The sequence below is a fragment of the Vibrio sp. ZOR0018 genome (genome assembly GCF_963865925.1).
In the GTDB taxonomy this organism is placed as follows: Bacteria; Pseudomonadota; Gammaproteobacteria; order Enterobacterales; family Vibrionaceae; genus Vibrio; species Vibrio anguillarum.
On sequence record NZ_CAWMCN010000063.1, the window covers coordinates 57,672 to 115,342 of the forward strand.

The following is a 57,671-nucleotide window of genomic DNA, read 5'->3' on the forward strand; positions in this document are numbered from 1 at the left end:
GTGAAGCCGCTTCTGGCCTTGCGATGGTGATGCAACATGCGCTGCCAGCCTACCAAGCCTGTTTAACCAAAGGAGCCAGCACCGAGCAAGCCTTGTGGCATACCTTATTGGTGTTGATGGCCAACAATAACGACAGCAACCTCGCTGCTCGCGGTGGATTAGAAGGGCTGCATTTTGTGCAAGCGCAAGCGCAGCAACTGCTCGCCAAAGGCGGCTTTTTATATCAAGAAATTGAACAAGCTCTTACAGCGCTCGATAGCGCGATGATTGAAAAACACTTAAGCCCCGGCGGCAGTGCAGATCTATTAGCCGCTACTTGGTTAATTAATGAGTTAGCGCAATTGTTTCAAGTCCGTCACGAGTAATTTTGATTGTTAACTTTAAGATCGGAAATTCTTAAAAAGCAGCCATAACTGGACGCAATGTTGAATCGATATTTGAAATCAAGAGACTTTTGGGGTAAAGCACAATTCGTCATAGTATTCTCTCTCGTGCTGGAAAGTTACTCACCAGTTGGTTGAAAACAGAGGCAAAGACCTGTAATTTCCTGAAAAAAGCCCCTATTTACAGGGGCTTGGTAAGCTTAGAGAGACTCAAAAACCCTTATTCGATGTTTTGGATCTGCTCTCTCATTTGCTCAATCAGAACCTTAAGTTCGACGCCGGAGGCCGTGATGTCGGTGCTGATTGATTTCGAGGCTAACGTGTTCGATTCGCGGTTAAATTCTTGCATCATGAAATCGAGCTTACGGCCGCATGAGCCGCCTTTTTTGAGCACATTACGTGCTTCTTTGACATGCGAATCGAGGCGGTCTAACTCTTCGGCAACGTCTGATTTTTGTGCAAGTAAAATCAGCTCTTGCTCGACGCGCGTTGCATCAAGCTCAATCTTTGCTTCTTCAAACTTAGTCAATAGACGTTCACGTTGCCATTGCAGGATTTCTGGCATGCGTGCGCGCACTTTTACCACTTCTTCACTGATCGCCGTCAGGCGTTGTTCGATTAACGCCTTCATGTTGTCACCTTCACGGCCACGTGCGTCAATGAATTCAATGATTGCGTCATCAAAGCCTGCTAATAAGGCTTTATTAATGCTGTCCATGTCTTGTTCTGGCGTTTCCATTACGCCGGGCCACTGCATGATTTGAAACGGATTAATGCGGCTTAACTCGCCCGTCATGTGCATTACTTGGTTGGCGGCTTTAATCACTTGATTGGCGAGTGCTTCATTGATATTCAGCTCACTTTTAGCCGCAGGGTTTGCTTCATAACGTAAGTGACATTCTACTTTGCCGCGCGCTAAACGTTGGCGAAAGCGTTCACGCAGTACAGGCTCAAGACCACGAAATTGTTCCGGCAGGCGGAAGTAGGTTTCAAGATAACGTTGGTTTACCGAGCGAATTTCCCATACCGCAGTACCCCAATCACCTTTAACTTCTTTACGCGCGTACGCGGTCATGCTGTAAATCATTGATTTGTCCTTTGCTCACGAAGATGAAATATCAAACGAGAGGTATGTTAGCACTAGCTTCACGCGTGTACTAGGTTCACGCCAATGCAAAGGGTGACCAACCTAGCGTCAAGGCGGCTAATCCGCTATAATCTCGCCCCAATCGATTCCGTCTCACCCGATAAAAGGTAGATGCACTATGCGTCCAAATGACCGCGCGGCCGATCAAATTCGCCCAATTAAAATCACTCGCAACTACACTGCTTATGCTGAAGGGTCAGTATTGGTGGAATTTGGTAATACCAAAGTATTGTGTAATGCCACTGTCGAAGAGGGTGTTCCTCGCTGGTTGAAAGGTCAGGGCAAAGGTTGGGTTACTGCCGAATACGGCATGCTGCCACGTGCAACCCATTCACGGACTCGTCGTGAAGCGACCAACGGTAAACAAGGTGGCCGCACCATGGAGATTCAACGTCTCATCGCTCGCAGCTTACGTGCTGTGGTGGATTTAGAGGCAATGCCAGAGGTGATGATCACGGTTGACTGTGACGTTATTCAAGCGGATGGCGGTACTCGCACTGCATCAATTACGGGCGCAAGTGTGGCACTGGCGGATGCGTTTGCTCATCTGGTTGCTAGCGGTAAATTGAAGAAGAATCCAATGAAGGGCCATGTTGCTGCTGTCTCAGTAGGCATCTTGGGTGAAAACATTTTATGTGATTTGGAATACGTGGAAGATTCTGCCGCCGACACTGATATGAATGTGGTGATGACTGAAAACGGTAAGATGATTGAAATTCAAGGCACCGCAGAGGGTGAACCGTTTAGCCATGAAGAGCTGATGGATTTACTGGCCGTTGCCAAGAAAGGCATCGCTGATATTGTTGAAGCGCAGAAAGCATCGTTATTAGATTGATCAAGTAGCTCCCAGTTGGGGGCTATTTTTTTGCCCGTTTTATTCATTGTATTGTTGTACGTGATGACCCCACCCTAACCCTCCCCTATAAGGGGAGGGAATAAAGGAAGTGTTCCCAATATTGCCCTTGAGGGGAGGGAATGCATCGTCTTAGTACCTCCCCTTTTAGGGGGAGGCTAGGAGGGGGTTGTTCTTGTTGGGAAAGAGAAATAAACCAAAGTGTATGAGTTAAGAGAGAGAAAATCATGAAAGCATACCAGCGTGAATTTATTGAATTTGCACTAGAAAAAGAAGTCTTGAAGTTTGGCGAGTTTACTTTGAAGTCTGGCCGAAAAAGCCCTTATTTCTTTAACGCTGGCTTGTTTAATACTGGCCGTGATTTAGCGCGCTTAGGGCGTTTTTATGCCGCTGCTTTGGTCGATTCTGGGATTGAGTTTGATGTGCTATTTGGACCGGCGTACAAAGGGATCCCAATTGCGACGACAACTGCAGTAGCGTTGGCTGATCATCATGATGTTGATACGCCGTATTGCTTTAACCGTAAAGAAGCGAAAGACCACGGTGAGGGCGGTAACTTGGTCGGTAGCGCATTAGAAGGGCGCATTATGCTGGTGGATGATGTCATTACAGCTGGTACTGCCATTCGTGAGTCGATGGAAATCATTCAAGCTAACGGTGCGGATCTTGCTGGTGTCTTGGTGGCAATTGACCGCCAAGAAAAAGGCAAAGGAGAGCTTTCTGCAATTCAAGAAGTCGAGCGTGATTTTGGTTGCGCGATCATCTCAATTGTTAGCCTGACCGATCTGGTTACTTACCTTGAAGAGAAAGGGGCAGATGCTAAGCACCTTGAGGCGGTAAAAGCGTATCGTGCGCAGTACGGAATTTAAGCATCAACTTATTTGCGAATCGTAGAGCCACTTATTGAAAAGTAAAAGCCCCGAGTTTGACGCTCGGGGCTTGTTTGTTATTAGTTTAGTTATTCTAGCGATTAACTTTGATCACCATGGTGCGAGTTATCGTAAATTTCCGAGCCATCACGCTGCGTTTTCAACAGTGATAAATTCCACATGTACTGTTCTGGACGTGGGGTGACTAAATCTTCAATCGCCTTATTCATCGCCCGTGCATCTTGTTCTTCATCGCCGGTTGGAAAGTTCTCTAAGGCAGGCAGGATATGCACTTCGTACTGGTGAGTCGTGTTGTTATATACCGACATCAATGGTACGACATGCGCCTTACATAACTTTGCCATTTTCCCAAAGCCTTTCAGTGTGGCTTTTTCTGTACCAAAAAAAGGGACAAAAACTGAATTTGGCGCACCATGATCTTCGTCTGGAACCCAATATCCCACATAACCATTTTGCACTGAACGTAGGAACGGTTTGATACCCGCCTCACGAGTAAAAATGCGTCCGCCATATTGCATTCGTTGTACATGCATTAACCAATCGCCGATTGGATTGCGCTGCGGTTTCATGATGTTGGCCACTTTATAGCCTCGCGCAGCCAGCATAACAGCAGCATAGTCGATGGCCCAAGAGTGAGGCACTAGCAAGATAACCCGCTCACCTTGGTCGAGCAGTGGCAGTAAATGATGCTCACCAATCAGCTTACCACGCTGTAAGTTATGTTGGGTTGATCGAACCAGAAGCTCAGAATAGCCAAGCATGTATTGCGCCGCCGTTGCAAAGGTTTCTTCCAAAATAGCTTGGCGCTCTTGTGCTGATTTTTCGGGGAAACATTTTGCTAAGTTGACGCGAGCTCGCCGCACCACTCGGCCATTTTTACGCACCGCAAAGGTGGATAATTTGCGCGCTAGCCTATCTCGCCATGCGGGTGGCATAAAGGCGAACAGAGCGGCAAAGAAGATCCCAATCCAAGTTCCCCAATGTTTTGGGTGTAAAAAAGACCATTGGAATGTGGGGTTGTGCAAGTGTTTGTCTGTGCTGTTTTCGTTGTTGCTCATTGAAAGCAAAACCTTTTTCTAGTTATAAATAGCGAGAGTTAGTTAACGTTTCATCTGGCAAAGATTTAAAACGCTTATGCAGCCACATCCACTGTTCTGGTGCGCGTAGAATCACTTCTTCAACGTATTTATTCATGTAAGCGGCGGCGGCGGTCATGTCATCTTTTGGATAGTCGCCATCAATGGTTTTATCGGCGATGATTTCATATTTTCCGTTGGCGTTTCGAAACCCTGAACCAGGGACAATCGCGCATTGGCTAGTATAAGCCAGAATACTGGTGCCTGTGGTGGTACACGCTTCTTTGACCGCAAAGAAGGGAACAAACACCGATTTGTTATGGCCGTAATCTTGATCGGGTAGATAAAATAGGCGTTCGCCCTGTTTGAGTACGCGGATCATCTGTTTAATGTCGGTGCGGTAGATTAGTTTATTGCCATTGCGTGTGCGACCACGGTATTGGATAAATTCATACGCAGGGTTGCTGTGTGGGCGGTAAACGCCATAGCCTTCAAGGCCTATTACACCAAAAGCGCGTGCTGTAATTTCTAAATTTAACGCATGTACGCAACACAGCAGTGCGCCACGTTTTTCTTGTTTGAGTTGCAAAAGGGCACTGACATCTTTCACATCAAGTAGGCGAGAAAAACGCCAAGTCGGCCAAAACCAAGTAATTCCGGTTTCTATCAGCGCCATGCCAGTGTTTTTAAAGTTTTCGTTAACAATTTGCTCAATCTCACCTGCACTTTTCTCTGGAAAAGATAGCTGTAGATTACGCGTGGCAATGTGTACTCGCTTGTTAGCAAAGCGCATTCCAAACGCGCCCATGCTGCGTCCTATTTTTAGTAACGCAGAATAAGGAAGCAGGTTGACCATTAAAGCGAGTAGCCCAAAGCTAAGCCACACGCCCCAATATTTAGGGTGCAGTAGCGAGAGGGAAAACTCAGGTTTACCGTATTTTTCTTTGCTCATTACTCTTGATTCTTTCACTGATGATGATTCTTTGTCACGACGGTGGTGGTTTGTTTTTACTGAATCTGAGCGCTTAATAATGCCCAATACTCTTCAAAATTTGCCGTCGGTTGGTATTTAAAGTCAGATCGCACAAAGCGATTTAGGCTTCCTTCCACTTGGCCAAGCAGTTGAGCGGCTAAAATGCTTTCGTCGACGGGGAAGGATTTACCTTCACGCAGTTTACGTTCGCGAAGGATCTGACGTAGTGACGTTTCTATGCGTTCGAACAGTTGGTTGATCCGTTCACGCAGTCGCTCATTTTCAAACATTAGAGCATGGCCGGATAAAATTCGTGTCAAGCCCGGGTTACGTTCCGAAAAAGCCAAGATAAGCTGTAGCACTAAGCGGATGCGGTTGAGTGTATCTTTCTCTTCATCCAAAATGCGATTAATCCGCGACATTAAAGACTCTTCAATAAACTCAATCAAGCCTTCAAACATCCGTGCTTTACTCGGAAAATGACGGTACAAAGCCGCTTCAGAAACGCCCACTTGCTTAGCAAGCTTTGCTGTGGTGATGCGTGATGCACCATCGTTAGATTCCAGCATTTCAGCGAGTGCTTGTAGAATCTCTTCACGACGATTGATTTTCTTATTGACGGCCATGACCCGATTTCCTTTTAGTTACCACATGCTTGTGAGCAAATATTTATACCCTTCAGATGGTTTGGGTATTGTCCATTAAGCGCAGTAGTTTAACGGACAGTTTTCGGACTGCGTAGCGTAAAAATGAAAATGATTGAACTGGGTGGTGATTTTACCACCCAATAAACGCTATGAACCCTAAAAGAAGCTTAGAACGTCTGTTTGTAGCCTACAGTTGACTCGCGATCAGTTGCATCAGCGCGTGAGCTAATGCAGATTTTGAACTCAAAGGTAATGCTTGCTCTCCGCCTTGCCAATAAACGGTCAGCGCATTGTCGTTACTATTAAAGCCTTGGCCCGCAACAGAAACATCATTGGCGCAGATCATATCCAGTTTTTTGTTGAGCAGTTTAGCGCGGGCATATTTTTCAACTTGCTGCGTTTCAGCCGCAAAGCCTACCGTGAACGGGCGGTTTTCTTTCAATGCAGCTACGCTGGCGACGATGTCGGGATTTTTGACCATGGTGATGAGCATGTGATCGCTCGCATCGGTTTTTTTGATCTTTTGATCGGCGACGATCTCAGGGCGATAGTCGGCTACGGCGGCGCAACTGATGAACACATCATGTGATTGCGCTTGCGCCATCACTTGCTGATGCATATCGCAGGCACTTTCCACATCAATACGTTGTACTTGTGGCGGTGTGAGCAAATTGACCGGGCCACTGATCAGAGTCACTTTCGCGCCCAATTGAGCGGCGGCCTGCGCAATCGCATACCCCATTTTGCCTGAACTGTGGTTACTGATATAGCGAACTGGATCGAGTGCTTCACGGGTTGGGCCTGCGCTAATCAACAGTGACTTACCGGCGAGCAGTGTGTTGTTTGCCACCTCTGTTTGGAAAAAAAACTCGCAGCGCTCAACCAATTGCATTGGCTCAAGCATGCGGCCCGGGCCAACATCGCCACACGCCTGTTCACCAGCTGCTGGGCCCCAAATCATCATGCCTCGGCGTTTAAGCGTGGCAATATTCTCTTGTGTGGCGATATTGCGATACATCTGCTGATTCATTGCCGGCGAGACTGCCACTGGCGCATTGGTGGCTAAAATCAAAGTGGTGAGTAAATCATTACCCATCCCTGCGGCGACGCGCGCGATGAGATCCGCAGTCGCGGGAGCCAGTAGGACTAAGTCTGCCCATTTGGCAAGTTCAATATGGCCCATAGACGCTTCGGCGGCTGGGTCTAATAAGCTATCTGAAACTGGCCTGCCAGAGACGGCTTGTATGGTCAGTGGCGTTATAAACTCTTTTGCCGCGTGGGTCATCACCACTTGTACTTGAGCGCCTCGTTCAATCAAGCGACGCGTTAGCTCAGCACATTTATACGCAGCAATACCGCCGCTAATGCCGAGCAGAATCTTCTTTCCTGCCAGTGTTTGCATTGTCTTTTCCTCAAAAATTCTGCGCATTATGTTAGCACAACTCTCGCATCGAGTGACCTTATGATCCGCTCAATCCTTTTATATTGGACGAGTGTTTCTGCGTCTTTCATCACTTATCAATTACAAAAAACCATGAATTAAGCCTAAATAAAGAGAAGCAAAGTTGCACGCTTGGCTATTTCTCTATGTTGTCTGAGTACCTTTAGCCCTAGGAGTGCTTAATGAGCCTCAAATCACTGCCCACAGAATCAATGCCACGCGAAAAATTGCTTGCTCGCGGTCCTCAGGCATTATCTGATGCTGAACTGCTGGCGATTTTTCTTCGTACTGGTACTCAAGGAATGAATGTGCTTGCTCTCTCGGATCTGCTGCTGCGCGAGTTTGGATCACTTCGAGCGCTTTTTTCGGCCAACCAGCAAGAGTTTTGCCGCCATAAAGGGTTGGGCGAAGCCAAATACGTTCAATTGCAGGCGGTGCTTGAAATGACGCAGCGCTATTTGGCCGAAACGCTCAAACGAGGTGGCGCTTTGACTAGCCCAGAGCAAACCAAGCTTTATTTATCGAGTGTGCTACGCGATCGCCATCGAGAAGCCTTCTATATTCTGTTTTTGGATAATCAACACCGAGTGATCAGCGATGAAGTATTGTTTGAGGGGACGATTGACGCGGCCAGCGTTTACCCTCGTGAGGTGGTTAAAAGAGCACTCCACCATAATGCGGCGGCATTAATATTGGCCCATAATCATCCGTCAGGCGTTGCTGAGCCTAGCCAAGCCGATCGCAGAATCACACGTCGATTAACCGATGCACTAGCGTTAGTGGACATCCGTATTTTGGACCATTTTGTGGTGGGCGATGGCGAGGTAATTTCTTTTGCAGAAAGAGGGTGGATTTGAATCACATTTTAGGTTGTGACTTAAGATTATTCTGGTATGATTCGCGCACTAAATTATCAACCTAAATCAGCTCTGCTTAAAAAAAGATCGCCAAATCCGTAAAAAGGATCTGTTCGGGTCTTGAGCAATGCATGTCAAGTTAGTATAATACGCGACCTTTGATAGCCTTGTATGGATTTTCCATAACGGTTTTTAACCTCAAACTTCTTAATACATCGAGAACGAGGTTCGGCCACCAAGGTTGATATCGAGCTGAAACGATTTGGAGAAGACATTCATGTCCCGAGTATGCCAAGTAACTGGTAAGCGTCCAATAACGGGTAACAACCGTTCACACGCACGAAATGCTACTAAGCGTCGTTTTCTGCCGAACCTACAAACTCATCGTTTCTGGGTAGAGAGCGAAAAACGTTTTGTTAAACTACGTCTAACTGCTAAAGGCATGCGTATCATCGATAAGAAAGGCATTGATGCTGTTCTTGTTGATATCCGTGCACGTGGCGAAAACGTTTAAGAGGAATTGAGCAATGGCTAAAGGCATTCGTGAGAAAATTCGACTAATATCTTCTGCAGGTACTGGTCACTTCTACACAACTGACAAGAACAAACGTAACATGCCAGGCAAATTTGAGATCAAGAAATTTGATCCAGTAGTTCGCCAGCACGTTCTTTACAAAGAAGGCAAAATCAAGTAATTGATTTTACGCTTTGTAAGCATTGAAAGACCCAGCTTTTGCTGGGTTTTTTATTGTCTGGAATTTGTACCCTGCAATGTCAGCTCTCACTATAATGTGCTAAGTTACTCAAAGATAAACTCTTAGGGATCACTTATGCGTATCAATCGCCGCCGTTGGAATAATATTCTTATCTTGGCTGTTATTGCTTTTATTGCCATTTTGAATTTACCCACAGTCATCAAAACTTATCTTATTGAACCGCCTGCTAGCCCTTATCCTTATGTGATTAATCCAAATGCACAGCTGCAAGCACTGCATTTTACTGACTGGTCACTTGAACTGAATCAAAACCGTTGGCGATCAAGCAAAGCAATTTCAGTTGCTCCTGAAATATTGGCACAACGCTGGCAGAGTTTAGTTGGTACAGAAGTTGATGATGCCACTTACGAGTCGCTTGCGTCTCTACTACGTAACCCACAAACCGTGGAGGTGTGGTATCAGGATCGCGAAGAGCCGCAAAGGATCACCTACTACCAAACCCCCCAGTTTTGGTTATTGAAAAATTGGCAAGAGAAATGGGTGGCACTTTCGGTAGAAGAAGCTTTTCTTTTTCCGAACTGAGTCATTATTTCTCTTTGAGCGTTGAACAAACCAATAACGACGAATGAAGAATCGAGATGTATCATGCCTGAGTTACCCGAAGTTGAAGTAAGTAAAATGGGGATTAGCCCGCATCTAGTTGGACAAACGATCCAACAACTGACATTTCGCACGCCCAAATTACGTTGGGCCATCCCTCAAGAGCTGAAACAGTTAGAAGGGCAAGTGATCCGCAATATATCCCGCCGGGCCAAATATTTATTGATAGAGACCGATATTGGCAGTGCGATTGTTCACTTGGGGATGTCAGGTTCATTGCGAGTATTGGAGTGTGATTTTCCGGCAGGTAAGCATGATCACGTTGATCTGCGATTAACCAATGGCAAGATACTGCGCTACCACGATCCACGTCGATTTGGCGCTTGGCTATGGTGCGAACAAGGAGCAAGCCACTCGGTGTTGAGTAATATCGGTCCTGAGCCATTAACCGATGATTTTGATGCAGATTATATTGTGCAAAAAGCGAACAATAAACGTATCGCTGTTAAGCAATTTATTATGGAAAATAAAGTGGTGGTTGGCGTAGGCAATATCTACGCGAGTGAATCACTGTTTAATGCGCGAATTCTCCCCACTCGGCCCGCTCATTCGCTGACACTGACTGAGTGGAATTGCCTCGTGCGAGAAATTAAATCAGTCTTAGCAACGGCGATTCAACAAGGTGGCACAACCTTAAAAGATTTTGCACAAGCGGATGGCAAACCGGGCTATTTTGCTCAAGAGCTTAATGTGTATGGCAAAGCGCAGCAGCCTTGCCCAGCGTGTGGGCAAGCGATTGAAGCGCTGAAAATTGGTCAGCGTAACACCTTTTTCTGCTCTGCTTGCCAAAAATAAGGTACGTCCTAAAGGCTATATTTTCTTGCCATGCAAGGCGTTAGCGACAATGTCAGGCACAAATTGATCAACTTCTCCACCATGAATCGCCACTTCTCGCACAATGGTGGAGGAGATAAACGCATGCTCCTCTGATGGCGTAAGAAACACACTTTCCAGCCCAGGCATCAAACGACGGTACATGTTGGTCAAACCAAATTCATACTCGAAGTCAACCGTAGTACGCAAACCGCGGATCAGCACATTGGCTTTTTCATCACGCGCAAAATCGACCATTAACCCAGCAAATCCTTTGGCAGTGACATTCTCTAAATGTTGAGTGACTGCGCTGGCAAAGGCGACCCGTTCTTGCAGAGTAAACATGGTGTTTTTGCTTGGGCTGGCGGCGACAGCGATGATCACTTCATCAAACATATTGGCGGCGCGTTCGATCAGATCCAAATGACCATTGGTGATGGGGTCAAAAGTGCCGGGATAAATCACACGCGAAATTCTTTTTTGGCTCACATTGGAAGGCTCATATTGGTTAACTGGCACTGATATTAACAAAAAGACTCAAAATTACCTATTGAACTCGGTATGATGTAGCCCGCACTAAACTGTGACACTTAGCGAGTGAGAGAAGAGACGATGAACAAGTTGTTGGTGATCCGTAACGATAAAATTGGTGATTTCATGCTGGCTTGGCCAAGTTTTGCGATGCTAAAAGCCTCGTTGCCAGATTGCCATATTACCGCGTTAGTCCCCAGCTATACCGTCGCGCTGGCCGAGCTTTGCCCGTGGATTGATGCGGTGATGGTCGACCCAACGGAAAACGCGTCCTCTGCGAAGAAAAAGCAATGTATTAAAGCGATTAAACAGCAACACTTTGATGCTTCGATCAACCTCTTCTCGACCACTTACAATGCACTATTAGTTTGGAAATCTCGTATTCCTTATCGTTTAGCGCCGGCGACTAAATTCGCTCAAATTTTTTACAACAAACGAATTAAGCAAAAACGCTCTCAATCAGCCAAACCAGAATATGAGTATAACTTAGATTTGGTACGCGCTTTTTTGCATGATATTGGCAAAGAGGTTGTCGAGCCGAGCGCACCTTATTTGCAATTTGATCAAGCGAAGCTTGTTGAACAAAAAAGCAAACTGGCTGCGCAACTGCATCTCGATACCAGTAAACCGTGGGTATTCGTGCATGCCGGAAGCGGCGGTTCAGCGAATAATTTGTCGCTAGAGCAATACACGCAGTTAGTGATGGGGATCGACGGCGAGCAAGAAATTATCCTTACTGCCGGGCCGGGAGAAGAGGCGAAAGCGGCGCAGTTAAAAGCTTTGATTGAAGAAAAGGGCGGGCGAGCGGCATTGTATGATAAAAACGAAGGGCTTGTTGATTTCTCACGCTCGATTGCTTGCGCTGATATTTTTATCGCAGGTTCAACCGGGCCTTTGCATATTGCCGCTGCGATTGATGTGCCCACAGTTGGCTTTTTCCCCGCGAAACGTTCAGCCACGCCACTGCGTTGGCGACCATTGAATTCACAAGGTCGCCACATTGCCTTTTGTCCACCACAAGCAAAAGACAAAGAAACTCAGGCCGATATGAGCCGCATTGATATTAATGCGGTGTTAGCCGAACTTAACCCTTGGGTGGCTCAGTACTGGTTCTAACCCATAAATCGGCGTATTTAACAAAGGTGGAATGCGCCGATAATAAAGAAAGCAAGAAGCCTTGCTTACCATCTAAAAAGCCTGCTTTTAAAACGTACATTTTCAAAAAGCAGCCAAACGCATGCAAAATACCTTGGCTAATACTGCTTTTCTTACCACGTTTTTCTCGTTGCTCTGCCCATGCCCTGGCATAACCTGCGGATTTAACTAAATAATGATGAATATCGTTATAGGTGTAGTGAATCGCATCACCTGCAAGATTCTCGACTTTCATGCCATCTGCGACTTCGACTTTTTCATGTACCAAAGCCTCGTTATATTGCGTTAATTGAGTTGGGTAGAGGCGCAACACGCGATCAGGATACCAACCACAGTGGCGAATATAGCGGCCAAAAACCCAACTTAAACGGGCAAATTGATACAGTGTATTGGGTTTATTAGCCGCGACCGCTTGCTGAATGCTATCTTTTAACTCTTTGGTCACGCGTTCATCGGCATCTAGCCACAACACATAATCAGACTCGACATACGACTGCGCTAAGCGGCGCTGTGGGCCAAACCCAAGCCACTGCGAATTGACAAAAAACTTGTCAGTATAACGGCGTGCAATCTCTTCGGTATTATCACTGCTACCTGAATCTAAGACGACGATTTCATCTACCCATTGGTGAACGGTTTCCAAGCAAGCTTGCAGATGTTGCGCTTCATTTTTAACGATCAGCGCAACGGCTAAAGTAGGTTTGCTCACATTCATTCCTCGGATATTGGGTTTAGCTGAAAATCAGCCGTTATCTTATCAAACATTTGGATAACATGGCTTGCTTGAATGCGCTGCATCGCTTGTTCATCTTTGACGCGAGTACGCCAACTGACTTGCTCTTTCGTTTTTCCTGTTTCGGCAAACAGTGCTTCTTCATAAGCCGACACCACATAATCACGATACTGATAAGGCCCTGTGCGCTGCGGATTATGGTGAGCGTATAAACCGATAACGGGAGTATTCATTGCATTGGCCATGTGCGCTGGGCCTGTATCTGGCGCTATCACTAAATCGGCTAAGTCGAGCAGTGCCAACATTTCTTTAAGCTGGCTTTTACCAACGACATTGAGTATTGGCTGAGTAAGTTTACTCGCTATTTCGGCTGCTAGAGCAACTTCAATTTGCGCAGGGCTACCGGCTAAAATGATATGCCAACCAAGTTGTTGAGCATGCGTTATCACTTCTACATAACCTTCAGCGGTCCAATTTTTATAAGCCTTACTTGCGGCAGGAACCACGACTAAATTACGTTTTGAATGTGCAAGTTGCCGATTGGCCCATTGATGATCGGAATCTGAATAAGTGAGTGACCACTTAGGTTCTAGCTCTTTTACTCCAAGGCACTCTGCGAACGCGAGTAAACCATCTAATACATGAGGCTCTTGAGGCGATATCACTTTGACATTGGTAAATAGGTGCTGGAAATCTTGGCTGCGGGCGGCATCAAAACCGAGTTTATATTTAGCCTTAATACCTAGTGTGGCAATACTGGCACGAAAGGCATACTGCATATGCAAAAGCGCATCGAAGGATTGCCCTTTAAGTTCTGCCCACAGTTTTTGATATGCTTTCCATCCCTGTTTTTTGTCGAATACAATCACGTTTACATTCGGCAAATCAGTGAGCAATTGCGCTTCCAGTTTTCCAGTGATCCATGTGATATGAGTTTCAGGCCATTGGTGTTGAATTGCTTGCACGGCCGCCACTGCATTGCACACATCGCCAATCGCCGACAGACGAAGGATACAGAGAGTGTGTGGGGCTGATTGAAAAATAGCCATGATGTTCCTAACAAAATGGACGTTACTATTCGTCGATTATGCAGATAGTTGGTAGACTTGTAAAACAATGACTATTGAGAGTGGTAACAAACGAAAAATGAAGTATGAAGTCATCATGTCAGCCTATAACGATGCGAATGTAATCGAAATTACATTAAACGGTTTTATGTATCAGTCAGATAAGAGGTTTTCAATTTGTATCGCTGATGATGGTTCAGGACCAGAAGTGCTTGTTATTGTAAATAAATACCGAAATAAAGGTATGAATATTCGGCATGTATGGCATGAAGATCAAGGCTTTAGAAAAACGATCATTCTTAATAAAGCGATAGCAAGTAGCAAAGCAGATCGATTGATATTTGTGGATAGTGATAGTATACCACATAAACATTTTATTGCTGATCATAAAACACATTATCAAGCTAGGCTGATCACTACAGGGCCGCGTGTTTATTTAAGACAAGTGATAACTAATAAATTAAAACAGGATAAATGGATTATTCGAGATCTTGAGAATAATTTTCGGTTGCTTTGGTTATCATTATTTAAGCAAACTAAAAAAGCGGAAATGGCATTCTATTTCCCTGAAGGGTTGCTCCCACTTTTAAATAAATTCAAATCAGTATGGCCTTATGGCGCTAATATGGCGGTTGATAGACAAGATTTGCTTGATATCAATGGATTCGATGAGGATTTTTTAGGGTGGGGAGGGGAGGATATCGATTTAATTAGACGCCTTCAGCTCAATGGTGTGAACTATTTTGGTTGTGTTGGACGAGCGATTATCTACCATTTAGAGCATCCAATACGAATTCCTGATGATGGAGATGTTACAATGGCCGAACGTAAACGTGTTAAGTTAAACTCTTCAGTCTCTTACATTAATAATGGATTAGATAAATGGTTAGCCAATCATCAAAACTGAAGGCTATTCAGTATGACAGTATAGCTATATGGTTAGACAATACACTTATTCAAGAAGATTGTGATGAGTGTTTTTCGATTGAGTATTGGCAGTCAAAAGACTGCATCATAGGGAGTGCAATAGGCCGAGGAACTACTTGGTTTGTACAGTTACAGCATACTCAAGGTGCTTTGCGTCATTATCACCGTGGTGGTTTGTTTGGGAAGTTTGTAGCGGATTACTACTGGTTCACGGGTTGGGAAAAAACGCGCAGTTATCAAGAATTTGTGCTGCTCAATTACTTACGCGAAGCAGGTGTGAATGTGCCACGTCCGATTGCCGCTCGCGTACAAAAAAATGGATTCTTTTATAAAGCTGATTTATTGAGTGAAAAAGTATGTAACGCGCGTGATTTACTTACCATCTTACAAGAACAAATCATAAGTGTTCAACTCTACAGAAAAATCGGCCGTGAAATTCGAAAAATGCATGATGCTCGAGTCAATCATACCGATCTCAATATCCATAACATTCTGGTTGATGAACAAGAGACGGTATGGATTATTGATTTCGATAAGTGTTATGTAGAAGTAAGTCGAAATTGGCAATCATCGAACTTAGAAAGATTAAAACGCTCATTTATTAAAGAAGTTGTTAAAAGATCGATTAAATGGTGTGAGTTAGATTGGCAATCGTTAAAGCAAGGCTACCAAGCTGGCGATTAGGCCTTGTAAAGAGACTGTAAAGGATTATGTGTAACTGCTAGAGTTGCATATAATCAGCAAGTCTGTCTTCGAACATAATCGAAAAGCGTTTTAGTGCTTTCTTCTAGTGATGTATTGATTATCCATACCCATAATTGATCCACATCTGTAGTTTTGTTCACCTCGTTAAGTGAGTACAATCACTAACGAGGTGAACAATGACGATGAAGAAAACAGAATTAACTCTCCCCTGAATTCAAAGCAAAAGCCCTGAAGCTATCAAGCAGTTAAAGGGTGTTAGTATTAGTATGAATTTCAATTAATGGACTAATATTACCATTGATTGCAAGTCGTAGTTAATTATTCATTTTACGAAACGTATAATTACCGCGCACTTTGCGCCATAGGCCAAACACATCAGTTTTAGGGAATATAGCAATACGTCGTATTTTATATGAATCTTGATGCATTAATAATGGACCGCTGTTAGTAGCAACCGCAAATTGATAGCCACATTGATGCACGATCTGTTTTGAGAGCGCATCATGATCGCCATAGGGGTATGCAAAAGAAACCAGTTGTTCGCCTAGTAGCTCTTCGAGTTCAAACTTATTACGTGAGATCTCTTTACGCTGTTCAGATTCACTGAGTTTGCTGAGAAATGGATGAGTCATTGTATGACCCCCAATTTCAACTAGCCCTGAATCGTGTAATGCTTTGACTTGCTGACGAGACATTAAAGGCACTGGTTTTTCTGGGTTGCTCGGTACTTCAACATCCCAACGGTTAAAATCTTCACCTGTTACTATGTAGACAACCGCTTTAAAACCATATTTTCGTAATAGCGGCAACATCAATTCGTAGTTATCTTGATACCCGTCATCAACCGTTAAGATGATATAGCGCTTGCCTGATTCAAGGCGGTGAATAAGCCCTTTATCCGCTAAATCTTTAAAGGTTAGCGTTTCAAACCCCATTTTTTTCAGCAGTTTGAAGTGCTTTTCAAGCATGTCTATATGCAGATAGGTTCCATGTACGCCTTTTTCACTTTCATCCTTAATAAAGCGATGATACATAATAATCGGCATCTCTTTACGCAGCTTTTCAACATAAACCGTTTGATAAATATCTTCTATTTGATCGACCACATTGGTTAAGCTGTAGCTGTGCTGAATTATCTCACTGACTTGTGGTGAACAGTGCGGTGTTTTTAACCCTTGCTCTACATATTGACTAACTTTTGCAAAATCAATATCGAGATCTTTAGGCCCGATGTCACCGAAGTTGCTTGCCATGGCTGCAGCGATATTATTGTCATCGACAATACCAATTGCATTTGCTTCCCCGATTGCCAGTGTAGGCCGTCCACACAGCAAAGATTCCATTGCCACTCTGCCAGCTCCAATGACTAAGTCTGATTGAGCAAGTATCGAGACGACATCTTGTGAATAACCAAGAAAGTGAACGTCAGAAGTAAACTTATCAAAACACGCTTCAATTTTAGAGCCAGATATGACCTGAATCTGGTATTTCGCTGAGTCTAAACACTCATCGAGCAACCGATAACAAAGATCCCCTTTGGGGCCGGTTAACCTACCAATAATACTGACAACAGGTTTGCTATTTTGAGGAGCCTTTTGCCAAGCGAATTCTTGCGTTTCAATGCCGTTTCGGCTTACGACGAGCGAACTTTGTGGAACATTCAATTCAGTCATGAGTTGTTGTTCAATAGCCTCACAAACCGGCAGCGCTTTGTCACCCATGGCGTGAAATTTTTTACGAGATGCGTGTACAGGCTGACGACCATGTACTGTGGTGACCATAGGCGTATTTGTTAATTTGCAAGCAATGTGACAACTCCAACTGGAGGCGCGAGAGTGAGCATGCACTAGCTGGATATGGTGTTTCTTAATCAGATAAATAAGATAACCCACATGCCAAAAGCGGCGAGGAATACTGCGTTTATTAAAACGGAGTTTATAAAATAGCCCTTGGTGAGGTTTTGTTAGCGTATCGGAAACATAAAATACCTTGTGTCCACGCTTTGTCAGTTCATCTCCAGCGGTTGTGGCGTAAACCTCTGCCCCAGTGACCTCAAGTTGAGATAAGGCCATTAATATATTCATAAAAATTCCCAAAAATGCGAATAGTTAAGGTAAAGAATGCATGAGTTCATTCGTATAGCGTTGGGTTTGCCCATCAAACAGTAATTGTTGTGAAACAGAAGTGAATGTTTTTACCTTTTGCCAAAGTGCTTGAAACGTCTCATTACAAGGATGCCCTATCAAACTGATAGTATCCTCAGCTACTTTCGCACATTGTTCTAGATCACCACTACGAGCATTAAAGCTGATGAAGTTGTCCTGTTCAATCCAGTGAATATTCTCACCTTGAACAAATTGAGCCCCGCCTTGGTAATCGTCATATTTAAGTAAAGAAGAACCGCTAAACCATGGCACCTCCCCTCCCAACCAATCGATAATTGTTGGAGTTATATCCCGCTGAGAAGTAGTGGCGCTGATTGTACGATGAGCAATAGAGTCATTCGTGGCATAGATTAAAAAGGGGATAGAGTTGGCTGAAAGATTATGGCTAGATCCTAATGTGGTATGATCAGACATCAACACGACTAACGTAGGACGTTTGACGGTTTGATTCAGTTGAGTAATAAAGCGCTCTAACGCACTGTCAGCATGATGCAACACACTCCGCCGAACTTGATCATAATTTTCTTTGCCGAAAACATACAAAGACTCATCAGGGAGATGAGTGTCGTGTGTGGTTCCTGTATTAATTGTGACTAACCACGGTTGCGCCTGCAGTTCTAGATTCGCTATCTTATCTAGACCGAAACGATAAATGCCATCATCCATATATCCCCAAGAATTTCTATTAGCTAAAAAATCGTAATCGGTTTTACCATAAGAAAACTGATAGCCGAGCGATTGAGCAAATTGTCCTACAACCCCCTTACCGCTGCCTTGAATAAAGTGTGTTCGCCAACCATTTTCGCGTAATAACTGGGGTAGGCAGTAATAAGGTTTTGCTTGAAGTTGCGTGCCAGCCACGCTACTCGATATAGGGTTTGGAAAAGAACAATGACTGGCAAATATACCTTGAACCGTGCGAGAGCCATTTGCATACATAGCATGCGCACTAAGGCTTTGGGCTCGTAATTGGTCGAAAAATGGTGTGGCGTCAGTTTGCCCAGCATAGCTTTTCATATCAACACTTGCCCAACTTTCTAGTAGTACAAAAACTACGTTAGCAGGTTTTAAATTTTCTAGTTGAGCTTGGGGAAAAGGTAGTTTTGTGTAATCAAGTTCAATATGTGGGGTGATTTGTTGAGCCGCATTTTTAGCCCCTTTAATTAGGTGATAAGTAATACTGTAAGGTGCGCTCCAAGCAACAAAGGCTTGTTCTGCATTACCTATTTTATGTGCGCTCATTGGGCTTTGTGGGGAGTCTGACCAACCACCACGTACCACGGTTATCGTAGCAGCAACCAATAGCACGCTAAAAAGGGTTGATGAGAGGAAACGCTTGCTACTGAAGGTTATCGGTTTAAAAGGAAGCTGGCTTACGCCGAATAGACTTATCATACATAAGATGATTGCGGTGAATATCAGTAGTGGTGCAGTTTGTAACGCGGTGATCAACAACGCTAATTCAGAGCCTTCAGCAGTAAAGACTTCAAAGGTTATGTGAGTCCCTGCCTGCATAGTATAAATAGCATCGGCAACGGTTGTCATGATGAGCCATATGGCGACCAGCGCTGTGAGCAGCTTGGGTAACCAGCGCAATGGTTTATACCTACTACTCATCAAATGAACCAGCAATATAACAAGGGTGCACAGCATCACCATCACCAGATCAAGACGAGTTCCCCACAATAAAGCCTTCCACCATTCATTACTTGTTATAGAGATAAGAGCAGTATCAGCAAGTAATAAGGCCATTACTTTGCTAAGCAGTGCCGCAGAAAATAGAACTAAGCTAAGAGGAATAAAGAGACGTAGCATAAAGGGAACTCATTATCGGGTGGTTTAATTATTTAAAACAACGTAGTTAAATATAAATTTAGGGCCAAGGAGCTTAATTTTGGCCCTAAATGCGCATTTAAATATTAATCAACGCCATATACTCAGCCACACCTTCAGCCACAGTCTTAAATTGATGCAGGCAACCAGCGGCGCGCAATTTCGTCATATCGGCCTCGGTGAATTCTTGGTAAGCACCTTTTAAGTGATCTGGGAATGGAATGGTTTCAACCTCACCTTTACCATGGTGCTTGATAACGGCTTTGGCCACTTCTTGGAAAGATTCTGCGTTGCCGGTACCCAAGTTATAAATACCGGATACTCCGCTGTTCATAAACCATAAATTCACAGCCGCAACGTCACCTACATAAACGAAATCACGCTGGAAGGTTTCACTACCTGCAAACAGTTTCGGGTTTTCACCCGCATTCATTTGATTATTTAAATGAAAAGCAACAGAAGCCATTGAGCCTTTGTGCTGTTCGCGCGGGCCATAGACATTGAAATAACGAAAACCGGTAATTTGGGAAAGGGTCTCACCGTGTGCTTGTGCTTCTTGCCAAATGCGGCGCACATAGTTATCAAATTGCTGCTTGGAATAGCCGTATACATTCAACGCACCTTCATACTCTTTTTCTTCAATGAAGGTATCGGTATCGCCATAGGTTGCGGCTGATGAAGCATACAAAAATGGAATGTCGCGCTCTAAGCAGTAGTGCAGTAGCTCTTTAGAATATTCATAGTTATTAAGCATCACATACTTGCCATCCCATTCGGTGGTGGCAGAGCAAGCGCCTTCATGAAATACGGCTTCGATAGGACCAAAATCCTCACCAGACATGATCTGCACCAAGAAATCGTCTCGGTCCATGTAATCGGCAATGTCCAGATCAACTAGGTTTTTGAATTTACGCCCATTTTTTAAATTATCGACAACAAGAATATCAGTAATGCCTTGTTCATTTAGCGCTTTGATGATGTTGCTACCAATCATGCCAGCGCCACCAGTTACGATGATCATATCGTGTTCCACCTTAAAAACTAAAAAATTTTTCAAATATTATCAGGAAAGGGAATAAGGGGAAATAAGCAATATCTAGTGGTACTGATGCTCTTAGGATTCTTTGGCGCGGAGCCGCATGATGGCGCTTGTCAATTTTTTAATTATGATGACTTTTTCTTCTACACTACACTCTATTCAATTTGCGTTGTTGGCTTAAATTCGTGAACTCTTTTGTTGTTCAGTGCTCAGGTCATCTACCATATATGTTCATAATTTGCTCCGAACAGTATTTAACTCACCGCGAGTGGTGGCGAAATATACTAGATTATTCTTATCGATAGCGGTTGGTTTTTCTACACGCATAATGGTAAGTTAAGATCCAATCCTTGTACACTAAGATATCTATAAGTATTTTTGCAAATGGTGAGCTATCTCATAGAGAAATGATATCATTTCAACACTGTTTGATGGTTTAGGTAGAAGGGTATAGAGAAGTGATTGAATAGCATGTGCTGTTATAGAGTAGTAGACAATAGAATATAGGATCTTATGAGATTAATCGTATCCACAGTTTCTCATCAACAAGGAGAAATGATTGCCCGACTAGGTGCGTTGGCTTCTCTTGCTGCAGAGCAGGAGGTACACGTTATTTGTCGGGATAATATTGAAGATTCTGATCTAAAAGCTTATTGCCACAAACATAGTATCCACTATATTGCCAATACAAAGGCTTACGGATTTTCTAAAAACAACAACTTAAACTTTCAGTACTATCATCAGTATCTGCGACCACAAAAGGACGATTGGTTTTTACTACTTAATCCTGATGTACAGTTACTCCCTGAAACTTATACGAATTTAAAAACGGCCATCAAAAAAAATAATGGAATTATTGCCGCTGATTTATTTTTAGGGCCAGAATTAAGCTGTCGAGACAATAACTTAAGGTGCTACCCTACACTTAAACAATTTGTGTTGACCTACCTATGTAGTGAACAAAGTACTTTTATTGATCGATCTTCAGAAAAACTAGGCGGTATAGAGGCTTGGGTGAGCGGTGCATTTTTAGCCATCAGTAGTTATCATTACCAACAACTAGGTGGGTTAGACGAAAAATATTATATGTATTGCGAAGATATTGACTTTTGTTACCGTGCTAAAGCAAACGGTTTACCAATCACTTTAGATTTCAATACTAAAGCGATACATTACAGACAAAGAGCTAGCAAAAAAATGTTTAGCCGATTTTTCTTTTGGCATGTCACCAGTGTGTTGAAGTTTTGCTGTTTACCTAAAGGGCTTAAGGCAAAAAAAACTAGCCTAACAGAGTGTTTTGTGCAAAGAGAAAGTCTATCTCAACCAGATAAACGAGTTGGGATATCACTAAAATAAAGATTATTATGAGAGTTGCAGGATGATTCAGTCTGGCAACACCTATGCGGTAATTGAGTGTTCGCAGTTCTTTAACCTTGTAAAGTTAACATGGTTTAGTTAGCGATATACTCAATCATTATTACTTTATACCTATAACTTTAGACGGACAGGAATGACCACTTCTGAGGGAATTATGAAAAAAATACACCAATGCATAATTACAATTTCAGTACTATCGATTTTAGGATGCGGAGGCGGGGATGGAGATAGTAATTCTCAACCTACTGCGAAATATAACTTCAGCTTTATTGCTTTGTACGAAACAGAACGTAATACTTTACCAGCTGAATGTGCAATCTTTGATAGTCAACCTATTTATAAAGAAACCTCAAATGTTGATGAGCCAGAGATCGATAAGTACAAATTAATTTTAGCTGCAAGAAGTGAAACCAGTTCTCTGAAAGTACTGATACAGAACAAAGCAGGAAAAGTTCTTAGAGAATACACACCAAACTCAAATACCTCTACCTTAAGCTTTCCGCAATCTCAGGTTCCTAAAGATGGTTATGTAACTATTTCTCATCAAACGATTCGGCAGGGTTCTCTTACCACCATTGTCGATGGGGTGACATACCATAAATCCTTGTTGTCTAGTTCAATGCGATTTAGTAGTGCGTTATCGCGTCCTGCTACTTTTACGTCGTGTATAAAACAGTCGCGGACTAGTTTTTCAAAACGCAAGCAAAGCATTGATGATGGTGGAAATGGTACAGGAGTATTTGCGTTTAATACTCCAGAACAAAACTATTGGGCACTTTCGCCACTGAACGTCGAGCTTAAGACTAGCAGTAAACCATTATTGGCTGTACGTTATGAAAGCCTACCTACCGACACTATTGAAAATATCAACAGTGACTTTACTCAAAAACAATATCGCAAACTTGATGGGTATCGGATGGTCAGCACGAGAGAATTAGGTTCTCGTGCGATAGATCTTAACAACATCGGTGACAAATCCAACGATGCTTTCCCATTGTGGAGCTATTCTGATACGACCACTGCATTGTCCTCAGCTCAGCTATGGCTGCGATATAATAGCAATGCATACCTTTGGCAAAGCTTACCTGCAACTGGCGGGGTAGCATTTAGTTATGCGGGTGACTTTGCTCGGAATTATGTGCTAAAGACGCAAGGAACAAACCAAGGCTGGTCGTTTGTGCATAATGCCCGATTAGATGGTAGTGAATCATGGAATCAACGTCCACAAGATGGTATTAACTATAATTTCGTTATGAATGATCTCGATAAGCCTTCAGCATCTGAGGTTCTTATCGAAGCGTGTGGAAGCTCTGAATGTGAGTCAGGTAAAAGGCTTCAAGCATATCTTGGTGTTGTTGACAAAAAGTATACAATGCAGCGTAACTTTTTACTGATTGAAAATGGCTCTGGGCAGCAAATTCGACAGGTGATTTATACACCACCAACAAGAGAAATAATTCTGCCTTCTTATTCTGATAGCGCGATCGATGGATTGTGGAGTGGCAATATTGCTCTTGCTCAAGTTGATTTGTTGCAAGGTAATCAAAATGTTCGTCGTGCCTTTTTGCGTACATTTAACGATCCAGTTAAAGAGGTCAAAGGACCATTAGCCTTTGAACTTGATCCGAATATCGATGGTTTAGGTCTGAGCGCCACATTAGATACTAAACAGAAAGACAACGCTTTAATTGGAACAGAAAATTACTTGCTCTTAACTAAACCGTAGATAATATGAGCTAATCAATACTTGGGCATATGCAGGCTATAAATCAGCAACACCCCATTCCATGAGTATAGAGCAACGCGGTGATTGGGGTGAGCAAGGCCTGTATGTCTATCAAAACTAAGGTAAATATGGTTCTGATAGAAGACTCTCTATAAAGAATAATAGCTGAGCACTTTTCATGGTATCATCAGTCCGCTATCATCCTTACCCCTTAATCTTTAACGTAAACCTACGGAGCTTGACGGCGATGGTATTGTTTCTCGAAGATACGTACAATTGAGTATTGAAATTAGCACTTACTTAGTCAAGCCATTTATCTGGTATTGCAGTAGTACAAAGTCGGAAGAAGATAGGTTTAATACGTACAATATAATGAACTATAGATAATGAAAATTGTTTTGTTAGGCAAAAATGGTCAGGTTGGCTGGGAATTACAGCGCTCTCTCAGCTACTTGGGTGAGGTAGTCTCTCTTGATTTCGATAGCCAAGAGGGTTGTGGTGATTTTACACAACCTGAAAAGCTCATCGCTACATTATTAAATATAAAACCAACAGTGATTGTCAATGCTGCAGCCCATACAGCGGTTGATAAGGCAGAAAGTGAGAGTAAACTCGCTTTTCAAATTAATGCCCAAACAGTTGAGGCTATTGCAAAAGTTGCTCAACAACTTGACTGTTGGCTAGTACATTACTCAACTGACTATGTCTTTGACGGTTCGGGCGATAGGCCGTGGTCTGAAGAAGATATGCCAGCGCCATTAAATATCTACGGGCAAAGTAAGCTTGTGGGAGAGCAAGCGATTCAGCGTCATTGCTCAAAATACCTTATTTTTAGAACCAGCTGGGTCTACGCGTCGCGAGGGAACAATTTTGCCCGAACCATGTTACGTCTAGCGCAGAACCACGTCCATTTAACAGTCATTAATGATCAATTTGGTGCCCCTACCTCTGCAGAATTATTGGCTGACTGTACCGCTCATTCTATTTTGGTTGCCTTACAACAACCGCAGGTGGCTGGTTTATATCATCTCGTTGCTGGCGGAGAAACCACGTGGTACAACTATGCACAGTATGTATTTGATTTTGCAAAACAGAATCAAATGGCTTTACAAGTGACCGAGGTAACTCCGGTTGATAGCAGTGCGTATCCAACACCAGCCAAACGCCCACATAATTCACGTTTGTCTACCCAAAAATTTATCAACACGTTTAACTACCGATTGCCACATTGGCAAAACGGAGTCCAGCGTATGCTTCATGAAATAACAGAGAAATAACATAGCCATGATAACCCCCCAACGTAAAGGCATTATTCTCGCCGGAGGTTCTGGAACTCGTCTCTATCCGGTGACAATGGCAGTCAGCAAACAACTGCTTCCTATTTATGATAAGCCTATGATCTATTATCCATTAAGCACGCTTATGCTGACGGGTATTACTGAAATATTAATTATTAGTACTCCTCAAGATACTCCAAGATTTGAGCAGCTGCTAGGTGATGGAAGCCAATGGGGCCTACAATTGCAGTACGCAATCCAGCCATCTCCGGATGGATTAGCACAAGCATTTATTATTGCCGAAAACTTTTTAAATGGTGCGCCCAGCGTCTTGGTACTAGGAGACAACATTTTTTATGGTCATTCATTACAACAGCAATTGACTATCGCGAATCACCAGTCATCCGGTGCAACAGTTTTTGCTTATCATGTGCATGACCCGCAGCGTTATGGTGTTGTCGAGTTTGATAATCAAGGTGTCGCTGTTTCTTTAGAAGAAAAGCCTTCTGATCCTAAGAGTAGTTTTGCAGTAACAGGGTTGTATTTTTATGACGAGCATGCTGTGGAGTATGCTAAATCCTTAAAGCCTTCCGCTCGCGGTGAATTAGAAATTACTGACCTTAACCGTATTTATCTCGAAACTGGGCAGCTTTCTGTCGCACGAATGGGACGGGGTTACGCATGGCTAGATACTGGCACTCACGAAAGTTTAATAGAGGCGACCAATTTCATTCAAACGATTGAACATCGCCAAGGGTTAAAAGTTGCCTGTCCAGAAGAAATCGCTTATCGAATGGGATTTATTGACCAACGGCAGCTTAAGCAATGTGCAGGGCCATTGTCTAAAAATGCTTACGGCCAATATCTATTAAAGCTGTTAGAAGCGGAGTAAAACATGAAAGTGATCCCAACCCAAATTGCCGACGTATTCATCATTGAACCCCAAGTGTTTGGTGATGAACGCGGGTTCTTTTTTGAAAGCTTCAATCATGAACGTTTCGAACAGGCAATAGGCCAAAAAGTACAATTCGTCCAAGATAACCATTCACGCTCAGTTAAAAATGTTGTCCGAGGCCTTCATTATCAAGAGCAACAAGCGCAAGGTAAGTTGGTGCGGTGTGTTATGGGGGAGGTCGTGGACGTTGCGGTCGATATTCGCCCGGATTCAGCGACATTTGGCCAAGTGGTGACCGTCAACTTAAGCGCAGAAAATAAACGCCAGTTATGGGTGCCAGCCGGATTAGCACACGGCTTTAGTGTGCTTTCTGATGTGGCAGAGTTTTTATACAAAACGACAGACTATTACGCACCTGAACATGAGCGTTGTATTCGTTGGGATGACCCTGTATTGGCGATTGATTGGCAATTAGACGGTGAGCCTTCATTATCAGCAAAAGATAAGAAAGGTATCTCATTTAGCGAAATTGGATAAATTAACCAGCCTGTAAACCACCTATCTCCATTGCAAATGGTTTAGGTATTTGAGAGGCATGCACAAACTAAGCAAGAATGAATCGTCCCTACTTCCAATGGCTATTGCAGTAGGTTGGGTCAACCATAAGTGATCAAAGCTAGCACAGGTTAAGATGGACTACGAATAGAAAGCAACGGATTGCTGAAATAAAACAGTACACAAATAACAGTGCAAACTAAGCCTAGATTTCGTATCATCCGCCCCTCATTTGAAAGCAAAAACACCTAGTCGAAAAAGCAATTAGTAAACCAATAGGATACTTGTCTTTATTGCAGTATCAATACAACCGACTCGCAAATATTTGGCTAAACTATGTTTCCAAGCAAAGAAAATCGACAGCTTTTCCGCACCATGGTGCGTCGAGAAGTCAAAGCAAAATATCAAGGCACACTACTTGGTTTCTTCTGGAATCTCGTCACCCCCTTGATGATGCTCGCCATATATTCAACCGTTTTTCTTACGGTCTTTAAAGCAAAATGGCATTTAACAGCCACCGAGCAAGCAGATTATGGACTCATGCTCTTCGTGGGTATCCTAACTCACACTTATATGGCAGAAGTATTAACCACCACAAGTAATGTGATCAGAAACAACAGCAATCTTGTTAAAAAAGTCCGTTTTCCGGTAGCAATGTTGCCGATGATTTCAGTCTGCAGTGCCGGAGTTAACTATTTATTTGGTTTAATATTGGCGTTTGCCTATGGGGCGTTTAACCATTACATTGTCGACTATAGCCACATCATCTACCTTCCCTTTGTACTCCTCGTTTATCTGTTAACATTAAGTGCCATTGCATATTTAGTCTCTGCACTTGGTCTGTTCATCAAAGATGTCTCGCAAATGATACCCGTTGTTATTACAGTATTGCTGTTTACCAGTACGGTCTTTTTCTCTGCACAATCAGCGCCCGAGGAACTTGCTAAGATGCTCTATTTTAATCCAATAAGTCCAGTTGCTGACGCTATTCGCAGCATACTCTACGGGCAACAGCCCGATTTATGGCAATTATTAACATTAGGCACCATCAGTGCACTATTAGCCGCGGTGACTTATCAATTTTTTATCCGTTTACGTCCAAGCTTTTCGGATATTTTATAATACACGTTAAATGAGGGAATCATGCTGTTAGGTGAGCGACTAAAACAGAAGCAACTGATCTCGGATGAAGATATAGCACAAATCATTGCACTCCAAGAGCAAGCTCCGATAGGTAAACGTGCTCGTTTTGGAGAGTTATGCGTATCACACGGATTGTGTTCGGAGCAAGATATCCTTAGTGCACTTAGTGAACAACTGGAGTTACCACTACTCGCTGATGTATTAGAAAAACACTATGGTGGAGATTTACCGCCATCGGAGTTGGCGCTTTCTTTATTTCCGGCTGACTGGTGGCAACAGCGGCAAGCTTTTCCTCTTTTCATCGATAAAAACAATCTCTACGTTGCTCAAAATGATGTTTGGGACGACTTTGTATTTGAAGCTATATTGAGAACTCATCAACTTAATGTCGTTCCTGTATTATGCTCAAACTACGAGATACGCCAACTGCTTTCTACAATAGATGAACAGCAAAGTACCGCGACCACGTTAACCGAGCAAGATAGCAGTTCAGCGCCAGTTGTTAAGTTTGTCAACGAATGCATTCAACGTGCGATTAAAGAAAACGCTTCAGATATTCATTTTGAGGTCAATAAACAACAATTTTCAGTACGCTACCGAGTAGATGGTGTATTGCGTACGGTAGATCAGCCTGGTATGGCGCAGCATTCAGCGATTCTTTCTCGTATTAAATTGATGGCAGGGTTAGATATTTCAGAGAAGCGGCTCCCTCAAGATGGTCGAATTCGAGTGCGGCTATCCGGTTTACAAGTAGATATTCGGGTAGCGACAACCCCGACCGTATATGGTGAAAATGCAGTACTCCGTTTATTGGCAAACGAAAAACAGAGCCAAGGCCAACAAAGTAAAGAACTGAGTATGCTGCCGGATCAAAAACAGATCGTGCAAGATATTTTAAGCAAAAAAACGGGTATTTTTCTCATCACAGGCCCAACGGGGAGTGGTAAAACCACCTCTCTTTATACATTATTAGGGCAATTAAACGATGATCAAACAAAAATCATCACAGTAGAAGACCCGGTAGAATATCAAATGAAAGGCTTAACTCAAATCCAAGTTAATTCTGACATTGGTCTTAGCTTTGCCCATGTTTTACGTTCCGCGCTACGACAAGACCCAGACATCATCCTCATTGGTGAAATGCGAGACAAAGAAACCTCTCAAATTGCCATTCAATCAGCATTAACCGGGCACTTTGTACTATCAACATTGCATACTAACGATGCCCCAAGTAGTTTTATTCGTTTGAAAGATATCGGTATTCCGGATTATCTCATCAAATCAACAGTTGTGGGGGTGATGGCACAACGGTTAGTACGCAAACTCTGCCTATATTGTCGAGAAGTAGACCATCACGGTGAGAAAACCGCCCTATCACTTGGATATCAAGACGTTCATAACCGATGGGGTGACCTACTTCCTGAACAAATAACCTTTTACAAAGCAAAGGGATGTGATCATTGTAATGGTACCGGTTATCACGGACGTTTAGCCATTTTTGAGTTGCTAGGATGGTCTGAAGAAGAAACCGTCGAACTTGAAATGGCGGAGCTACAACAAGTAGCCGAAAAGCAAAATATGCGCAACCTTCGCCAAGATGCCCTAATGCGGGCAGCATTGGGAGAAACCACACTAGAAGAAGTATTACGAGTCGTCGGTTAAAGGATGGATCATGAAGCAGTTTAAATATGTCGCCCGCCGAAAAGATGGTTCTTTACTCGATGGTTGGTTACAAGCCGAAAATGAACAACAGGCAAAACGGCAATTACAGCATCAACAAAAACAAGTTGTCATGCTAACAGAGCAACGTTCAAGTCGTGCCAAGCAACTCAGTCGTGAAATCTTGATTACAACTTTACGAGAGTTGGCTACATTGCGTGAGAGTGGTATGCCACTTGACCTGTGCATTAACTCGCTCTTAGAAAACAGCATAGATAAACACATGGTACAAGTCTTAAAAAGGCTACATAGTGATATCGAAAGTGGTTCTAGCTTATCTGAGGCGATAGCTGCCCAGCCAGACTATTTCCCTTACTACGTCTCATCAATGCTCCGTTTAGGTGAAGCCAGTGGACAGCTAGGGGATGCCTTGTTTAGTATTTCAGAGCGGATAGAAAGAGAGGAAAAGTTAGTCGGTGAAGTGAAATCAGCACTAACCTACCCAGCTTTTTTACTTATTGTCTGTGTGGCGACCATATTCTTCATGTTCCTTTATGTGATCCCAAATTTTGAAAACATGGTTCAAGGCACAGGTGACGCCGGAGCATTAGGAACATTACTCGACATTTCTGCTTTTTTGAATAATAACCTGACAGTGATTCTGATATTTATATCAGCGATAATCGGAGGCCTTTATTACAGTGCAAAATATGGCAACCTGAAAGAATACACAATGCAAGTTTTATGCTTGATACCCATGTTTCGTCGTTTAATTGACTCATGGAACATAGTGCAATTTTCCAGTAGTATGCAAAAACTTTTGCAGTCTGGAGTGGAACTTGTTGAGTCGGTTGAAATCACACTCAATAGCATTTCAGATCTATCGTTAAGAAAGCGCCTCAACCATGTCGTTATAAAAGTTCGTGAAGGTAAAGGATTAGCGGATTCCCTTGCCGAATATCATGTATTTCCACCGATGGTGATCCGCTTAATTCACACTGGCGAAGCGGGGGCGTCATTAGTTCCATGCTTTAGAGAAATACATAACCTATACGAGCGTCGTCTTTCTAAAGGTTTGAAACAAATTCTTACCATACTTGAGCCCTTAGTGATTGTCATCATGGGGGGAATTGTCGGTAGTATTATGATCGTACTGATATCGGGCATTATCTCGGTGAACAATATCAGCTTATAAAGAGGTATAAAATGCATAATCCCAAACCGCGTGGTTTTACGCTAATCGAACTGTTAGTCGTCTTGGTTCTTATCTCCTTGCTTGCTGGGTTAGTAGGCCCACAGCTATTTAACCAAGTGGGTTCCTCAAAAACCAAAGTAGCAGGTGCACAAATTGAGTTATTAACCTCAGCGTTAAATACCTATCGGTTAGACATGGGGGAATACCCAAGTACAGAACAAGGCCTTATGGCACTGATGGAAAACCCCGGAGACTCAACCATGTGGAACGGCCCATATCTGGCCAAAGAAATGCCACTTGATCCTTGGAGTCGCGCTTATCATTATGAACTTAAACCAAACTATCAGTTTGCACTTTACACATTGGGGCGAGATAACAAAGTAGGTGGTGAAGGTGAAGACCAAGATGTAGGCATTAAATAATGCCCTGTAAGTCACTTAAGGTCATAGGTTATAAACCAAAAGGCTTTACGATGATAGAGCTGCTTGTTGTATTAGCACTACTTGGTGCAGTGAGTGCTATTGCGGTTCCTCAGCTTTGGGGGCAATACACCCGCTTCTCCCAACAACAACAGATTGAACAATTTTTGGGGAAAGTGCGTGATAGAGCAGTATTACTGCGTAAGCATGGAGAAAACTTCATTTTTGACCAGAAAAACTCAAGCTGGCAACAACTGGCAGCAAATCATAAGCTCTTGCTTGAAGAGAGTGATGTGATTATTGTTCGTGCTGATGGTTTTACTAAAGGCGGAGCCATTAATTTGCAAGTACAACCGCAAGGTATACATTGGAAAATAGAGATCAGTACGCCAGATGGAACCGTTAAAATTGTTCAGCGTTAAATCGATGAGTAGAAGTCACTTTGGATTTACATTAATAGAAGTTCTTGTTGCCCTTGCTATTTTAGTGGCAGGTTTTTCAGTTATTTTCCAAATGTTTCAACAGTCAGGAATCACGGCTAACCGTATCAATCAAACGCAGCATCGAGTTGATGTGGAGCAGTCGATATTTATGTCTTTATCTCATATTAATCCATCTCAAGAGCAACAAGGGGTTGGTGTACAAGGACAGGTTACGTTTCAGTGGCAGGCGACTCCAATAAGCCCATTACTTAACGTACGCAGTGAAGATGGAACAAACCCAAATTATGTACAAATATACCAAATAAACATCCGCTACCAAGAAGCTAACAAAGAGAGCCAGTTTGAATTTGAACACATGGGATGGAAAAAAGGTGTCTCGCGCTAACAGGTTAATGCAAGGGTTTACTCTTATTGAAGTCCTTGTCGTACTGGTAGTTTTTTCTTCAGTTGTCTCATTGGTTTTGGTGGGGCTAGAGCAAGGTCGCCTGCAGTGGGATCGCGCAATGAAATCGTCAAACCAAAACTACCAACTATTTCAGAGAAAACAATGGTTACAACAGCTTTTTAGCCAAGCGAATGGCGCTACATTTCAGATTTCCTATGGTACAGAAGCGCCACATTTCTTAGGCACAGCCAATGACGTATCATTTATTAGTAATGCACCGATAATTTCTGGACCAGGCACATACGCGAGTGTCAGCCTTACACTAGAGAACCAAAGCAACGGATTGCGTCGATTAGTCTTTCGCCAGTGGCCGTATAGTGACCCTTACCTTAACATACCGCAACAAGCGATAGCCTCAAATACACTGACATTGCTAGAGGATATTCAAACATTCGAATGGCAATACTATTTAGCCCCGCGTCAAGAAGCAACCCCGTGGGAAATCAAATACAATACATTTGCGCCACGTCCAGAAGGACTATGGTATCAGGAATATGATGCTCGATTTGAGCAAAGCACACCACAAACTGTAAAATTACACTTTACTCGTCATAATAAGGAATACGTATGGCAGTTTTATTTACCGACCAAAATAGCGGCTTATAACCAAGAAACGCGACTCAGTGTATTTTAGATGAAAAATATTCATAGCCAGCAAGGCGTTATCTTGCCACTTACCCTAATTATTCTCGCCATCTTAACCGCCATGGCAAGTGTCGTCATGGTGAGAGATAGAAACAAACTTGCCGAGACAGAGCAGATGCGAGATCAATGGCAAGCAAGGCTAGAGATTCACAATGCAGAACAGCGAGTCATGTATGCAATGCTTGCCGGAGAGCAACAACCGGGGGCGTATCAGCTAGGCAATACACTGCTACTGACAGATGGAACCCCCGTTAAATTGTCTAATGATGTTTGGGTATCCATTCAAGACCAAGCAGGGCTATTAAGCTTACGCTTTATGGACAGAAAGTTACTAACCGAGCTATTTCGTCATTACTTAGGCCCAGGTTCTGATGTTAATACTACCCAAGCGATCATTGACTGGCAAACACCGGGTGGGGAAGTGCCGATTAATCAAACCATAATACCGAGAAAAGCCCTTTTTCGTAGCTTAGACGAACTTATGCTACTCCCTAGTATCACACCCGAAATATATAATGGACGCTGGAATATAGTCGACCAAGAAACTCAAACTACTGAGGTGGAAGCGTTAATCAACTTGCCAAAATTTGGCTTAAGAGATTTACTCACGCTCAGTGGGCAAGATCACCTAAACTACGCAGCAACACCAGATATTTTGTTGCAAATATTATATGGGTTTACCGCAGATGATATAGAGCGGCTAGATAGATTAAAAGCCAATGCAAATTGGCGTGCCGTTCAAAGCTCATTCCAATCATTAGGCATGACGTTTGGTGAAGGAAGCATGTCTCCCGGCGTTGATTACACAATTCGCTTTCAATATCAAGGTGTAAAAGCCAGAGGTGAATATGAGATATACGTCTACTCACTTCCGGTGCCTCGAATATCATGGTATTTTCCAGACCAATATCGTTATTTCACCCCAATACAACCATAGGCAATAAGTTGATACATAAATTACAAAGGCAATGGTACGTATGGCCAGCGCAAAGTCGCTTTGGGCCAACAACAGCCAAAAAGGCACGTCGTTGGGATAAAATTATTGGGCTAGTCCCCCAGTCGGCTTGTCTCTTTAAGGTATTTTATTACCAAACCGAGCTTATTCCACAAAATGAAATACGCCAGTGTATTGCCAATGAATTGGAACAACTGATTGACTGGCCCGAATATCAAAGCCACTTGTGGATCAACAAAATACAAGATCGTTGGCAAGTTGCGGTATGGTTTTGGGATAAAAGCAAAATTGCCTTTTCGCAACCCGTCACACATATCATTCCGGCAATGGCATGTGAGCTTGCCAAGGTAAACACAACATCAGGTATATTACTTTATAGTGAGGACAGTGAAGGAGAAGGTATCACGAGTCAATCTTGGGCGATTACGTGGCAAGCGGGTAAAGTTATAGACCAGTTGTACCCTATGTTATCCCCACTGCACCAGCGCACCGTAGCGCAACGAATTAACGAACAGCAGCACGTATTTACTAACCAGCAAGAACATATTCTGCTGCAAGGTATATCGCTAAGTCAATCAAACCCTGCACCGCGTTCAGCGGTGATAGCAGAAGGCAAATGCAGTAATCAGTTTGACCTAGATAACCCGTGGCAATATTGGCGCACATTACTGGTATTATTGGTTGTATTGACCGCTTATATGGCAGTTGATGCTTCGCTGGTTTCCTTTAAACAAGGCCAAATAGAAGATCAAATAACCCAATTACAGCAAACCACCTTTCAAATTCAGCGCCAACGTAGCAATGCACAAGACACGCGTCGAGTATTATCTGAAATTGAACAAGCAAAACTTCGCCAGACCATACCAGTACAGTTGCTTGAGCAAATGACAATACAATTGGCGAAAGATGTAGTAATAGAGCGTTTCACATATAAGTCTGATCGTGTCATTGTGCAAGGGACAATTCAAGATTCACTGGGGTTATTAGAAACCTTATCATCATTACAAGGGGTTAAAGTCGCACGCTTACTGGGTGAAGTGGTGCCAGTTAATGATGACAGACAAGAGTTTCGTGCCGAGTTAATCCTGCTAGAGGCTAATAAATGGAAAAGTTAACTCAGTTATTGCAAGAGTCTAATCTAAAAGATGAACTAGCAAGCCCAGTTGTGCAATGGGCTGGGTTCTTTTTTGTGTTCATCTTTATGTGGTGGTTAGTGATTAACCCATATACACAATGGCGTTCGCAGACCGTTGAACAGTTAGAGCAAAAAACACTGCAATTAGAAAAGCTGATTCAACTCGAAACCAGTAGTGACATCATCATACAGTCACTTACTCAGCTGAACTCAGCTTATAAATTGGCAGAACAACAGCTGATCAACGAGCGTACCAATAACCGCGCTATTTCAGTGCAGGTTAATGAGTTTGAAAAAATATATCGTCCCTTTGGTTTAAAATTCAGTGGGCGACGTTTTGGTGAACCGGCTATCTATCCGTGGCTAGGCGAAAAAGTAGAGTCTCAATGGCGGCTAGAAGGTACATCAGATGACATCCTTTATATGCTTTACGCTCTAGCGAATAACCGTACCATCATCGAGCCAACCTCGATTGAAATAAAACAAGGGCGCAGCACTCGTAACCAAACAGAGCCCAACTATGAGATCGCCATTGATCTTCGCAGCTATCGACAGTTACCTATGAAAGACCTAAAAATGAGATCGCAGCAGTGATAGGACAACCCAAAATTATTTTAGGAGCCGCGTGTCTTGCCTTTGTCAGCTTAGTCACCACTTACCTGCACCTAACGCCGGGAACACCCAGCGACAATTTAATTGCTGTAGCGGGTTATCAAAGCGTTGCAAGCAAGGCATTACCCACAGTTCCGAGCGGAAATATATTCAACGTTGATCGAGTCATTCGAAGCCAAGAAAAAGAGCCAGTTCCGGATGAACAAGCGAAGCAAACTAAAGCCCAAACCAAACAAGCAGACGATTTTGTAATGGTCAGCATTGTAACCCAAGGGAAACACACCTATGCCGTTTTTGTAGGTCATGATCAACGCATTGCACTTTCGCAAGGTGAGTTTAACCCATCTATTGGTCGATTAGACTCAATCATGGGAAATCGATCAACGACGACTGATCTAAGTGGGGCTGAAAAACAGTGGCAGCTATTCCCTGTCGGTGACGTTGCACCCCAAGAAGAGTTACCAAACCAAGAGGAAATAACCCCATAATGAACGGCCTATTTATGATGGAAAGACGACATCAGAAAGCCTTGATAGCATTAATACTCAGCAGCGTTATGGCTGGTTGTGCTAGCTTTGCTCCCCTTCCTCCTAACGTATATACCACACCGCCAGTAAACAGCGAGGAAAACTCAGTCACAGTCATTGGAGGGGATGAGCAAAAAATACCAGATCCGCAGCAAGGAAATGGCAAATTTGTCCAAGTGAATACCGCCATTCGCTCAGCACCGCTATTACATGCATCGCAAAGTGACAGCAATGCAGAACACTTACTTGGCTTACCTAAAGAACCAGTCAGCCTCAATGCAGACGGTCTACCGCTCAATCATTTCATTAACCTTGCTTTAGGTGATGTGCTTGGCGTGAATTATGTGGTTGACACCGATCTTGCAAAAAACGCAAACACCCATCACCATGCGAGTCAACCAACCCGTAGAACCGATACGTCTTCTTGGCCTAGTCGAAGAAGTATTACAAGTCAATGGCGTTGCGCTGGCGTTAGAAGATAACCTAATCAAAGTCATTCCAGCGAGTAAAACCAATAACCAAACACCTAGCTTAATGAACCAAGCGATAAGGCCAGTATTACGTTATGGTAAAGTCGCGCGTCTTGTACCTATTTATTATTTATCCATTAATGAAGCCTCAACCATGGCAAACAGCCTATTGCGTGACGGCGGCGGCGGCACGGTATTAGTTCAAAACAACCTTAACTCATTAATGGTTGTTGCCAGACAAGACGATATTGAGCGGTTAGAGAAACTACTAGCGGAACTGGATGTTCCAGCGAAGTCATCAAACTATTTAAGCTTAGTTCAGCCAACCTACAGCACAGCGAAAGAATTAATGGCAGAATTAAAAACCGCATTAGATGCGGCCTCAATTCCAACCAGTGTTGGACGAGGCGTTCATGGTGTGGTGCTAACACCCATCAGCAATGAACAATTGTTGATTACCTCAAGTACTAAAGCTTGGTTAAATTATGCTAATGAGTGGATCAAGCGTTTAGACATACCCAAACCCGTTGAAGGCAACCAAGGGGTGTATGCATACTATATGAAAAACACCAAAGCCGCAGATGCTTGGCAAATGGTGGAAGCCATCTTTGGGGATGGTAAAAGTAAAGCGCAAGCCCCAAAACAAGGGCAAGATATCATTGCAGCAGCCCAACAAGAAACCAAATTGGCAGGTAACACGGGTTATCAGCCTCGCCCCTCTCAAGCTCCGCAATTGATGAGCGTTGTGGCGAAAGACTATCGTGTTGTAATAGACACCAAACGAAACGCGCTGATTTTTCAAGGCCAATATATCGACTACCAACGTTTAGTCGAATTACTCAAGTTTGTCGATCAACGGCCACGTCAAGTTCTACTGCAAGCAACGGTTGCCGAAGTGAAAGTTGAAGATGGTTTTAGCTTAGGCTCTGAATTTACAATCTCGAAAGGTGATGTAACCGGTGGTACAAAAGGGTTACTGGCCAGTGCTGGTAACCTGAACTTGGCAGGGGTGTTTGGTGATGTTACCGCAAACTTTACCGCCGCACTAGATAACGGTAAAGTACAAATTCTCTCTAGTCCACGTTTAATCGCGATGGATCAAGAACCGGCACGAATCAGTATCGGTGAGCAAATCCAAGTGAAAACGGGTGAAGTTTCTGGTGGTGGGGATGATTCAAAAGCCACCATTACCTACCAATATGTAGACGTGGGCATTACCTTAGATATCACCCCCACCATAAACCAAAATGGGTTAGTGGAATTATCCATTAGCCAAGAAGTCAGTTCGCAAGGCGTCACATCAGGTGACAGTATTCCAATCAATAAACGCTCATTACAAACACGTGTGCTAGCCGACAGCGGAGACACGGTATATATGGGCGGCTTAATTTCTAAAGATAATAATATTAGTGAGAAAAAAGTGCCTATTTTGGGTGACATTCCACTGATCGGCTACTTATTTAAATATAAAAAAGAAAGCCAAAACTCAACCGAACTGGTGCTGCTGATCACCCCTTATGTGATTAATAATAGGGATGAAGCTCAGTTCTATACCAAACAGTTCCAAACATTAACTGGTTGGGAACTACCACAAAGCTTGCCATATTAATCCCGATAGCTAAACGATTGAGAGTGGTAGGTTAGAGGGAAGTCGCTACGGTCTAGCCTTTACAAGTACGAGCTAAAAGCCCCGATCACGGGGCTTTATTTTATTCAGAACGTGTAATAAATAAAAAATAAGTTTGACAGGTTTGAATAAACAAAGGGGAAATCAGTCAATAAGCGCATTTTCAGTATAGAAAATAACCACATCTTGAATGTCCGGTGTTTTGCCTATTTTTTGTGAATAACATCACGCTTCAAGTAGCGATTAATGGTGGAAAAAACAGCCTTTGTCATATTTTGTTCATTGACAAATTCCGTATAAACGAACAGAATTATCGGTGCGCACTTCGGGGCGTGTTAGAGTAATCAGAGTTTTGTGGTTTTTACTTTTTATTTTTTGGTTTAGCGACTGCAAATATAAAGAAACAAAACTGGGTGCATTAATAAGCACCGAAGTTGATCAGAGCAATTAGCATTTACCGTCAGTGGTGTGTTAATTTATCAATATGGATCCAAATAAACGGTTTTATCACTATCGAGCTAACTGGCGATGCAACATTTAACGACAACGAAGTGCGTCAATGGCTAACAGGTGCTACTGCTACTTCTGCTGACATCCAAATTGATCTAGAGCTAGCAACTGCAACAGCGGTTAACGGTGTTGTTCAATCTGGTTCTACCGTTCCTGTACTTGACAACAACCTAGCTAAAGTATTCAAATTTATCGACGTTGCTGGCGCCCAAAAGCAAGTTGATTACGCAATCGACCTAAATGGTAAGCGTCTACGTCTTGCTCTAGCTCAAACTGTTGGTTCTGCTGATGATATGATTCAGCTAGCTACTGCTACTGCTACCGATGGTCAAGTAGACGCTGCTGCAATCACTGCTGGTCTAGCGGCTAACTCAGCTGCTTTAACTACCGCTGGTGTAGTTGGTGCAATTGATGGTGCTAATGAAACTGCTCCTGGTAACGGCGATGGTGTAGTGGGTTACTTGTTCGCTGATCAAAGCGGTACAGCAACGACTGATGCTCAAAAAGCGACTTACATTCGTAGCCTAGGTGCGACGGGTGTTACTTACCTAGAAGGCCTAGCTGGTTTTGCTACTGGTGACGTAACTGAAACTCTAGTTGGTGCTGGTACTGAAATTAACTTTGATTTCAAAAACGCGAACCAAATCTTTAACCTGAAATCTGGTTCAAACAACGACGTAGCCGTTAAAATTGGCGCACTGAAAAACGCATCTTACTCTGCTGATCCAGTTGCTTCTGGTAAAGTATTCCAGTTGGGTGATCTTTTCGAACTAGGCCTAACTAAGTCTGGCGAAGCGACTGCATTAGTATCAACTGGTTTCTTGAAAATCGATACTAATAAAGATGGCGTTGCAGATGACAACAACGTTGCTGCAACTGGTTTTGAGCTATTCAACCGTACCTCTAACCAAAACATTCAGCTAAACAAAGTGAACTTGACTCTGTCTGGTGACCTTTCTGCGTTCCGTGCGGACACTGCGGGTAACCTGCTACACAAAGATGGCACTGCAACTGGTTGGAAACTAAACGCAACTAAAACAGCAGCAACAGCGAAAGCGGGTGATGCAGTACTTCAAGGTAACATTGCTCTAGATGCAGCAGCTTCTTCTGTGAACGCAGCATTTGCAAACTTTGCTAAACTGTACGTTGAAGCAACCAATGAAATGCCTGTAGAAGCACAGAAAATCGCGGTAACTGCATCTATTGCAGGTGTTGACCAAGATACTTTTGAAGACTTCTCTGACTCTCTAGCTGACCTGTTTATTTTCACTCGTGACGGTCTGAAGTTTGATACTATCCTAACGGGTACTACTTCTTCTAACACTGTTCACATCCGTGACGTATCTGGCATCCTACCTGAAGTAGGCGGTAAGATTTTCGTGACTGTATGGGAATATGACTCACACGTTGAAGGTACTAACGGTCAACGCAACGTACTGGCTGAGCGTCAAGAGCTAGCAGTTAAACTGCCATCTAACGGTGCAGTAACGCTTTCTCCTGCAACTATCGCAGAACAACTAGGCATTGAAGTAGCACCATCTCGTCAAGCGCGTATGTTGTTTGAAGTAGAAACTAACGTTGGTGAAGTTGCTGTTAAGAAATCTGACGGCAAAGGTACTGACATCCAAGTTGGTTCTCAAGCTGCAGAAAAAGGTATTGTTGACTTCACTCTATAATTGAGTTGATGTTATCAATGTAAAAAGGAGCCTAACGGCTCCTTTTTTATCGATGGAACGTTGTAAAATTCACTATTCATTGCCTGTATACTATAGGTTAGTAGATTAATTTACTTACAACTGACAGCATCATTTTGCAAAGTTGCTCATTTTTGCTCATAATACTCTCCCTCTTATTTGCAACCCATGACGTTTATGGTTATCTCTGTTTCCCGGTTAAGCAAAAGCTTCTCTCTTGCAAGTCATCCTTGGCAAAAACTGCGTCAGGCACTTTGGCCTCGTGCAAGTGATTCGCGTTTTTATGCGCTTAAAAATATTAACTTTCAAGCCCAAAAAGGCGAAACAGTAGGGATTGTTGGCCATAATGGCAGTGGAAAATCAACCTTATTGCAGTTAATTTGTGGTGTGATGCAGCCTGATGAGGGGCAGGTACACATCCAAGGTCGAATTGCCGCCCTGTTAGAGCTAGGCTCTGGCTTTAACCCTGAATTTACGGGTAGGCAAAATGTCTATTTTAATGCGCAGTTGCTTGGGTTGAGTAAGCATCAGGTAACGGAACGTTTCGAGGATATTCTAGCGTTTGCTGATATCGGGTATTTTATTGATCAACCCGTAAAATGTTATTCCAGTGGCATGATGCTACGTTTGGCCTTTGCCGTGGTGATGCACATTGATCCGGATATTTTGATTGTCGATGAAGCATTAGCCGTGGGGGATGATGCCTTTCAGCGTAAGTGCCATGCAAAACTGCGCCAATTACAAGCTAGGGGGGCAACATTACTGTTTGTCTCTCACTCGGCGGGCCAAGTGATTGAACTGTGTGACCGCGCCATACTGCTCGATAAAGGTGAATTGTTGATGGAAGGCACCCCCAAGCAAGTGGTACAGCAATATCACAAGCTATTGCATATGCATGGGCCAGAGCGAGAAACTTACCGCCAGCAAATTAAACAAGGTTTGCGTGAACAAACCAAAACCGAGCCAAATCGATCGGCAATAGCTGTGAGTAAAGGGGCTTACGACCCGAATATTAAACCAGTGTCGACCATTTGGTATCAAAGCCAAGGCGCGGTAATCTATGAGCCACATATTGAAAATCTCGCTGGAGAAGCCGTCAACCTATTAACCGCTGGTGAAGAGTACGATTACGTTTACCAAGTGCACTTTGAACAAGAGGCGTTCGAGGTCGGCGGCGGTATGATGATTAAAACGGTCTCGGGGTTAGAAATTGCGGGTGCGACTACCACCCGAAATCATCAAATGCGTATTCCCTACGTCCTCGCTGGGCAGACATTAGAAATGCGTTTTCGCTTTGTTTGTCATTTACCTAACGGGGCTTATTTTTTAAACTGTGGCTGTTCAGCGTTGCTTGACGGTAAACGGCAATTTTTGCACCGAGGAGTCGATGCCGCGATGTTTACTGTTATTGAACAAAGCAGCCATGTGACGGGTGCGGTCGATTTAGTCAATAAGATTACCATTCAACCCGTCGCCGAAGAGATGAACCAGCATGAACAGTCATTATCGTCCTAATCTTTTTATTCTTGGTGGGCAAAAATGTGGTACTACCGCACTGGCGCATTTTCTAGCTCAGCACCCAGACATCTGCTTGGCAGATGGAAAAGAAGCGCACATTTTTGATCACCCCGATTTTTTAGATCACCACGGTCAAATGTGCATTAGCCATGAAGCACTCGATAAGGCCTACCAAGCCAAATTTGCTCATGAGATGGGTGAGCGCTATCGATGCGATGCCACCCCCATTTATTCTTATTGGCAGCCGATATTACCGGCTTTGGCACGCTATCAACCACAAGCAAAAGTGATTTTTATGCTGCGCGATCCGGTTGAGCGGGCTATGTCCCATTACACGATGGAGCGTAGCCGAGGGTTTGAAAATGCTTCTATGTTGCAGGCATTTTTGAGTGAAGCGCGGCGTTTAAAAAAGGCTCAACATAACTACCACTGGGGCTCACCTTTAAGAACTCACTCGTACCTTGATCGCGGTGCGTTTAGTCGCCAATGGGCGAATATTAACCACTGGTTTAAACCAGAAAATATTTTACTGCTGCATAATGATCAGTTGCGGTATCAGCACCACGAGGCACTCGAGCAAGTATTCCAGTTTTTAAACCTTCAATCGGTCGATATCCCTGCTGAGTCGGTTTTTGCTGGGCAATATACCCCGTCGAGCTTGTCCCAGCGCTTGGCTAAGTTATACGCTCAAGCTAAGTTGTCCCAAGAGCAACGGTTTGTGCGTCAATTTACTCCTAAACTCCCTCGCTAATCAAAAAATGAGTATTGAGAACAATGTCGAAAAATAGTCAGCAACGGTCAGTCGCAACTAATCCAATCAAATCTGTAGTGGTGGTATTAGGGATGCACCGTAGTGGCACCAGCGCGTTAACTAAAGCATTGCAAGCGATGGGCGTATCACTGAGCGAGAACCTGATGCCGGAGGGGGAGTTTAATCCGAAAGGCTACTGGGAAGATATGGACGTCGTTAGTATTAATGACAAGTTGTTAGCTCATTATGGCCATGTTTGGTTTAGTGCGACTCAGCCGCAGATCAGTCTTGATGATGGCTACGTACAGTTATTATTAGAGGAAGCGGTTGCGATGGTGAACCAGCGCGTGCAGCAGTTTGAGCTGTGGGGGTTTAAAGACCCAAGAACTTCCCGTTTGCTATTTTTTTGGCTTGAAGTATTTCAGCGCGCCAATGTCGTGCCTAAATTTGTTTATGCCCTGCGCAATCCATTAGATATTGTTCGCTCGTTGGCGAGGCGCGATGGTCTAACTCATCGGCAAGGTTATCTACTGTGGTGGTGGCATACTTTGCCAAACCTGAGTTTATTGCGTTCTCAACCTGTCGCTTGGGTGAGTTTTAACCAGCTTTTGACTCAGCCTCAACAGGTGATTACTCAGTTACAGCAGCACTTATCTTTGGCTTCATTGCCTGAAGAGGACGTGGCGACATTTTGCGATTCTTTTATTGAGCCAAGTTTGAGCCATAGTTGTGCTCAATTAAGTGATCTTTACCAAGACGAGCAACATTTTGAGCCAGTGCTGACACTTTATTCGGTGTTAGAAAAACTTAGCCGTGATGAATTAACGCTTGAACAATGGCTTGATGATGATGATGATGGTGGTGCGGTGCAGTTGCAAGAAGCATTTCAACCCGTATTTATGACACAGTGGGCTTTATTAGCGGAACAATTAAACCAATCAGCCCTTAAAAACCATGCTTTGCTGTACCATGCCAATATCCGCAATCAACAATTAGTGGATGATTCGCGTAACAAACAAGCGGAGCTGCAGAATGCGATTAAAACGCTGCAGCAAGAACTGATAGATAAAGATCAAGAATTGGTGGTATTAAACGGTAAGTTGATTGAAACCAGTAATGCTTGTCTGACTCAGCAAAAGGCGCAAGAGCAACTAGAACTGATAGCCAAAGAGGCTCAAGCTAAGTTATTAAAAGAGCTTCAAGAACGTGAGCAACACACACAGGCTTTGTTGGGCGCGATTACTGAAATTCATCATTCCACTTCATGGAAAATCACGGCCCCTATCCGGGCCATTCGCCCGATACTATCCATGCCATTGCGGATCGTAACACGAGGAGTGGGTTTTGTTCGTTATCACGGTGGGCTAAAAAATACTTGTCGTAAAGCTTACCGAGTCTATCAACGGGACGGGTTATCAGCGCTACTGCTTCGCGGTCAGTACCAAGTGATACAAGCGGTTGAGCAAACCGGTGAACCTTTGATCAACTATGGTCAATGGTTGGAAAAATATGGCCAATTATCAGTGGAGCAAACTCAAATGGTGTCGGCTCGAATTGCCAGCCTTAGTGAGCGACCTAAAATTTCAGTTTTGATGCCGGTGTATAATCCGCCTCTTGATTATTTATGCGAAGCGATTGAGTCAGTCCAAGCTCAGCTTTATCCTGAGTGGGAACTGTGCATTGCTGATGATGCGTCTCCCAATCAAGCTGTTCGCGATCTACTGCGGGAGTACGCCCAACAAGATAGCCGCATACGGGTCGTGGAGCGTGAGCAAAATGGGCATATTTCCCTCGCAACTAACAGCGCATTAGCGCTGGCAAGCGGTGATTTTATCGCTTTAATGGATCATGATGATACATTAGCCAATGATGCGCTGTATTGGGTTGCTGAAGCCATTATTGCTAACCCGCAAGCGGTGCTGATTTACAGCGATGAAGATAAGCTCAGCTCTGATGGCCAGACTCGTTATGATCCTAACTTTAAGCCGCACTGGAACCCAGAGCTGTTGCGCAGTCAAAATTGCATTTCCCATCTTGGGGTGTATAAAACGGATTTGGCCAAAGCATTGGGGGGATTTAGAGTCGGCTTTGAAGGCGCGCAAGATTGGGATTTTGCACTACGTTATAGTGAAACCTTATCACCCGATCAGGTTGTCCATATCCCGCGTATTCTTTATCACTGGCGCGCAATTGAAGGCAGTACTGCGATTGATGGTGATGAAAAACCTTATGCACTCACTGCGGGTTTACAGGCGGTGCAAGAGCATTGTGACCGAATACATATTCAGGCACAGGTGGTTGAGCACCCAGAGCGCCACTATGCGCGTGTCAAATACGCCATCCCAACCCCTCAGCCTATGGTCAGTATGATTATCCCAACTCGTAACGGTTTGGATGTGCTTTCGGTGTGTATCGATTCCATATTGGCAAAAACCACCTACTCAAACTATGAGATCATTATTGTTGATAATGGCTCCGATTGCGCTGATACCTTAGCCTACTTAGATAAGCTACAACAAGAAAACGATAATATAGTGCTACTGCATGACGACAGCCCATTCAATTACTCGGCATTGAATAATAAAGCAGCCGCGATTGCGAAAGGTGAAATACTGGCGCTGGTGAATAATGATGTAGAAGTGATCACGCCAGATTGGTTAGCGGAAATGGTCGGCCATGCGATTCAACCCCAAAATGGTGCGGTGGGGGCGCGTTTATGGTATCCGGATGATACCTTGCAGCATGGCGGGGTGATTTTAGTTGGTGGTGTTGCTGGTCATGCGCATAAGCACTTACCTAAAGGTATGCCGGGATACGCTTGTCGAGCGATAGTCGCTCAAAATTATTCTGCGGTAACCGCCGCTTGTTTGGTGGTACGTAAAGCGGTGTTTGAGCTGGTGGGCGGCTTAAATGAAACCGACCTTACGGTGGCGTTTAATGATATTGATTTCTGTTTGAAAGTCCAAGAAGCGGGCTATTTTAATGTCTGGACGCCTTACGCAGAGCTGTATCACTATGAGTCAAAAACGCGTGGTTTTGAAGATACACCAGAGAAGGAGGCCCGTTTTGCCAAAGAAGTGGCTTATATGCGCACCCGTTGGGGCCATCGGTTAGATGCCGACCCATGTTATAACCCGAACTTAACCATGGCCAGAGAAGATTTTTCACTGGCGGATACTCGGCGTGTTTAAACCTGCATGGTGAGTCAGTGATGATGGCAGTAGAGAGCACTTGGTTAGAACCTCAGGCTCGAGCAGGACAGCATACTTTGATGGCGGGGGGGGTGGATATAGTTGTCGCCAGCTATCAAGGGCAGCATTATATCCGGCAGCAATTAACCAGTATTCAACAAAATATTGGTTATTTAACGCTGGTGAATAAGGTTTATATTGTTGATGATGGCTCAACCGATGAGACAGAGTTACAGGTTAAGGCATTAGCCGCTAACGATGATAAGCTGATTTGGGTTGCGGCTGAACAAGTGAATTTGGGGCCGGCCGGTAATTTTCAACGCGGGATGCGTTTAACCACAGCTCCACTGATTATGCTTTGCGATCAAGACGACGTTTGGTTTGAAGACAAGATCGTGCTGAGTGTACAAGAGATGCAGCCTTTTATTGACGATCAATGCCCTGTATTGGCTTTTGCTGATTTACATGTGGTGGATCACGATCTTGCTCTGCTGTGTGACTCTTATTTTACGCATAAGAAGATCACTAAATCGTGGCATCAGCAGTTTGGTCATTTATTGCAGCAAAATACTGTTTCTGGCTGTACCACGATTTTTAATCGCGCTTTATTAAATCTCGCTTTACCGATACCAGAGCAAGCGTATATGCATGATTGGTGGTTAGCGCTGGTGGCGAAAAGTTGTGGAGAATTGCGGTTTATTGATCGCCCGTTATTGGCTTATCGACAACATGCATCCAATACAATAGGAGCCAAGTCGCGTAGTTTGTGGCAGCGTATACAGCAGCGGCGTGGTTTTGTGCAAAGTGTCCAGTCTGTTATTCTACAAGCGAAGGCGTTTCAAAGTTTTTATCTCGATTATCCGTATGGTCGTCTATCTGGCGAAGCGCTTGAGCTATTGGAACTTGTGGCTAACCTAGAGTCATTGACTTTAATTCAGCGGCTATCGGTGTTATACCAAGGCAAAATTACGCGTAGCCATCGAATAGCAAGAAGTGCTTTACTGTGGGCTGTGTTGTGTAAGATACCTTACCGATCTAAATAATTTTTTGAGTGAATGCAATGACAATATTTAACGTGGCGCTTATTTTAATTTGTGTGCTTGGCATATCCATCGGCCAAATACTATTTAAATTGGCGTCACCGTTCTTTCCAACAGCCTTGACTTGGTCATCACTTATCGGTTTTGTTTTTAATAAATATCTATTTTCTGCGTTAATTATTTATGGTTTAGCGACTATTTTGTGGGTCTATGCCTTGCGCTTAGTGCCGTTATCCATTGCTTATCCTTTTATGGCATTAGCCTTTATTATTGTTCCAGTGCTGGGGATGATCTTTTTGAATGAGCCCTTTCATTGGCGTATGTTGGTGGGGGCCGGACTGATCATTATGGGCCTAATTGTTATTGTTCGCTGAGTATTTTATAAAATGAAGATTGCCGTAGCTATTCCTTGCTTTAAGGTAAAAAAACATATTCTTTCTGTGATTGAACAGATAGGCCAAGACGTTGATCGTATTTATGTGGTCGATGATTGTTGCCCAGAAAAAACCGGTGATTTCGTGGCTAAGCAATGTTTGGATTCGCGAGTCAATGTGTTATTTCATACTGAAAATCAAGGCGTTGGCGGAGCAATGATCACAGCGTATAAGCAAGCTTTAGCAGATGATGACATTGATGTGGTGGTAAAAATCGATGGTGATGGGCAAATGGATCCCTCATTACTGCCGTACTTTATTGAGCCGATTCAGCGAGGCGAAGCGGATTATACCAAAGGGTCGCGTTTTTTTACCTTGGAGTCGTTAGAGTCGATGCCTCCTATGCGTAAATTTGGTAATGCAGCTCTTTCCTTTGTGAATAAAATGTCGAGCGGATACTGGACAGTAATGGCTCCGACCAATGGATATACGGCGATTCATTGTCAGGCGTTGCGTTTACTTCCTTTAGATAAACTGAGTAAGCGCTATTTTTTTGAAAGTGATATGTTGTTTCGACTAGGAACGCTTCGTGCTGTAGTGCAAGATATTCCAATGGATGCGATTTATGCTGATGAAGTGAGTAACCTTTCCATTAAGAAAGTGTTACTTGACTTTCCTCCTTTATATATCAAAGCGTTTTTCAAGCGGGTTTTTTATAACTATTTTTTGCGAGATTTTAATGGCGCTAGCCTAAAGCTAGTGGTTGGTTTATTGATGATGCTGATCGGCTCTTTTTGGGGAGGCATACATTGGATCAACTCAATTTTAAGCGGTGATGAAGCGAGTACAGGTACGGTCATGTTGGCAGTTTTGCCTATTATTCTTGGTTTTCAGTTATTACTTAGTGCGATTGATTACGATATGTCCCATACCCCGAAAAGACCATTACAGCGTTGGTTTTCTAGTTCTCGGAGGCCACCTCGTGATTGATAAGTTAAGGGGCATACGGCTCGATAAGTTTGATTTTTTTTGTTTGTTATTGCTTATTCCAATTACGCTATTTGCTTTAACTCCTTCGTCTTATGGTGCGGCGCTCAGTTTATTTGGTTTTGAAGGGGAGGGGTTACTATTTGGAAAACCAAGGATGATTCGTACTGATGAATGGGCAGTGTGGACGCCTTATATTCAGATGGCGGTTTTAAATGGTTTTGAGCGTTTCAATGAGTTATCTACTTACCATCATGATTTAAGAGGGTTTAATGCCGTTCCGTTAGCGGATTGGGCTTTAATTTTTAAACCCTTGATGTGGTCTTTTTGGATATTTGAACCTGCCCGTGCTTTTGCATTGCATCATGGGTTAGTGATTGTACTGTTTCTGATGGGATGGAAACGGTTATTTGCAAAGATTTACTATGATATTGCTCCATCTAGCGAAAAAGCACTTTTGTTTTCAGCGCTAATGAGTGTGCTGGTGTTTTTTACCGGTTTTGTTCAGTTTTGGTGGACAACATTGGGGCCTCTGTTAGCGATCACGCCGTGGTTTTTAAGTTTATTGCTTAATTGGGAGCATTCCGTTACCCATTATTTAAAGTTATTCTATATCTCGACCGTTTGGTTGTTATCACATACTTATCCACCGATTATTATTGCTGTGACCTATTTCGGTATTGCGCTGCTTTGTATCCATCGTTGGCAGTGGTGGAAAAGCTCGCTCAGCCAGTTAGCAATGACAGCCTTTGCTTGTATAGCGAGTGTCGCGGTTATGATCTTTTATTATCATGAGATTATTATCGTCATGATGAATACCGTGTATCCTGGTCAACGGGTGTCTCAAGGTGGAGAAAGTCTATTTATTTTTTGGTTGTCGAACTTATTTCCTTATATTAATCATTCTGGTTACCATAATCTTATTTTACTTAATATCTGTGAAGTCGGATCGTTGGGGTCTGTGTTAGCATTGGGGACTGGCTGTTTTGTTCGCCCGAATTGGAAGAACATCATGACGCGAAGAGCGTTGATATTTATGGGAGGAGTATTATTACTCGCAACTCTTTGGATGTTACTGCCTTTCCCTTCTTGGTTAGCGAAGCTATTGCTGCTCGATAAAATTCCCGGGAGCAGAATGATATTTATAGCTGGCTTAGCGATTATTTATTTGTCATTTGTGATTGTCATTACCGGCACGATCTCTTTTTCTAAGCCTCGGTTGTTTATATTCTCAGCTCTTATTCTTGTTGGATATTTTATTCCGAATTTCTTAGGTAATGTGGCGTGGTTTGCTAAAAGAGCCCCAGAGTTTATTCTTATTCTACTGATTATTTTTGTTTATGTTGTTCAATCTTGTATTGAGTTGAAGTCAAGCAGTAAAAAACTGATGCTGTTATTGCTGGCGATGATACCTAATATCATTGTTTATGGTCGATTTAACCCCATTCAACAGGCTTTTCCGATTTTTGATTTACACCAGAGATCAGTCGTCAATGAGCTAAAATTAACAGCTAACTCAACGGCTCCTCATTGGGTGGTTACGGATCAATATCGTGGGGCTTTACTTTCTGGATTAGGAGTTAATTCTTTTACGACGGTATTGATACAGCCTAAATTAGCTTTATTCAAGCAAATGTATCCTAACCTTTCTACTGATACATTTAATTATATTTTTAATCGATATGCCCATATTTTTGTGTCCGACGAAATTTTAGTACCTGAAACACCTTTTGCAGACCAGATTCATATTCCTATTTGGGATGTGAAAGAGGTAAAAGCAGATACGATATACCAGGAAAATAGAGAGCACTTTCAAGCGCGATCACTGCGTGGTTTTGTTGATTCTGTTGAGCTTAAAAATGATTTTATTGTCATTCGAGGTTGGGGGGATTTCCATCATGGTTATCTTGCTGGCAACTTTAAAAATGAAGATATTGTCTACGCTAAAATACAAAAGAGACCTGATGTCGCCAAGGCTTTGGGTGACAGTGGCATGATAAATTCGGGATTTAAGTTCATGGTAAAACGCACGTCTTATACGATGGAGCAGCTTAAAGAATCTGGTGTTTGTCTTTTCTCTGTGCCTAGTACTGGTGTAGTAAATTTGCTTGCAACATTACATTTGCCTGAGGAGCTGCATTGTAGAATGTAGCAGCAACAAATCAGTATAAAACCAGCCCGTATTCTGGGCTGGTTGCCTTTAAGTATATCGAACTTAAAGTGAGTATTTTTTTATATCGCTTTACATCCCCATTCAGGATAATGGGTGCGAATGAATTCATTCAGTGCTTTATCATTTTTGCTGTAGCTGCGTTGTGTTTTGGCTAAATCTTGTGCTAAAGCAGAGCTAACCATACCTGCCGCTACCGTCAAATTCGAGAAACGATCAATGACAATAAATGAGCCTGTTTTCGGTAATTCTGTATAAGAGTCAATCACAATGGGCTCTAAAAGTTCGATGCTGACTTTTGCTATCTCATTTAATTTAAGTGTTTTCTGTTTTTTTTTGCTGTGTTCTAAGCTATTTATGTCTATTTTATAATCAATTTTAGCGAAATACCCAGAGAGAGTGTTATTGGAAAATTTAAATAGATATTCTTTTTCTAATGCGAGTGGTTGTTCATTCATCCATACGAGTTGAGCCGATATTGATCGTCCCATAACCGGAACGGTAGTGGATGAAACTAGCATATCACCACGAGATATATCAATTTCTTGATCAATTCGAATGGTAACCGCTTGTCCTGATCTGGCCGAATGAAGTTCCCCATCATAGGTATAAATCGAACAAACCTTCCCTTGTTTACCTGAAGGCAGTGCTGTGATTGTATCACCGAGTTTAATTTCACCTGATGCTACGGTGCCACAGAAGCCACGAAAATTAGCGTTCGGACGGTTGACATATTGAACTGGAAAACGAAACTCGGTGATTTGATGATGCTGATCGATTTTAACGGTTTCCAGTAATTTCATTAGCGGGGAGCCTGGGTACCAATCCATATGCGTACTTGAAGTGACGACATTATCCCCGTGTAAGGCAGAAATAGGAACAAAACGAATGTCTTCAAAGCCAAATGTGCTGGCCAGTTGTCGATAGTCGGCTTTGATATCACGATAAATATCTTGTCGATAGTTAACGAGATCCATTTTATTAACTGCGACGATGATATGCTTTATTCCTAATAGGCTACATATAAAGCTGTGTCTGCGTGTTTGGGTTTTGATCCCCTCCCGAGCATCGACCATGACGATGGCTAAATCACAAGTGGATGCTCCTGTGACCATGTTACGCGTATATTGTTCATGTCCTGGTGTGTCTGCAATGATGAATTTACGTTTTTCGGTTGAGAAGTAACGGTACGCGACATCAATGGTGATGCCTTGCTCACGTTCTGATTGTAAGCCATCGACTAATAATGCCAGATCGAATGCTTGATCTGTGGTATTGAATTTTTTTGAATCATGCATAATTGCCGACATTTGATCATCGTAAATCAGTTGACTATCAAACAATAGACGACCAATTAAAGTCGATTTACCATCATCGACGCTACCGCAGGTTAAAAAACGCAGTAGATCTTTACTTTCGTGAACTTGTAAATAGGCTTCAATGTCGTTAGCTATCAGCGCTGAAGAGTGAGACATGGTTTTAGTTCCTGATGCTGTGATTATCGGCTAAAGGCGTGGCACGCGGTTAGGTAGTTTAGGCTGATTAATTGGTCAATCACGTATTGGCTACTTTGAGCTAAATCACGCTGACTGGTATCGATGACGATGTCTGGGTTTAGCGGCGGCTGATAAGCCGCGTCAATACCGGTAAAGTGGCGAATTTCACCTGCACGGGCTTTTTTATATAGCCCTTTGGGGTCACGCTGCTCGCATACCGCGAGTGGCGTGTTAACGTACACCTCGATAAATTGCCTTTTGTTAAATAACTCGCGTACTGCTTGTCGCTCGGCTTGAAAGGGGGAGATAAAAGCACTTAGGACGATGGTGCCTGAATCGACAAACAATTTGCACACTTCACCCACTCGGCGTAAGTTTTCAGCGCGGTCTGCCTCGCTAAAGCCTAAATCGCGATTTAGGCCATGCCTTAAGTTATCACCATCTAATAAATAGGTATGTTTAGCTAGGTGAAATAAATGATGCTCAACTGCATTGGCTAGGGTTGATTTACCCGATCCACTCAGGCCAGTAAACCACAGCACGAAAGGCGATTGACCTTTTAAGGTTTGTCGTTGCAGAGGCGTGATACTGCTTGGATGCCAAACGATATCTCGCTGATTAATGCTGTCGGTCATGTTGTCCACCTGTTAAAAATAGCCTTCACGTTTTTTCTTTTCCATGGAGCCGGAGCTGTCGTTATCAATCGCACGCCCTTGACGCTCAGAGGTGGTGGTTAATAACATTTCTTGGATGATCTCTGGCAAAGTCGTCGCGGTAGACTCTATCGCTCCGGTCAGTGGGTAGCAGCCAAGGGTTCGAAATCGGACTGATTTTTCGAGCACAACTTCATCTTTTTTTAGTGGCATGCGATCATCATCGACCATAATTAACATGCCCTCTCGCTCAACAACTGGCCGAGGTTTGGCAAAATACAGGCTGGGGATTTCAATCTTTTCTAAATAGATATATTGCCAAATATCTAATTCAGTCCAATTGGATAATGGAAAGACGCGAATACTTTCACCAGGATTAATCCTACTATTGTATAGATTCCAGAGCTCAGGACGTTGGTTTTTGGGATCCCAACGATGGTTTTTATCACGAAATGAAAATACCCTCTCTTTTGCGCGTGATTTTTCTTCATCGCGTCTCGCGCCACCAAAAGCCGCATCGAATCGATATTTATCTAATGCTTGTTTTAAAGCTTGAGTTTTCATTATGTCTGTATGCTTTGCACTACCATGAATAAATGGATTGATTCCCATTGCTAGCCCGTCAGGATTCTGGTGTACGAGTAAAGACATGCCGACTTTCTTCGCCATTTGATCACGGAAACGGATCATTTCTTGAAATTTCCATATGGTATCAATATGCATTAATGGGAACGGAGGGGTTCCCGGTGCAAAGGCTTTTTGTGCTAAGCGTAGCATTACAGAGGAGTCTTTACCTACTGAGTAGAGCATAACTGGGTTATCAAACTCGGCTACAACCTCACGAAATATATGGATTGATTCCGCTTCAAGTTGCTGTAAGTGAGTTAAGCGTTCGGGAGAGAGTTTCATTCACGAATCCTGATTATTATTGTAGATGTCGCGCTTGCATGGTAATACATTGCTTAAGGAGTGTAAAATGGTCGTATGTTGTTGAAGGGTGTGTTTAATGCAGATGAATGAGAGAGTATTTTTCGATGTTAAGTTTCAATCGCATAGGCCATGTTCGATTACTAGTTACCCTCATTATTGATGAGTGGTATACAGTTCATGTACGTGATCATTGAAGATGCTTGATTTTCGATAAAATCAGGATGATGCTACGCGCTATTAAAACTACACTGACTCCTAAACAAAAGCAACAACTCGAACAAGTGCACGGTTCCACTGGATCGTATTAAAGCGTTTTTACTCGCTTCTGGAAGGTTGAAATCAGAGCATGATTTCTCAAGCACTTCGTGTCCATGAGTCAGCGGTCGCTCGTCGTCTCACTGATTATATTCTATCTGAGGCGTTGTTGCTTAAAATAATTTTTCACGATCCGGTATGATTAACAAGAGAATTTTGGCTCTTCATAGGTTGAGTTTACCTTCTCATAGGACGAGCAAGTAGTCGATAGATTCTAAATCTAAGTGCCGAAAGTGTTCAGTTATGCTCTTAGGCAACAACGTCCAATGAATAGCGAAAGCGCTGTTAGATTCTTTTGTAAACTCAAGCAAGGTGTTTACCGCTGCTATTAACCATTTTCCGATGTAACGTTATCCGAACTCCAGGCTCACTTGTATCCAGAATTACGGACAATTTTCTGATGTTTAAACCTGTCTCTTTAAATTGATTAGGTATAAATATTCAAGTGTTTTGGCAAGAGCGCCACGGTTTTGTTCTACGATTTGATAACCCTGCTTGCCACGATGAATACGCTGTTTGTTATCAGTGAACCATTCACAAAGCATTTGTGCAATTTGCTCTGCATCTTGTGTGATCACACAAGCATCGGCTTGATTGAGGGCTTGAGTGATTTCACTGAAGTTGTAATAGCTTGGGCCAGTCAACATGGGTAAACCAAGCGCAGCTGGCTCGAGTAAATTATGCCCACCGACTTTGTCACCCGCTAAGCTTCCGCCCATAAAGCAAATGTCAGCAGATCCCATGAGTACTAGCATCTCCCCCATAGTATCAGCTAGATAGACCTGTACTTCTGGATCGAGTTTATTCTCTGTTTGAGTTCGCCGCACACTCATAAATTGTGTTTTACATAACTCAAAAACAGCATTAAATCGCTCAGGGTGGCGCGGAACAAGCATAAGCAGTGCGCTAGGGTGTGCTTTAAGTACTTTGGCATGAGCGGCTAACACTTGTTCATCTTCACCTTGGTGAGTGCTGGCTGCAATCCAAACTGGGCGCGCACTCCCTAGATGAGATCTTAACTGCTTGCCTCTTTGTATGATTGCTTGATCAATATTAATATCAAATTTAATTGAACCAGTAACAGACACTTTTTCCTTTGTAAGACCAAGTCGTATAAATCGCTGTGCATCATCTGGATACTGACAAAGTACACGTGTTAAGTGAGAGGCTAATAAGTTAAATATCGGTTGAAATTTAGCGTATCGTTGACAAGAACGTTCAGATAAACGTGCGTTAATCACTGTAATGGGTAGATTGGCTTTGGCTACGGTATTGAGTGTATTGGGCCATAATTCTGTTTCCATGATCAGCATTTGGCTTGGCTTTATCCGTTTTATAAAACCACGAACGGCAAAAGAAAAGTCAAAGGGCATATATCTATGCTCGGCAAGCTCTTCTAATTTAGCCGCTTGCTCTGCACCGGTGGGGGTTGTTGTGGTAATAACAATCGGCTGATCAGGATATTGTGATTTGAGTTTTTTTATCAGTGGAGAAACTGAAAGCGTTTCTCCAACCGATACTGCGTGGATCCAAATAGGGGATTGATTAGTTTTAAGCGGTGGTGTGAAGCCAAAATGCTCTTTCCAGCGAGCACCAACACACGGCTTGCCCGGCCGCTTTTTGTACAAGCCCCACATTAAAAAAGGAGAAGCTACACAGAGAAGTAAGGTATAGAGAGCACGAATCACCACTCTACTGTTCCTTTTTCTTTACCAAATCATCCGGATTAATGTGAGTCCATTTCGAACGAGGGCGATCTATATATTGAAAATGTTCATTGGTAAAACTACCTTGAATACAAACGTATTTTCTATCTTTTGTGCAAAGATCTTCTCTGCCTTTAAGTAATTCATCAAATACGCCAGGCCCGGTTGAATAATAAACGCCCATTTTAGGGTCGTAGTTCTCAATGTTATGCAGTACTTTTTCAATCGCTTGGCTGAGGTCGTTATTATTAGGTGCTGAGGCGATAAAGTAGTTGGTAAAACGAGTATTGTTGTCAATCTTTATGTAAACCGCTTGTTGCTCATCGCCAATCAGTTTATCGAGAGACCATACCAAAGTTGCGTCAATGTCCATATAGACGCCCCCTTCGTTATTGAGTACTACTAAACGCCATAAATCGGCTTGAGCAGCGCCGTTGGTTAGCCGCATGTAAGCATCATAGATTTCAGTTGATGCGTGGGTTCGTAAATACTCACCACGGGCTTCGGTACTTACATAGCGATAGTCACAATTGAGCGACATTAATCGATTAAATAAGTAGTTAATATAAACGGGTAGGGAGGCTTGATCGGTAAAGTTGGTTTGCCAAATTGTACGTGGAATAGCGCTGCGATTGGAGCGTGCCCATTTTGCTGGTGAATAGGCAGGAATGGTAAAACGCAACTTTGGAAACGCCCAATGAAATGGATAAGCGAGCATTTTAAAAATATTCCCGGTCAAGCGGATTAGTCGGTTTGCGATTAATTTAGCGATATTGTTCATAAATGTTTATATCTCATTAGCAAGTGACGGCTTAGTGTCGTGCACGATAAATGGGTGCAGAGCTTCAATTACACGAGAAGGCAATAAGGCATTTAGGCAATCCATGTGGCCAAGTGGACATTCTCGTTTAAAACACGGGCGACATGTTATATCTGTATGCACGATGGACAGTTTATCAGTTAGTGGCGGTGTATATCGAGGTGAACTGGAACCATAAATTGCCACAACATTACACCCAACGGCGGCTGATACATGCATCAGCCCAGAATCGTTGCAGACGACAGTATGGCAAGCTGCAAGCAAATCAACTGCCTCAATTAAGGATGTCTCACCGGCTAGATCAAAGCACGAATTTTGTAATTCCTTCGGAAGCGCATTGCGGATAACGCTTGTCACCACTTTATCTTTGGCTGAACCGAATAACCAAATTTGCTGGCCTTTTTCAATCAAAGCTTTCGCAACTTCAGCATAGTATTTATCTGGCCATCTTTTAGCCGGGCCAAATTCTGCTCCTGGGCAGAGACCGATAATCGGTTTTAGGGTCGATAAGCCTAATCTTGACATTGCATACTGTTGAGCTTTGCTATCGATTAATAGAGAAGGGCGAGGGCAGGTTTCTAGCTGAACTTCACTAAGCATGCTTTCCTTAGAATAAGCAAGAGCAACATAACGCTCCACCATAAACTGAAAAACTTTACGATCTGGGCGAAGATCGTTGAGTAAACCATAACGAAATTCACCTTTCCAGCCCGTACGAGATGGAATGCCAGCAAACAGAGGAATTAAAGCTGATTTGGCTGAATTAGGTAAAACATAAGCGTGAGTATATTGATTGCGTTTTAGTTCTTGGGCGAGAGCCCATCGACCTACAAGATTAAAAGCGCCATGTCCAATCGACATTTCAATGGCGCAATTCACTTCTGGCATGCGATCCAAAATCGGTTTGCACCAAGCGGGGGCGAGAACATCAATCGTCGCAGCGGGGTAGTTTTGCTTCAATGTTGTATAAAAGCTTTGCGACATGACCATGTCGCCTATCCATGAAGGTCCGACAATTAGTAACTTCATTTTTCACCGTAATTCTTATTTTGTGGTCATTCTAACATAGGTTTCGTACGATAAAACTCAATTAAAACTCAATTTTTGCTCAAAAATGCATTCAAATGATAGGCAAGATATGCTCTAATCATGCTTCATTATGAGGATAGATATTACGCTGCGCATATCAGTAATTATCTTTTATCTTAGAGCAAAATGGAAATTTGAGTTTTTGTGATGAAAATTTACGTTATTAGCCTTAAAAAAAGCCTAGAAAGACGAGCTTCGATTGAGCAACAAATGGCAAATTACTGCATTGATTTTGAGTTTTTTGATGCCATAGACGGTCGGTGTGAGTCCCCTCATCCTTTGTTTGCTAACTATGATTATACTAAGCGATTATGGTTTACTGGTGGCAAAATGCCGATGAAAGGTGAACTTGGCTGTTACGCGAGTCACTATTTGCTGTGGAAAAAGAGTATAGAGCTTAACGAGCCGATAATTATTTTAGAGGATGATGCAGAGTTATTACCTTGTTTTGTTGATTTTATTGATTTAATCAAAATTAAAGTCCAAGAATATGGCTTTCTAAGATTGGAAAAAGCTTATGAACGTAGTGAACTTTTTCTAAAAGAAAAAATGCCTAATTATGAAATTTACTTTCTGAGTAATAATTTCGGTGGTGCTAGAGCTTATGCACTTTCCACTGTGGCTGCTCAAAAGTTAATCGAAGGTTCTCAATATTGGTCAATGCCTGTTGATAACTACATGGGTTCATTATATTTGCATCAAATGCCATCA

55 protein-coding genes and 1 pseudogene (2 of these 56 cut by a window edge) are annotated in these 57,671 nt (G+C 43.1%); 39 read left to right on the top strand and 17 right to left on the bottom strand.

Annotated elements, in window-relative coordinates; all coding sequences use genetic code 11:
• Nucleotides 1–365, top strand: partial view of a triphosphoribosyl-dephospho-CoA synthase CitG gene (gene citG / locus AACR75_RS02460; protein WP_017048259.1) — the end only. Its footprint begins 580 nt before the window's first position; 365 of the gene's 945 nt are visible here — the last part of the coding sequence; its start codon lies off the left edge, out of view; it ends in the stop codon at nucleotides 363–365.
• A gap of 238 nt (nucleotides 366–603) precedes the next feature.
• Here the strand turns inward: citG and AACR75_RS02465 are convergent, their stop codons facing one another.
• Complete coding sequence (locus tag AACR75_RS02465) at nucleotides 604–1,470, bottom strand: YicC/YloC family endoribonuclease (protein WP_013855720.1); 867 nt, start codon at nucleotides 1,468–1,470, stop codon at nucleotides 604–606.
• Between the two features lie 178 nt (nucleotides 1,471–1,648).
• Between AACR75_RS02465 and rph the strand changes: the two genes are divergently transcribed.
• Nucleotides 1,649–2,365 (top strand): ribonuclease PH, encoded by a 717-nt coding sequence (gene rph / locus AACR75_RS02470; RefSeq protein WP_017042236.1) that lies wholly within the window; start codon nucleotides 1,649–1,651, stop codon nucleotides 2,363–2,365.
• A gap of 245 nt (nucleotides 2,366–2,610) precedes the next feature.
• A complete protein-coding gene (gene pyrE, locus AACR75_RS02475; protein ID WP_013855722.1) occupies nucleotides 2,611–3,252 on the top strand; it encodes an orotate phosphoribosyltransferase in 642 nt (213 codons plus the stop codon).
• A 101-nt stretch (nucleotides 3,253–3,353) separates the two neighbouring features.
• On the opposite strand, the gene lpxM is transcribed toward pyrE, so the two are convergent.
• From lpxM to coaBC, 4 genes are all read right to left on the bottom strand, one after another.
• A complete protein-coding gene (lpxM, locus tag AACR75_RS02480; protein ID WP_047688498.1) occupies nucleotides 3,354–4,331 on the bottom strand; it encodes a lauroyl-Kdo(2)-lipid IV(A) myristoyltransferase in 978 nt (325 codons plus the stop codon).
• A gap of 22 nt (nucleotides 4,332–4,353) precedes the next feature.
• A complete protein-coding gene (gene lpxL, locus AACR75_RS02485; protein WP_047688500.1) occupies nucleotides 4,354–5,301 on the bottom strand; it encodes an LpxL/LpxP family Kdo(2)-lipid IV(A) lauroyl/palmitoleoyl acyltransferase in 948 nt (315 codons plus the stop codon).
• A 56-nt stretch (nucleotides 5,302–5,357) separates the two neighbouring features.
• Entirely contained in the window at nucleotides 5,358–5,948 is a 591-nt protein-coding gene (slmA, locus tag AACR75_RS02490; protein WP_013855724.1) for a nucleoid occlusion factor SlmA, read from the bottom strand.
• Nucleotides 5,949–6,156: 208 nt separating this feature from the next.
• Nucleotides 6,157–7,371 carry a bifunctional phosphopantothenoylcysteine decarboxylase/phosphopantothenate--cysteine ligase CoaBC gene (coaBC, locus tag AACR75_RS02495; RefSeq protein WP_231564167.1) on the bottom strand — a complete coding sequence of 405 codons (1,215 nt, stop codon included), beginning with the start codon at nucleotides 7,369–7,371 and terminating at the stop codon, nucleotides 6,157–6,159.
• A 221-nt stretch (nucleotides 7,372–7,592) separates the two neighbouring features.
• On the opposite strand from coaBC, the gene radC reads away from it, so the two are divergent.
• The 5 genes from radC (at nucleotide 7,593) to mutM (ending at nucleotide 10,438) form a co-directional block, all read left to right on the top strand.
• Nucleotides 7,593–8,267: a RadC family protein gene (gene radC, locus AACR75_RS02500; protein ID WP_010318993.1), complete on the top strand. Its 675-nt coding sequence runs from the start codon at nucleotides 7,593–7,595 to the stop codon at nucleotides 8,265–8,267.
• A 277-nt stretch (nucleotides 8,268–8,544) separates the two neighbouring features.
• Nucleotides 8,545–8,781, top strand: a complete 237-nt coding sequence (rpmB, locus tag AACR75_RS02505) for a 50S ribosomal protein L28 (RefSeq protein WP_004397476.1) — start codon at nucleotides 8,545–8,547, stop codon at nucleotides 8,779–8,781.
• A gap of 13 nt (nucleotides 8,782–8,794) precedes the next feature.
• On the top strand, nucleotides 8,795–8,962 hold the full coding sequence (gene rpmG, locus AACR75_RS02510; protein WP_010318992.1) for a 50S ribosomal protein L33: 168 nt from the start codon (nucleotides 8,795–8,797) through the stop codon (nucleotides 8,960–8,962).
• Nucleotides 8,963–9,097: 135 nt separating this feature from the next.
• Nucleotides 9,098–9,565 (top strand): hypothetical protein, encoded by a 468-nt coding sequence (locus AACR75_RS02515; RefSeq protein WP_013855728.1) that lies wholly within the window; start codon nucleotides 9,098–9,100, stop codon nucleotides 9,563–9,565.
• Nucleotides 9,566–9,628: 63 nt separating this feature from the next.
• Nucleotides 9,629–10,438 carry a bifunctional DNA-formamidopyrimidine glycosylase/DNA-(apurinic or apyrimidinic site) lyase gene (gene mutM, locus AACR75_RS02520; RefSeq protein WP_047688505.1) on the top strand — a complete coding sequence of 270 codons (810 nt, stop codon included), beginning with the start codon at nucleotides 9,629–9,631 and terminating at the stop codon, nucleotides 10,436–10,438.
• 15 nt (nucleotides 10,439–10,453) lie between these two features.
• On the opposite strand, the gene coaD is transcribed toward mutM, so the two are convergent.
• Nucleotides 10,454–10,945 (bottom strand): pantetheine-phosphate adenylyltransferase, encoded by a 492-nt coding sequence (gene coaD / locus AACR75_RS02525; protein WP_026028196.1) that lies wholly within the window; start codon nucleotides 10,943–10,945, stop codon nucleotides 10,454–10,456.
• Between the two features lie 123 nt (nucleotides 10,946–11,068).
• Between coaD and AACR75_RS02530 the strand changes: the two genes are divergently transcribed.
• Nucleotides 11,069–12,103 carry a glycosyltransferase family 9 protein gene (locus tag AACR75_RS02530; protein WP_017050182.1) on the top strand — a complete coding sequence of 345 codons (1,035 nt, stop codon included), beginning with the start codon at nucleotides 11,069–11,071 and terminating at the stop codon, nucleotides 12,101–12,103.
• On the opposite strand, the gene AACR75_RS02535 is transcribed toward AACR75_RS02530, so the two are convergent.
• Nucleotides 12,072–12,857 (bottom strand): glycosyltransferase family 2 protein, encoded by a 786-nt coding sequence (locus AACR75_RS02535; RefSeq protein WP_047688508.1) that lies wholly within the window; start codon nucleotides 12,855–12,857, stop codon nucleotides 12,072–12,074. The genes AACR75_RS02530 and AACR75_RS02535 overlap by 32 nt on opposite strands.
• Nucleotides 12,854–13,924 (bottom strand): glycosyltransferase family 9 protein, encoded by a 1,071-nt coding sequence (locus AACR75_RS02540; protein WP_047688510.1) that lies wholly within the window; start codon nucleotides 13,922–13,924, stop codon nucleotides 12,854–12,856. The genes AACR75_RS02535 and AACR75_RS02540 overlap by 4 nt, the downstream gene beginning before the upstream one ends.
• Before the next feature lie 67 nt (nucleotides 13,925–13,991).
• Between AACR75_RS02540 and AACR75_RS02545 the strand changes: the two genes are divergently transcribed.
• Nucleotides 13,992–14,849 (top strand): glycosyltransferase, encoded by an 858-nt coding sequence (locus AACR75_RS02545; protein WP_052190324.1) that lies wholly within the window; start codon nucleotides 13,992–13,994, stop codon nucleotides 14,847–14,849.
• Nucleotides 14,825–15,553, top strand: coding sequence for a 3-deoxy-D-manno-octulosonic acid kinase (locus AACR75_RS02550; RefSeq protein WP_047688512.1), 729 nt, complete (start codon nucleotides 14,825–14,827; stop codon nucleotides 15,551–15,553). The genes AACR75_RS02545 and AACR75_RS02550 overlap by 25 nt, the downstream gene beginning before the upstream one ends.
• A 335-nt stretch (nucleotides 15,554–15,888) precedes the next feature.
• On the opposite strand, the gene AACR75_RS02555 is transcribed toward AACR75_RS02550, so the two are convergent.
• The 3 genes from AACR75_RS02555 to rfaD form a co-directional block, all read right to left on the bottom strand.
• A complete protein-coding gene (locus AACR75_RS02555) occupies nucleotides 15,889–17,658 on the bottom strand; it encodes a polysaccharide deacetylase family protein (RefSeq protein ID WP_047688515.1) in 1,770 nt (589 codons plus the stop codon).
• A 24-nt stretch (nucleotides 17,659–17,682) separates the two neighbouring features.
• Entirely contained in the window at nucleotides 17,683–19,554 is a 1,872-nt protein-coding gene (locus AACR75_RS02560; RefSeq protein WP_047688517.1) for an LTA synthase family protein, read from the bottom strand.
• 97 nt (nucleotides 19,555–19,651) lie between these two features.
• Entirely contained in the window at nucleotides 19,652–20,593 is a 942-nt protein-coding gene (rfaD, locus tag AACR75_RS02565) for an ADP-glyceromanno-heptose 6-epimerase (RefSeq protein ID WP_047688519.1), read from the bottom strand.
• A gap of 531 nt (nucleotides 20,594–21,124) precedes the next feature.
• On the opposite strand from rfaD, the gene AACR75_RS02570 reads away from it, so the two are divergent.
• The 26 genes from AACR75_RS02570 to AACR75_RS02695 all read left to right on the top strand — a co-directional run bounded on the left by AACR75_RS02570 (nucleotide 21,125) and on the right by AACR75_RS02695 (nucleotide 49,933).
• On the top strand, nucleotides 21,125–21,967 hold the full coding sequence (locus tag AACR75_RS02570) for a glycosyltransferase family 2 protein (protein WP_047688522.1): 843 nt from the start codon (nucleotides 21,125–21,127) through the stop codon (nucleotides 21,965–21,967).
• Between the two features lie 154 nt (nucleotides 21,968–22,121).
• On the top strand, nucleotides 22,122–23,714 hold the full coding sequence (locus AACR75_RS02575) for a hypothetical protein (protein WP_339367552.1): 1,593 nt from the start codon (nucleotides 22,122–22,124) through the stop codon (nucleotides 23,712–23,714).
• 386 nt (nucleotides 23,715–24,100) lie between these two features.
• Complete coding sequence (rfbD, locus tag AACR75_RS02580; protein ID WP_047688524.1) at nucleotides 24,101–24,991, top strand: dTDP-4-dehydrorhamnose reductase; 891 nt, start codon at nucleotides 24,101–24,103, stop codon at nucleotides 24,989–24,991.
• 7 nt (nucleotides 24,992–24,998) lie between these two features.
• Nucleotides 24,999–25,883: a glucose-1-phosphate thymidylyltransferase RfbA gene (gene rfbA / locus AACR75_RS02585; RefSeq protein ID WP_047688527.1), complete on the top strand. Its 885-nt coding sequence runs from the start codon at nucleotides 24,999–25,001 to the stop codon at nucleotides 25,881–25,883.
• A 3-nt stretch (nucleotides 25,884–25,886) separates the two neighbouring features.
• Nucleotides 25,887–26,423, top strand: coding sequence for a dTDP-4-dehydrorhamnose 3,5-epimerase (rfbC, locus tag AACR75_RS02590; RefSeq protein WP_047688529.1), 537 nt, complete (start codon nucleotides 25,887–25,889; stop codon nucleotides 26,421–26,423).
• Between the two features lie 354 nt (nucleotides 26,424–26,777).
• Nucleotides 26,778–27,563 carry an ABC transporter permease gene (locus AACR75_RS02595; protein WP_047688532.1) on the top strand — a complete coding sequence of 262 codons (786 nt, stop codon included), beginning with the start codon at nucleotides 26,778–26,780 and terminating at the stop codon, nucleotides 27,561–27,563.
• Nucleotides 27,564–27,584: 21 nt separating this feature from the next.
• Entirely contained in the window at nucleotides 27,585–29,246 is a 1,662-nt protein-coding gene (locus AACR75_RS02600; protein WP_047688535.1) for a GspE/PulE family protein, read from the top strand.
• Nucleotides 29,247–29,256: 10 nt separating this feature from the next.
• Entirely contained in the window at nucleotides 29,257–30,438 is a 1,182-nt protein-coding gene (locus AACR75_RS02605; protein WP_047688538.1) for a type II secretion system F family protein, read from the top strand.
• An 11-nt stretch (nucleotides 30,439–30,449) separates the two neighbouring features.
• Nucleotides 30,450–30,860 carry a type II secretion system major pseudopilin GspG gene (gspG, locus tag AACR75_RS02610; RefSeq protein ID WP_047688541.1) on the top strand — a complete coding sequence of 137 codons (411 nt, stop codon included), beginning with the start codon at nucleotides 30,450–30,452 and terminating at the stop codon, nucleotides 30,858–30,860.
• Nucleotides 30,860–31,279 carry a prepilin-type N-terminal cleavage/methylation domain-containing protein gene (locus AACR75_RS02615; protein WP_081989692.1) on the top strand — a complete coding sequence of 140 codons (420 nt, stop codon included), beginning with the start codon at nucleotides 30,860–30,862 and terminating at the stop codon, nucleotides 31,277–31,279. The genes gspG and AACR75_RS02615 overlap by 1 nt, the downstream gene beginning before the upstream one ends.
• Before the next feature lie 4 nt (nucleotides 31,280–31,283).
• Nucleotides 31,284–31,685 (top strand): type II secretion system protein, encoded by a 402-nt coding sequence (locus tag AACR75_RS02620; RefSeq protein ID WP_231564168.1) that lies wholly within the window; start codon nucleotides 31,284–31,286, stop codon nucleotides 31,683–31,685.
• Nucleotides 31,672–32,379, top strand: coding sequence for a prepilin-type N-terminal cleavage/methylation domain-containing protein (locus tag AACR75_RS02625; protein ID WP_231564169.1), 708 nt, complete (start codon nucleotides 31,672–31,674; stop codon nucleotides 32,377–32,379). The genes AACR75_RS02620 and AACR75_RS02625 overlap by 14 nt, the downstream gene beginning before the upstream one ends.
• Complete coding sequence (locus AACR75_RS02630) at nucleotides 32,380–33,327, top strand: hypothetical protein (RefSeq protein WP_047688547.1); 948 nt, start codon at nucleotides 32,380–32,382, stop codon at nucleotides 33,325–33,327. It abuts the gene before it with no gap.
• 8 nt (nucleotides 33,328–33,335) lie between these two features.
• Entirely contained in the window at nucleotides 33,336–34,460 is a 1,125-nt protein-coding gene (locus AACR75_RS02635) for a hypothetical protein (RefSeq protein ID WP_231564170.1), read from the top strand.
• A complete protein-coding gene (locus tag AACR75_RS02640; protein WP_047688551.1) occupies nucleotides 34,448–35,074 on the top strand; it encodes a hypothetical protein in 627 nt (208 codons plus the stop codon). Before AACR75_RS02635 ends, AACR75_RS02640 begins: the two co-directional genes overlap by 13 nt.
• Nucleotides 35,071–35,580 (top strand): hypothetical protein, encoded by a 510-nt coding sequence (locus AACR75_RS02645; protein ID WP_047688553.1) that lies wholly within the window; start codon nucleotides 35,071–35,073, stop codon nucleotides 35,578–35,580. The genes AACR75_RS02640 and AACR75_RS02645 overlap by 4 nt, the downstream gene beginning before the upstream one ends.
• Nucleotides 35,580–36,101 carry a hypothetical protein gene (locus AACR75_RS02650; RefSeq protein ID WP_231564171.1) on the top strand — a complete coding sequence of 174 codons (522 nt, stop codon included), beginning with the start codon at nucleotides 35,580–35,582 and terminating at the stop codon, nucleotides 36,099–36,101. Before AACR75_RS02645 ends, AACR75_RS02650 begins: the two co-directional genes overlap by 1 nt.
• 142 nt (nucleotides 36,102–36,243) lie before the next feature.
• Nucleotides 36,244–37,698 carry a secretin N-terminal domain-containing protein gene (locus tag AACR75_RS02655; RefSeq protein WP_231564174.1) on the top strand — a complete coding sequence of 485 codons (1,455 nt, stop codon included), beginning with the start codon at nucleotides 36,244–36,246 and terminating at the stop codon, nucleotides 37,696–37,698.
• Between the two features lie 452 nt (nucleotides 37,699–38,150).
• A complete protein-coding gene (locus AACR75_RS02660; RefSeq protein ID WP_052190325.1) occupies nucleotides 38,151–39,902 on the top strand; it encodes a VapA family S-layer protein in 1,752 nt (583 codons plus the stop codon).
• A 186-nt stretch (nucleotides 39,903–40,088) separates the two neighbouring features.
• Nucleotides 40,089–41,435, top strand: a complete 1,347-nt coding sequence (locus AACR75_RS02665) for an ABC transporter ATP-binding protein (protein WP_231564172.1) — start codon at nucleotides 40,089–40,091, stop codon at nucleotides 41,433–41,435.
• A complete protein-coding gene (locus AACR75_RS02670; protein WP_047688555.1) occupies nucleotides 41,413–42,189 on the top strand; it encodes a sulfotransferase family protein in 777 nt (258 codons plus the stop codon). The genes AACR75_RS02665 and AACR75_RS02670 overlap by 23 nt, the downstream gene beginning before the upstream one ends.
• A 23-nt stretch (nucleotides 42,190–42,212) precedes the next feature.
• Nucleotides 42,213–45,380 carry a glycosyltransferase gene (locus AACR75_RS02675; protein ID WP_047688557.1) on the top strand — a complete coding sequence of 1,056 codons (3,168 nt, stop codon included), beginning with the start codon at nucleotides 42,213–42,215 and terminating at the stop codon, nucleotides 45,378–45,380.
• Between the two features lie 20 nt (nucleotides 45,381–45,400).
• Nucleotides 45,401–46,423 (top strand): glycosyltransferase family 2 protein, encoded by a 1,023-nt coding sequence (locus tag AACR75_RS02680; RefSeq protein ID WP_231564173.1) that lies wholly within the window; start codon nucleotides 45,401–45,403, stop codon nucleotides 46,421–46,423.
• A 17-nt stretch (nucleotides 46,424–46,440) separates the two neighbouring features.
• Nucleotides 46,441–46,794 (top strand): EamA family transporter, encoded by a 354-nt coding sequence (locus AACR75_RS02685; RefSeq protein ID WP_047688560.1) that lies wholly within the window; start codon nucleotides 46,441–46,443, stop codon nucleotides 46,792–46,794.
• Between the two features lie 12 nt (nucleotides 46,795–46,806).
• The gene (locus AACR75_RS02690) at nucleotides 46,807–47,784 is read left to right on the top strand and encodes a glycosyltransferase family 2 protein (protein WP_047688562.1); all 978 of its coding nucleotides are present in this window, start codon (nucleotides 46,807–46,809) and stop codon (nucleotides 47,782–47,784) included.
• A complete protein-coding gene (locus AACR75_RS02695) occupies nucleotides 47,777–49,933 on the top strand; it encodes a DUF7657 domain-containing protein (RefSeq protein WP_047688564.1) in 2,157 nt (718 codons plus the stop codon). The genes AACR75_RS02690 and AACR75_RS02695 overlap by 8 nt, the downstream gene beginning before the upstream one ends.
• Before the next feature lie 80 nt (nucleotides 49,934–50,013).
• Here AACR75_RS02695 and cysN read toward each other — a convergent pair whose 3' ends face one another.
• The 3 genes from cysN to cysD are packed head-to-tail and all read right to left on the bottom strand — an operon-like array spanning nucleotide 50,014 to nucleotide 53,009.
• A complete protein-coding gene (cysN, locus tag AACR75_RS02700; protein WP_047688567.1) occupies nucleotides 50,014–51,426 on the bottom strand; it encodes a sulfate adenylyltransferase subunit CysN in 1,413 nt (470 codons plus the stop codon).
• Between the two features lie 23 nt (nucleotides 51,427–51,449).
• Nucleotides 51,450–52,082, bottom strand: a complete 633-nt coding sequence (gene cysC / locus AACR75_RS02705; protein ID WP_047688569.1) for an adenylyl-sulfate kinase — start codon at nucleotides 52,080–52,082, stop codon at nucleotides 51,450–51,452.
• A gap of 12 nt (nucleotides 52,083–52,094) precedes the next feature.
• Nucleotides 52,095–53,009, bottom strand: a complete 915-nt coding sequence (gene cysD / locus AACR75_RS02710) for a sulfate adenylyltransferase subunit CysD (protein ID WP_047688571.1) — start codon at nucleotides 53,007–53,009, stop codon at nucleotides 52,095–52,097.
• Between the two features lie 245 nt (nucleotides 53,010–53,254).
• On the opposite strand from cysD, the pseudogene AACR75_RS02715 reads away from it, so the two are divergent.
• A pseudogene (locus AACR75_RS02715) lies at nucleotides 53,255–53,454 on the top strand (IS630 family transposase); the annotation flags it as partial.
• Between the two features lie 295 nt (nucleotides 53,455–53,749).
• On the opposite strand, the gene waaA reads toward AACR75_RS02715, so the two are convergent.
• Genes waaA through waaF form a run of 3 tightly spaced genes read right to left on the bottom strand, consistent with a single transcriptional unit; the run spans nucleotide 53,750 to nucleotide 56,900 of the window.
• Entirely contained in the window at nucleotides 53,750–55,036 is a 1,287-nt protein-coding gene (waaA, locus tag AACR75_RS02720; RefSeq protein ID WP_047688573.1) for a lipid IV(A) 3-deoxy-D-manno-octulosonic acid transferase, read from the bottom strand.
• A gap of 1 nt (nucleotide 55,037) precedes the next feature.
• Nucleotides 55,038–55,832 carry a glycosyltransferase family 32 protein gene (locus tag AACR75_RS02725; RefSeq protein WP_047688575.1) on the bottom strand — a complete coding sequence of 265 codons (795 nt, stop codon included), beginning with the start codon at nucleotides 55,830–55,832 and terminating at the stop codon, nucleotides 55,038–55,040.
• A gap of 6 nt (nucleotides 55,833–55,838) precedes the next feature.
• Entirely contained in the window at nucleotides 55,839–56,900 is a 1,062-nt protein-coding gene (gene waaF, locus AACR75_RS02730; RefSeq protein ID WP_047688577.1) for a lipopolysaccharide heptosyltransferase II, read from the bottom strand.
• 207 nt (nucleotides 56,901–57,107) lie between these two features.
• Between waaF and AACR75_RS02735 the strand changes: the two genes are divergently transcribed.
• Nucleotides 57,108–57,671: the 5' portion of a glycosyltransferase family 25 protein gene (locus AACR75_RS02735; protein WP_047688579.1), read on the top strand. It continues 165 nt past the right edge of the window; 564 of the gene's 729 nt are visible here — the first part of the coding sequence; the start codon lies at nucleotides 57,108–57,110; its stop codon lies beyond the right edge, outside the window.

Bases quoted from the DNA above. Each gene is read 5' to 3' on its own strand.
- AACR75_RS02465 (WP_013855720.1), bottom strand. From the start codon at position 1,470: ATGATTTACAGCATGACCGCGTACGCGCGTAAAGAAGTTAAAGGTGAT.
- rph (WP_017042236.1), top strand. From the start codon at position 1,649: ATGCGTCCAAATGACCGCGCGGCCGATCAAATTCGCCCAATTAAAATC.
- pyrE (WP_013855722.1), top strand. From the start codon at position 2,611: ATGAAAGCATACCAGCGTGAATTTATTGAATTTGCACTAGAAAAAGAA.
- lpxM (WP_047688498.1), bottom strand. From the start codon at position 4,331: ATGAGCAACAACGAAAACAGCACAGACAAACACTTGCACAACCCCACA.
- lpxL (WP_047688500.1), bottom strand. From the start codon at position 5,301: ATGAGCAAAGAAAAATACGGTAAACCTGAGTTTTCCCTCTCGCTACTG.
- slmA (WP_013855724.1), bottom strand. From the start codon at position 5,948: ATGGCCGTCAATAAGAAAATCAATCGTCGTGAAGAGATTCTACAAGCA.
- coaBC (WP_231564167.1), bottom strand. From the start codon at position 7,371: ATGCAAACACTGGCAGGAAAGAAGATTCTGCTCGGCATTAGCGGCGGT.
- radC (WP_010318993.1), top strand. From the start codon at position 7,593: ATGAGCCTCAAATCACTGCCCACAGAATCAATGCCACGCGAAAAATTG.
- rpmB (WP_004397476.1), top strand. From the start codon at position 8,545: ATGTCCCGAGTATGCCAAGTAACTGGTAAGCGTCCAATAACGGGTAAC.
- rpmG (WP_010318992.1), top strand. From the start codon at position 8,795: ATGGCTAAAGGCATTCGTGAGAAAATTCGACTAATATCTTCTGCAGGT.
- AACR75_RS02515 (WP_013855728.1), top strand. From the start codon at position 9,098: ATGCGTATCAATCGCCGCCGTTGGAATAATATTCTTATCTTGGCTGTT.
- mutM (WP_047688505.1), top strand. From the start codon at position 9,629: ATGCCTGAGTTACCCGAAGTTGAAGTAAGTAAAATGGGGATTAGCCCG.
- AACR75_RS02530 (WP_017050182.1), top strand. From the start codon at position 11,069: ATGAACAAGTTGTTGGTGATCCGTAACGATAAAATTGGTGATTTCATG.
- AACR75_RS02535 (WP_047688508.1), bottom strand. From the start codon at position 12,857: ATGAATGTGAGCAAACCTACTTTAGCCGTTGCGCTGATCGTTAAAAAT.
- AACR75_RS02540 (WP_047688510.1), bottom strand. From the start codon at position 13,924: ATGGCTATTTTTCAATCAGCCCCACACACTCTCTGTATCCTTCGTCTG.
- AACR75_RS02545 (WP_052190324.1), top strand. From the start codon at position 13,992: ATGACTATTGAGAGTGGTAACAAACGAAAAATGAAGTATGAAGTCATC.
- AACR75_RS02550 (WP_047688512.1), top strand. From the start codon at position 14,825: ATGGTTAGCCAATCATCAAAACTGAAGGCTATTCAGTATGACAGTATA.
- AACR75_RS02555 (WP_047688515.1), bottom strand. From the start codon at position 17,658: ATGAATATATTAATGGCCTTATCTCAACTTGAGGTCACTGGGGCAGAG.
- AACR75_RS02560 (WP_047688517.1), bottom strand. From the start codon at position 19,554: ATGCTACGTCTCTTTATTCCTCTTAGCTTAGTTCTATTTTCTGCGGCA.
- rfaD (WP_047688519.1), bottom strand. From the start codon at position 20,593: ATGATCATCGTAACTGGTGGCGCTGGCATGATTGGTAGCAACATCATC.
- AACR75_RS02570 (WP_047688522.1), top strand. From the start codon at position 21,125: ATGAGATTAATCGTATCCACAGTTTCTCATCAACAAGGAGAAATGATT.
- AACR75_RS02575 (WP_339367552.1), top strand. From the start codon at position 22,122: ATGACCACTTCTGAGGGAATTATGAAAAAAATACACCAATGCATAATT.
- rfbD (WP_047688524.1), top strand. From the start codon at position 24,101: ATGAAAATTGTTTTGTTAGGCAAAAATGGTCAGGTTGGCTGGGAATTA.
- rfbA (WP_047688527.1), top strand. From the start codon at position 24,999: ATGATAACCCCCCAACGTAAAGGCATTATTCTCGCCGGAGGTTCTGGA.
- rfbC (WP_047688529.1), top strand. From the start codon at position 25,887: ATGAAAGTGATCCCAACCCAAATTGCCGACGTATTCATCATTGAACCC.
- AACR75_RS02595 (WP_047688532.1), top strand. From the start codon at position 26,778: ATGTTTCCAAGCAAAGAAAATCGACAGCTTTTCCGCACCATGGTGCGT.
- AACR75_RS02600 (WP_047688535.1), top strand. From the start codon at position 27,585: ATGCTGTTAGGTGAGCGACTAAAACAGAAGCAACTGATCTCGGATGAA.
- AACR75_RS02605 (WP_047688538.1), top strand. From the start codon at position 29,257: ATGAAGCAGTTTAAATATGTCGCCCGCCGAAAAGATGGTTCTTTACTC.
- gspG (WP_047688541.1), top strand. From the start codon at position 30,450: ATGCATAATCCCAAACCGCGTGGTTTTACGCTAATCGAACTGTTAGTC.
- AACR75_RS02615 (WP_081989692.1), top strand. From the start codon at position 30,860: ATGCCCTGTAAGTCACTTAAGGTCATAGGTTATAAACCAAAAGGCTTT.
- AACR75_RS02620 (WP_231564168.1), top strand. From the start codon at position 31,284: ATGAGTAGAAGTCACTTTGGATTTACATTAATAGAAGTTCTTGTTGCC.
- AACR75_RS02630 (WP_047688547.1), top strand. From the start codon at position 32,380: ATGAAAAATATTCATAGCCAGCAAGGCGTTATCTTGCCACTTACCCTA.
- AACR75_RS02640 (WP_047688551.1), top strand. From the start codon at position 34,448: ATGGAAAAGTTAACTCAGTTATTGCAAGAGTCTAATCTAAAAGATGAA.
- AACR75_RS02650 (WP_231564171.1), top strand. From the start codon at position 35,580: ATGAACGGCCTATTTATGATGGAAAGACGACATCAGAAAGCCTTGATA.
- AACR75_RS02655 (WP_231564174.1), top strand. From the start codon at position 36,244: ATGGCAAACAGCCTATTGCGTGACGGCGGCGGCGGCACGGTATTAGTT.
- AACR75_RS02665 (WP_231564172.1), top strand. From the start codon at position 40,089: ATGACGTTTATGGTTATCTCTGTTTCCCGGTTAAGCAAAAGCTTCTCT.
- AACR75_RS02670 (WP_047688555.1), top strand. From the start codon at position 41,413: ATGAACAGTCATTATCGTCCTAATCTTTTTATTCTTGGTGGGCAAAAA.
- AACR75_RS02675 (WP_047688557.1), top strand. From the start codon at position 42,213: ATGTCGAAAAATAGTCAGCAACGGTCAGTCGCAACTAATCCAATCAAA.
- AACR75_RS02680 (WP_231564173.1), top strand. From the start codon at position 45,401: ATGATGGCAGTAGAGAGCACTTGGTTAGAACCTCAGGCTCGAGCAGGA.
- AACR75_RS02685 (WP_047688560.1), top strand. From the start codon at position 46,441: ATGACAATATTTAACGTGGCGCTTATTTTAATTTGTGTGCTTGGCATA.
- AACR75_RS02690 (WP_047688562.1), top strand. From the start codon at position 46,807: ATGAAGATTGCCGTAGCTATTCCTTGCTTTAAGGTAAAAAAACATATT.
- cysN (WP_047688567.1), bottom strand. From the start codon at position 51,426: ATGTCTCACTCTTCAGCGCTGATAGCTAACGACATTGAAGCCTATTTA.
- cysC (WP_047688569.1), bottom strand. From the start codon at position 52,082: ATGACCGACAGCATTAATCAGCGAGATATCGTTTGGCATCCAAGCAGT.
- cysD (WP_047688571.1), bottom strand. From the start codon at position 53,009: ATGAAACTCTCTCCCGAACGCTTAACTCACTTACAGCAACTTGAAGCG.
- AACR75_RS02725 (WP_047688575.1), bottom strand. From the start codon at position 55,832: ATGAACAATATCGCTAAATTAATCGCAAACCGACTAATCCGCTTGACC.
- waaF (WP_047688577.1), bottom strand. From the start codon at position 56,900: ATGAAGTTACTAATTGTCGGACCTTCATGGATAGGCGACATGGTCATG.